Below are 57,671 nucleotides of genomic sequence, written 5' to 3'. Positions count from 1 at the left end.
CTTCTCGATGTCGGAAATCGCCGACAGGAAAAGTGTCCGCTGTTCGTCGGTATAACAATCGGCCGCATAGACGGCCATGAATGCACCCACTTCAGCATCCTTCGCCCCCGGCGTGGAGGTGCGGGGAATGATGGTTTCCGCCACCTCGTCCAGAAAGCGGATTTCCTCCGGGGTGAAGACGTGGGTAGCGCCGGCGGGCTTGGCGGCGTTTTCGGCAGCCGTGAGGACATCCGCGCCGATCAGCGGAAGGCCGGTGGCAATGGCTATCAGTTTCAGCAGTTCGCGTCTGTTCATCACAGGTTCCCCTTCTTGCGTTCGGAAACGGCAAAATCGGCGGCACGCGCCGTCAGCGCCATATAGGTCAGAGACGGGTTGACACAGGAGGCCGAAGTCATGCAGGCGCCGTCAGTTACGAAGACGTTCTGTGCATCCCAGACCTGGTTGTTGCCGTTGAGGACGGAGGTTTTCGGGTCGCGCCCCATGCGGGCGGTTCCCATTTCGTGGATGCCCATGCCGGGGGCGTAACTGCCCCGCGAGGGCTTGACGTTCTTGATACCGACCGCCTCGAACATTTCGACGGCGTCATTGACCATGTCTTCGCGCATGTCGAGTTCGTTCTGCTTCATCTCGACATTCATCGACAGGACCGGCAGGCCCCATTTGTCCTTCTTGTCATGATCGAGCTTCACGCGGTTGTCGTGATAGGGCAGCATTTCGCCGAAGGCGGTCATGCCGATGGTCCAGCCGCCCGGATCCGTCAGGGTCTCCTTGTAGTCGGCGCCGATATTGAGTTCAGCGATCTCCCGTTCCCAGCGCGAGCGGCTGGCGGAGCCCTGATAACCGAAACCGCGCAGATATTTGCGCTTGTCGTCACCGGTATTGCGGAAACGTGGAATGTAGAAGCCCGCCGGACGGCGGCCCTTGAAATAGAAGTTCTCGAAGCCTTCCACCTGGCCGGTCGCGCCCATGCGGAAATGGTGATCCATCACGTTGTGGCCGAGTTCGCCGGAGCTGCTGCCAAGGCCACCCTCCCAGACATCGGTGGCGGAGTTCATCAGCACCCATGTCGAGTTCAGCGTCGAGGCGTTCAGGAAGATGATGTCGGCGGTATATTCATAGGTCAGGTTGGTTTCTGCATCGATGATCTCGACGCCCCGCGCCTTCTTCTTGTCCTTGTCGTAGAGGATTTCCTTGACGATGGAGAAAGGCCGCAAAGTGAGATTGCCGGTGGCGACTGCCGCAGGCAGGGTGGATGCCTGCGTGCTGAAATAGCCGCCGAAGGGACAGCCCAACCGACACTTGTTGCGGAACTGACAGCGCGTGCGCTCCTGATCGGGAAGTTCCTGGGTGATGTTGGCGCAGCGCGAATTGATGAGGTGGCGCGTGCCCTTGAACGCCTTTTTCAGCCGGCTGGCCACATCCTGCTCCACGAAATTAAGCGGAATGGGCGGCAGGAACTCACCATCGGGGAGAATATCCAGCCCCTCGCGGCTGCCGGAAATGCCGGCAAAGCGTTCGACATAGTCATACCAGGGGGAGACGTCTTCATAGCGGATCGGCCAGTCGACCGCGATACCGTCTTTCGCATTGGCCTCGAAGTCGGTCTGCGACCAGCGATAGGTCTGGCGGCCCCAGAGCAGCGAGCGACCGCCGACATGGTAACCACGGAACCAGTCGAAACGTTTTTCCTCGACATAGGGCGTTTCCTGCTCATCGGCCCACATGCCGAGCGTCGCCTCTTCCAGCAGATAATCGCGGCTGAGAACGGGGTATTTCGCCTTCATCTCCTGCGTGGCACGGTTGCGATGGGGATAATCCCAGGCTTCCTTGTCGGCATTCTGATAGTCGGTGACGTGCTCGATGTTACGGCCACGCTCCAGCATCAGGACCTTCAGGCCCTTTTGCGTGAGTTCCTTTGCGGCCCAGCCTCCACTGATGCCCGAGCCGACAACAATCGCATCATAATGATTATTTGCCATGATAACTCCTCCGATGTGAGCTTGGAAAAAACGACAGGACAAAGCGCTTCCCGTCGCGGCGCGGCGGAAAATGGATATGCGTCTGTCGAACCTCATGCTCCCCGCCGAAACCGGCCGCCGGGGAGCGGTTCTGGTTTTACTGGCAGTGTTTACTGAATGGTCGGCAGGTGTTCGCTAAGGAACGCATTGCCCTTGGTCACGACGGCTTCGGCATCGAGCGGAAGGTCATGCTCAAGGATGAACCATTTTGCGCCGGCCTGTTTGGCTGCCGGCAGGATCGTTTTCCAGTCGAGAACACCGGTGCCGAGTGTGGCAAAACCGCGCTCATTTTCCGCCGTGCCTGCAGGCGCGTTGTCCTTGGCGTGGATGGCAAAAACCTTGCCCTTCAAGGTGCCGAGGAATTCGGCCGGATCATTGCCGCTGCGCGCCACCCAGGCGACATCGACTTCGGCCTGCAGTTTCGGGCCTGCCGCATCGAGCAGCAGCTCAAGCGCCGTCTTGCCGTCGAATTTGACCATCTCGAAGTCGTGGTTGTGATAGGCCATGGAGAGGCCTGCCGCGGAAAGCTTGTCCGCGTAACCGCCAAGCTCCTTGCCGAAGGCGGTCCAGCCGGCGGCGTCCTTCGGGCGGTCTTCCGGCTTCAGGAACGGCACGGTTACGACGGGGTTGCCGACGGCCTTTTGCTCGGTGATGACCGCATCGAGATTGCCGCGCAGCTTGTCGATCGGCACATGCGAGGAAATGACCTTGATCTTGTGCTTTTCCAGCAGCGTGTTCAGTTCGCCGGCGCTGACCTTCTGCATGTCCACCGTTTCCACGGCGGAGACGCCGGCGCGGTTAAGAATGGCAAGCTGCTCCTCCAGCGTTCCGGAATTGCGCAGCGTGTACATCTGCGCCGCAATCGGCAGCACCTTGCTGTCATCGGCGAAAACCGGATTTGCGAAACCGGCCGCAAGTCCGACGACGAATGCCATGCCAGCGAATTTTGACTTGAACGTTTTCAAACGCGTAACTCCCTTTCCGTTTGATCAATATGACGACACGCGTACCCTCGCCTTTCCCGGCCGTCTGGCCGGGTCATGCCGGGCACCGCCTCCTGTGCCCTGCGTCGTCCGTCCCCGATATTGGGTGAGCTAGATGTCGATCCCGACCCAGGACGAGGTCCGACTGGACCGGACGGCCGCATCGATGAATGCGAGACCCGCAAGGCCGTCCTCTATGCCGGGATAAATCACATCCCCGGCGGCTGTTTTTCCCTCCCTCTTTGCGATGATTGCATCTGCGGCTTCGCGGTAGATCGTCGCAAAACCCTCGAGATATCCTTCCGGGTGCCCTGATGGCACGCGGCTGACGCGGTTGGCGGCATCGCCTGCACCCGCACCATTGCGGGTGATAAGCCGCTTCGGCTCCCCGTAAGGCGTGAACCACAGCTCATCCGGCACGCGGTGGTGCCATTCCAGCCCACCCTTGTCGCCATAGACCCGGAGCGACAGGGCGTTTTCATTGCCAACGGCGATCTGGCTCGCCCAGAGCATGCCTTTCGCGCCGCTTGCATAACGCAGCAGAATATTGGCGCTGTCATCCAGCTGCCTGCCCGGAACGAACGACGTCAGATCGGCATAAAGGCTCGCGGGGATTTCGCCCGTCACAAAGGCGGCGGCGTTGAAAGCGTGCGTGCCGATATCGCCGATTGCCCCGCCTGCGCCGGAACGGCTGGGGTCGGTGCGCCATTCCGCACCTTTTGCGCCGGTCTTTTCAACGGCTTCGGTCAGCCAATCCTGCGCATATTCGGCCTGGACATGGCGCAACTTGCCGATGTCGCCACTCGCCACCATTTCCCGCATCTGTCGCAACATCGCGTAGCCGGTGTAATTATGCGTCAGGACGAACAGGCTGTCGGATGCCCTGACGATCTCGGCCAGCGCCTTTGCTTCCTCCAGCGTTGCGGTAACCGGCTTGTCGCAGATGACGTGAATGCCGGCTTCGAGAAAGGCCTTGGACGGGGCGAAATGCAGGTGGTTGGGGGTGACGATGGCGACTGCCTCGATACCGTCCTCGCGCCCAGCCTCGGCCGCCGCCATGTCCTCGAACGAGGCATAGGAACGCTCCGGTGCAATGCCGAGCAGGGTTGCCGAAGCGCTAGCGCGTGCGGGATCGGAGGAGAGCGCGCCGGCCACCAGCTCGTAACGGTCATCCAGCCGGGCCGCGATACGATGAACCGCACCGATAAAGGCGCCCTGACCGCCGCCGACCATGCCGAGACGAATACGGCGGCTATCGAATTTTGCTATCGTGGAGGACATGAAGTTTCCTTTCAGAGACCGAGAAGGCGACGATTGGCGGCATCATCGACACCGCTTTTGGCGAAATCGTCGAAAGCCCGTTCGGTCACACGGATGATATGGTTTTCAATGAAGCCGGCGCCTTCGCGCGCGCCATCTTCCGGATGTTTCAGCGCGCATTCCCACTCCAGCACCGCCCAGCCGTCGAAGTCATATTGGGTGAGCTTGGAAAAGACCGCGCCGAAATCGACATGCCCGTCGCCGAGCGAGCGGAAACGTCCCGGCCGGTCGACCCAGCCTTGATAACCGCCATAAACGCCGGAACGGCCGGTCGGATTGAATTCGGCATCCTTCACGTGAAAGGCGCGGATGCGCTCGTGGTAGATGTCGATGAAATCCAGATAATCCATCGCCTGAAGGACGAAGTGGGAGGGATCGTAGAGGATGTTGGCGCGCGGGTGATTGCCGGCAGCCTCAAGGAAGCGCTCGAAGGTGATGCCGTCATGCAGATCTTCGCCCGGATGCAGTTCGTAGCAGAGATCGACGCCATTCTCCTCGAATGTATCGAGAATGGGTGTCCAGCGCTTGCCCAGCTCCGCAAAGGCCATTTCGACAAGACCCGCCGGGCGCTGCGGCCAGGGGTAAACGAAGGGCCAGGCGAGTGCGCCGGAGAAACTGGCGTGGCTTTTGAGACCGAGATGCTGCGAGGCTTTCGCCGCATATTTCAGCTGGTTAACCGCCCATTCCTGCCGCGCTTGAGGTTTGCCGCGCAGTTCAGCGGGTGCAAAACCGTCGAACATTTCGTCATAGGCCGGGTGAACGGCGACGAGCTGGCCTTGAATATGGGTCGAAAGCTCGGTGATCTCGATACCCATTTCCGCCAGACGGCCCTTGATATCGTCGCAATAGGTCTTGGATGCAGCGGCTTTCTCAAGATCGAAGAGCCTGGGATCGGTTGGCACCTGAATGCCCTTGTAACCGAGGGAAGCCGCCCATTGGCCGAGATTGTCGAGCGTGTCGAAGGGGGCCTTGTCCCCGACAAATTGCGCGAGGAAAATCGCCGGGCCTTTGATCGTCTTCATGTCCTTACACTCCTTGCATTCACAGTCTGGCCGCTACCGATGCGGCGGGCGGCAGGGCGCGACCGAGCCGCGCACCACCAGTTCCGTATCCAGCACGATGGTTTCGGCCGTGCGTTTGCCGTTCAGCCGGTCCACCATCAGCGCCATGGCCCTGCGGCCCATTTCCTGCCGGGGCTGACGCACCGTGGTCAGCGGCGGTTCGAAGGCATTGGCGAAAATGATGTCGTCGAAGCCGATGACGGAGACATCGGCCGGAACCGAAACGCCGCGCGCCCGCAATTCGCTGATCGCACCAATCGCCATCTGGTCGCTCGAGGCGAAGATCGCGGTGAAGGCAATGCCGCCTTCAAGAAGGCTGCCAATTGCCTGACGGCCGGCCTCGATGCTGTAATCGCCCGTCACGACAAGTTCGTCGGCATAAGCGATGCCGGCTTCGGCAAGTGCCGCGCGATAACCATCGAAACGCTCCTGCGCCAGACTTTCCGGGACCGGACCGGCCAGATGCACGATCCTTTGATGTCCCGCCTCGATGAGGTGGCGCATGGCGTTTTTGGAGGCGGCGCGGTTGTCCACCTTGACGGTCGGCAGCGCGAGGCCGGGCACCGTTTCCGACGCGATCACAATCGGCGGCAGCGCATCGCCCTGTTCGAGAAGCTCGGCGGGAAACTGGCCGGTCATCAGGATCAAGCCGTCTGCATGTTTCTGGCGCACCATGTCAATATGGGTCGCCACGCGGTTCTCGTCGTTGCGGGCATCGCCCATCAGCACCTTGAAGCCCGCTTCGCCCGCCGCTTCCTCAACGCCCTTGTAGATTTCGAGATAAAACGGGTTGCCGATATCGCGAACGAGAAGGATGACGGTGTTGTTGGACTGACGCCGGAAGCTCGCGGCCTGCGCATTGGGAACGAAGTTCGCCTGCCGCACGGCGTCGAAAACCTTCTTCCGGGTTTCCGGGCGAACCTTGTCGGGTTGCTGCAGCGCCCGCGATACGGTCGCGATGGAAACGCCCGCGAGAGCTGCCACTTCCCTGATATTCGAACCTTGGTCTTTGCTCATCTGTCACACACGCAACTGCTTTTGGCGGCCATAAAGCAGCATCAGCGCTAGCAACGTGACACCGAATATGATCTGCCGTGCCCATACATCGAGGTTGAGCGTTATCAGTACGCTTTGCAGAATGGTGAGCGCAACTGCCCCGGCCATGGTTCCGACATATCCGCCCGCACCGCCAGCAAGTGAGGTGCCGCCGATGACAACCGCGATGATCGATGGAAGCACATATTGGTCGCCGACGGAGATGAAGGACGTGCCGGTGTAACCGATCACGCACACCCCGGTCAGCCCGGCAAACAGGCCGGAAAGCCCGTAAAGCAGCGTGCGGATCAAAGAGACGGGCAATCCGGTGAGCGTCGCCGCCCGCTCGTTGGAACCGATAGCATAGATGGCGAAACCAAAGGCGGTGCGGCGCAGGACGAACAGCATGATCGCGGCGATGCCCAGCCAGACGAAGAGCACGCCGGGAATGCCGAAGATGAGCGGCCGGTTGATGAAACCTGCCAGCAATGGGGCCGCGGCACCTGATGGAACGCCCTGCGAATAGACGACCAGCCCACCCTGAATAACCGCCGTCATGCCGAGCGTCATGACCAGCGGCGGAATGCGCACGAAGGTAATGCCGAGGCCGTTGATGAGGCCGATCAGGAAGGGGATGCCGCCCGCAACGAGAATGGCAAGCGGAATGCCGGCATTCTGGCCGTTCATCATATTGCCGGCAAGGACGGCGCCGAGTGAGATCATCGCACCGACGGAAAGGTCGATGCCTTCGCGTCCGCCGAGGATGACGAGGTTCTGACCCGCCGCGACGATGCCGAGAATGGCGGCAATCGTCAGCAGCCGCACGATCTGGGACCCTTGCGCGAAGCCGGGCGACAACAATTCGCCGACCAGCAGCAGGAAGACCGATGCGCCAATGGCGATGGTCAGGGGATCGGTTAGGAGGGTTTTGATTTGCAAGCCGGGATTGGTCATATCAACGCCTCGTCACCAGAACGCCGCCGGCCAGCGCCGTCAGCACGATCAAACCCTGCACCAGTGTCTGGTACTCGAATGGCAAGCCCGCAAAGAAAATCACATTACCGATCATGCCGAGCACCAGCGCGCCGGCAATCGACCCTGTCGAGCTGCCGAAACCGCCGGAAAGTGCGGTTCCGCCCAGAACCACGGCCGAGATGGAAGACAGCGCCAGACTTGCACCGAGCAGCGGATCGCCCGAGGCCGTCTCACCCGTGAGGCACAGCGCCGCCAGCGCCGAGAACAGACCGGAGATCATATATGCGCCGATGCGGATGCCCGAGAGGCGCAGACCCGTCTGGAAGGCCCCGGTGCGATTGCCGCCTACGGCCAACAGGTGCGTATGAAACGGAATACGCGACACGATGAGGGTGAAGGCAATGCCCCCGATCAGCACCCACAGCACGAAGGGCAGGCCGATAAAGCTGCCGGAATAGGTCTGCCAATAGGCTTCCGGCACCGGAAGACCCGCCTGCGGCAGCACCCAGATCGCCAGCCCGGCGAAGATGATGCCGGTTGCGAAAGTGGTGACGATCGGCTGGAAGCGCAGGCCGGAGATGAAGAGGCCATTGACCAGTCCGCAGAGCAGCCCGACAGCCACACCCGCCGCCATGCCAGCGAAGACGGCACCCGTCGTGCCGCCAAGTGCTGCGATGACGCTGACGGTGACGACATTGGCAAGCGCCACGATGCTGCCGACCGACAGATCGATATCGCCCGCCAGAATGACATAGGTCTGGCCGATGGCGACCAGGATCAGGGGCAGAAACGTCGTCAGGTTCGATTGCAGCACGGAGGGCTGAACGAAGGAAGGCTGCAGAAACGTGTTCACGGCGATGAGAAGCGCCAGTACGACGAGGGTGATGACCCATGGCTGCCTGCGCAGAAAACCGGAGGCGCTCATGCGGCATCTCCATAGGCGGCGCGGGTCATGTTTACGGATGTCATGTCGGCTCCGGTCAGTTCCGCAGAAATGCGTCCACCGTTGAACACAAGAATGCGGTCGGCATATTCGAGGATTTCCGCATCCTCCGAGGAATAAAGAAGGATGGTCGCGCCGGCATCGGCCTGTTGCCGCATCAGGGCGAAGAGATCGGCCTTCGCGCCGAGATCGATGCCCTTGGTCGGATCGTCGAGCAGCAGCAGTTTCGGCGCGGTGGCGAGCCAGCGGGAGATGAAGATTTTCTGCTGGTTGCCGCCCGAAAGCGTGCCTATCGGCATATCCAGGCCGGCGAACTTCGTCTTCATATCGTCCGCGACCTTCTGCACGCGCGGCTTCAGCGTCGCGGGACGGACCAGCCGCATCTTCTCGCGCACCATCAGCGCCGCGACGAGATTTTCGAAGATCGACCGACCCTGAAGGGAAGCGTCACGGCCACGGTCGCCAGAGACATAGGCAAAACCACTGTGAACCGCCTGCGAAGGCTTGCCGATGGTGATTTCACGACCCTCAAACCGGATTTGGCCGGCAGCAAATGGGTTCGCGCCGAAGAGGCCTTTCAGCAGGGCCGATTGGCCCTGCCCCTGCAAACCAGCCAGACCGACGATTTCGCCCGAATAGGCTTCCAGAGAGACACCGCGAACGCCCTCACCCGCAACATCCGTAAGCTTCAGGCTCGGCGCAGCAGCCGAACACCCGTTCTGACGGGCAGGAGCGGCCCGAACATCGCCGACCATGTCGTGCACGACGGCTTCGCGGGTGGTCGCTGCAGTATCGAGTTCGGAAATCGTCGCGCCGTTCCGCATGACCGTGATGCGGTCGCAGACGGCAAAAACCTCATCGAGACGATGGGAAATCATGATGGTGGAGACACCTTCGGCTTTCTTGGCCCGGAGTATCTCGAAAAAGCGCTGGGACTGGCGACCATCGAGCGCCGCCGTCGCCTCGTCCATGATCATCAGGCTGGCATTCTGGGCGAAGACCTTGAGGATTTCGACGAGCTGGCGCTGATCGGGCGGCAGATTGCCGACGATTGCGTCCGGCTCCAGCCCTTCGCCAGCCACGCCGTCAAACAGCGCGATCAGTCTCGCCGCTTCGGCCTTCAGCGCCTTGCCGTCGACAAAGATGCCACGTTTCGGCTCGCGGCCGAGAAAGATATTATCGGCGACCGAAAGCTGCGGAACGAGGCTGAGTTCCTGATAAAACAGCGCAATACCGGCATTTTCGGCGTCCCGCGGGCTTTTGAAGCGCACGTCTTCGCCATTGAACCTGATCGCGCCGCTGGTCGGCGCAACAGCACCCGCAACGATCTTGCAGAGCGTGCTCTTGCCGCAGCCATTGGCGCCCAGAAGCGCGTGAATTTCACCGCGACCAACCGTCAGCCTGCCGTCGGAAAGCGCGCGCACCGCGCCAAAATTCTTCGTTATGCCGGCCGCTTCCAAAGCGTTCGCCATCGCATGTCCCCGAATGATGCTTGTCACAGGCGGCCGGCCAACGCCCGGTCCGCACTCGAAATTCTGGTTCGGGCCGGCGCTTGTCGCCGACCCGAAACGGCTCTTACTTGAAGAACTCGCCAGCCTGCTCCGGCGTCACGGTTGCCGTGACGGACCAGTAGCCAGGCTTGCCATCGGCAGCCTTGATATTGTCGGCAAGGTTGTCATTGCTGACGAAGGGGATCGGAATATAGATGGCGTTGCCATAGGTGCCACCGAAAATGCCGTCCTTGAATTCCTTGCCCTGCAGCTTCAGGACAGCGACGTTGAGCGCACTGGCCATGACGCCCGGAGGATTGACCGAAGCGCCGGAATTGAACTTTTCCTTTTCCCAGCGGGTCATGAAGTCCTTGCGGATTTCACCGGTCGCGGCAATGTCCTTGGTCTTGCCGGCGGCTTCGATGGCGCGCCATGCGCCGTCCGCCATGCCGTCCTGCACCCAGACACCGCTGATATCGGGATAGGTCGCGAGCAGGTTCTGCATGGCCTGCTGGCCCTGCGCCTGATCCCAGCTCGCATTGGCTTCGTTCAGCACCTTGATATCAGGGTATTTCTTGAACACTTCGCGATAACCGGCGACGCGAGCTTCGTTGGCCGGGTTGCCGGCAATGCCGTTGATGGCGACGACGCTTCCCTTACCCTTCAGCGCATCCGCAAGCCATTGCGCGGATTGCGCCGCCCATGCCTTCTGGTCGATGCCGACATAAAGCGCATCCTTCGAGGACACTTCGGCGTCGGTTGCGATGACGAGAATGTTGCGCGCCTTGGCCTGCGCGAAGATCGGATCAAAGGCCGTCGGGCTGCCGGGGTTGATGAGGATCGCATCGACGCCCTGGTTCATGAAATTGCGGATATGGCCGATCTGCCCCTGCACATCGACATTGCCGCTCTGAACGACAACCTCAACCTTGACGCCCTTTTCGCCCCACGCTTTGGCGGCAGCCTGAGCCTCTTCGATCATCTGCGTGCGCCATTCGCTGCCGACGAAAGAATTGGAAAGACCGATCTTGAAGCTCTGCTCCTGGGCATGCGCCGACGTGCCCGCCGCCAGCACCATCGCGGCAGCAGCCATCAAATGTCTAAACATGAAATTTGCTCCTCCAAGCACGGTTTTTAACTAATGAAACCGTTTACATCGGCGAATGTAACCGTTTTCATAAATGAGTCAATCCTGAGAATGATTTTTATCGAAGGGCGTGAAAAGCGGCGGGATAAGCAATTCCGACCTGCGGAAAAGGCTTAAAAATCCGGAAATGCGCCGGGACAAGCGCAGCACGGAGCTTCGGAAAATGTCCTTGGCCGGCAGATCATGCCGGTTTTCATTTCACTGTGGACAATGGGAGGATTCCCGCTTCAAATCGCCTCGAGTCAGCCATCAGGAGAACGACCAATGGAAATATTGCGCGCAGGAACACGGGCATCGGCGAAAGGCCCCGAGGCATGGTTCACGGGGCAGGTCCGCATCGATCCCCTCTTCAACCCCTTTGATGCCGAACGGGTTCAGGGCGCTCAGGTTACCTTCGAACCCGGCGCCCGCACCGCCTGGCACACGCATCCCCTCGGCCAGACCCTTATTGTGGTTTCCGGCTTTGGCCGGGCGCAGCGCGAAGGCGGCCCGGTGGAGGAAATCCGCCCCGGCGATACAGTCTGGTTCGCACCGGGAGAAAGGCACTGGCACGGGGCAGCACCGAATGTCGCCATGACCCATATTGCACTTCAGGAGGTCAAGGATGGCAAGGTGGTAGACTGGATGGAACAGGTGACGGATGACCAATATCGCGGCTGACGCGGCCGCGCCGACGTGGCGGGCCGCTTTCCGCAGGCCCGCCGGAGAATAAAATCGCGTCCCCGGTCAAAAGCGCCACTCTTTGCAGTCGGTGGACGTTTTTCGCCGGCAAAAATAGCTATAAGATGCAACCGCAATTCATTCGAGGAACGCATCGTTGTCACGTTATGCCCCCCGCATCCAGCATCTGAACTGGAACCTGCTGCGGACCTTTCTGGTCATCGTCGAGGAAGGCAGCATCACGCGGGCGGCCAACCGGCTTTTCGTGCGCCAGCCCTCGGTAACCGCCGCGCTGCAAAAGCTGGAGGAAACGCTGGGGTGCCAGTTGATCCAGCGCGACAGCCGCCGTTTCGTGCTGACGGTTCAAGGCGAAATGCTTCGTCAGGAATGTGCCGAAATTTTCCTGCGGGTCGAGCGTATCGGCGAAAAACTCTCGACCGAGGCGGATGACCTCACGGGTCAGGTGCGTGTCCTCATCGTCACCAATCTCGTGCTCCCACAGCTCGATCAGGCGCTGCGCCAGTTGCGGCGGCGTCATCCATCCGTGACCATCCGCATCGATGTCGCCAATACGCAGGATATCGTTCGCGCCATCGGCCAGAAACAGGCCCCATTCGGCATTTGCCTGCTGCCGAAACCGCTTGCCGGAATGGACTGCAAATTCCTGCTCAGGGAAACATTCGGGATTTATTGCGGTGCTTCCCATCCCTTTTACGGTCGTGGCGACATCACCATGGAGGAATTGCGGCAGGAAGCCTTCGTAGCCTTCACCTGCAGCCAGGAAGGCGGCGCGCTTGAACCGATGATCGCCCTTCGCGACGGTGTGGGGCTCGGCAAATGGACCGTCGGCTCCAGCCCGCATATGGAAGAAGTCCGGCGAATGATCATTGCCGGCATCGGCGTGGGCATTCTGCCGCTGGATGCGGCGCGCGGCTTTGAGGAAGACGAGCTTTGGCAGATCCCGCTGCTTCAGGATTCGCTCGGGGCCGACGCCTATTTTCTCCGCAACCCCGATATGGACCTCGGCGGCGCCGAGCGGGCATTCCTGACTATTTTCGAAAACGAGCTTTTCGATGCGCAGGCGGCGGCAGCCCTTGTGGAAACGGGGAGCGAATAGGAAAACGGCGAAAAGCGGTCGCACTTTTCGCCGTTCCCTCTAAATCCAGCAAAAGCGGACCCCGGCGCTACCGGCCGGGAATACGCTAAAACAGAGTGTTGAGCCTTTTCGAGCTTCGCAAAAAAGCGAAAGCGCTCGAGCATCAGTCCGCGCGGTTCGCGCGCTCCAGAACGGCCTGAACCAGCACGTTAACACCGGGTTCGATGTCGGCAATCGTGACGTTTTCCGCCTCGTTATGGGAAAGACCGCCCTCGCACGGCGTGAAGATCATCGCCGTTGGCAGATATTCGGCGACATGCATGGCGTCATGCCCGGCCTCGGTAAGGAGGTCCATCGAGGAATAACCGAAAGCATCGGTGGCATTGCGGATGAGTTCGATGCAGCCAGCGTCGAAATGCATGCCGCCATAAGCCCAGCCTTCCTTGACGACGATTCTGCAGCGTGACCGCTCTTCCAGCTCGGGAAGTCTCGCCTTGAAGGCTTCGAACATGGTGCTGACAACGGCATCGTCGGGGTGGCGCATGTCGCAGGTCATTTCCACGAAATTCGGCAGCGCACCGAGGAGATTGGGTTCGGCCCTGATGCGCATCGTCGTGGACTTGCCGCCGGTCTCGTGATTGGCCCAGCCGATCTCATTGATCGCCAGCGTCACCTCAGCGGCACCCACCAGCGCATTCTTGCGCGCCGGCATCGGCGTCGGGCCGACATGGCCGGTCTCGCCGTGCACTTCCACCACGAAACCACGCACGCCGAAAGCGCCGGTAACGATGCCGAGTTGCTTGGCCGCTGCCTCCAATCGCGGCCCCTGTTCGATATGCAGCTCGAACAGACTGTCGAAAGCCTCCGCCGAAATCGCGTCTTTACCCTTGAAGCCGATGCGCTCCAACTCGCCGCCAAGCGTAAAGCCATCGCGATCCCCGCGGGAATAGGCGAATTCCGCCGCCCTGGCGCCGGTGAAAACCGCCGAGCCGATCATCGGCGGCTCGAAACGCGCGCCCTCCTCATTGGTCCAGTTCACAAGGGTGATCGGCCGGCGTGTGGCAATCGAATGATCATTCAGCGTGCGCACGAGTTCCAGCCCGGCCAGCACTCCAAGAATACCGTCGAAGCGGCCGCCATGAACCTGCGTGTCGAGGTGGCTGCCAACCAGCACGGGCTTGGCATCCGCATCGGTTCCTGCCCGTTCGGCGAAGATATTGCCCACCGCGTCGATCCTGACCGTCAGGCCCGCCTCCTCGCACCAGTGAATGAACTGGTGCCGCATCGCCGCATCCTCGTCGGAAAGCGCCAGCCGCTTCAGGCCGCCCTTTTCGGTCGCGCCGATTTCGGCGGAACGCATCAGCGTCGCCCACAGGCGTGACATGTCCGGCCGGATATTGCTCAATCTCTTCATTTCGGTCCCCTGTTATGGTCGCGCGGCAGCAATGCCCCGGCGTAGCCGGCAGCCCGCAGACGACCTCTTTTCACTCCGTGGAATGACAAAGGGGATAAGACCAAACCGGAAAATTCAAAAATAGATAGATTCGATACTTAGAATAAGAGCGGCGGTCTTTGCGGCCGAAAAAGAAATTTCAGCCGGTCAAAAGACAGGCAGGGACTGCGCAGCCGAGCGGCAAAGAAAAACAGCGCCTGCGATATTTCCCTGATTTTATTATCTATTTCAAAATTCATAGACGGCGCCGAGATGCCCGAAAATGCCCAGGATTTGGTCTATAGCGCGGCCCTATGGAAGAAATCTGCATTATCTATTTGTCGGGAGCCTCCCGCTTTCCCATCATTGCGCAAAACAGGGGAACATCGCAGCATGTCGGACTGACGGAGAGAACCGAAAACGGTTGCTCCGCTGGAAATGGCTATCGTCATCTCATGCCTTCGGCGTGGGGCCGCTCCGCTTCGTCGTTTCCCCGTTTTCCTTCACAGCAACATAAAGGGGAATGTTCATGCAAGGGGAAACCGCACTCGTGGGCTCCGTCGAGAAACAGCCGGTTGGCGTTCGGCGGATCGCCGTCGCAAGCGTCATCGGCACCACTGTCGAATGGTACGATCTTTTCGTCTTCGCCACCGCTTCGGCGCTGGTCTTCAACAAGGTCTTCTTTCCGAGTTTCGATGCGCTCGTCGGCACGCTTCTGGCCTTCGGCACCTTCGCCTCGGCCTATCTCGCCCGCATCGTCGGGGCAGCGCTTTTCGGCCATTTCGGCGACAGGATCGGCCGCAAGTCGATGCTGCTCGTCTCGCTGGTCATGATGGGTGTGGCAACCTTCGCCATCGGCCTTCTGCCGAATTACGAACAGATCGGCGTCTGGGCGCCCATCCTGCTTCTGGCGCTGCGCGTCGTGCAGGGTCTCGCGCTCGGCGGCGAATGGGGCGGCGCGGTGCTGATGGCGGTGGAACATGCGCCGCAGAACCGGCGCGGCCTTTATGGCTCCTGGGTGCAGATCGGCGTTCCGGCCGGCACATTGATCGCCAACCTCGCTTTCCTTGCCATCGGTTTCACCATGGCGCCCGAGGACCTGATTTCCTGGGGCTGGCGCATTCCGTTCCTCGTCAGCATTCTTCTGGTCGCCGTCGGCGCCTATGTTCGGCTCAACACCGCCGAAACGCCGTCCTTCGCCAAGGTGAAGACGGAAGAGGCGACCGTGCGCGTGCCCTTCTTCGAGCTGCTTTCCAAATCCTGGAAAACGGTTCTTCTCGGCGGCATCGCCACCATGTCCACCGGATCGTCCTTCAACCTCATCGTCGCCTTCGGCCTGAGCTATGGCACGCAGGCGCTCAACATCTCCCGCAACGAGATGCTGGTGATCGTATTGATTTCCTGCATGGCGTGTATTTTCCTTTTGCCGCTCTTCGGCCTGCTTTCCGACAAGGTCGGCCGCCGGCCCGTCATTCTCGGCGGCATTCTGGCCGAAGCGCTCGTCGCTTTCCCGATGTTCTGGCTGATGGATACCGCCACCTTTGCCGGCGCACTTGCGGGCTACCTGCTGATGATGACGGCCTTTGCCGCCAATTACGGCCCGATCGCCACCTTCCTCGCCGAACTTTTCGGCACCAAGGTCCGCTATTCCGGCCTGTCCATCGCCTATATGCTCTCGGGGGTTCTGGGCAGCGCGCTTACTCCCGTCATCACCACATGGCTGCTTTCCGCCACCGGCAGCGGCGCATCCGTCGCCTGGTACATGATCGGCTCCGCCCTGCTCTCGGCCGTCGCCCTGCTGGCGCTGACCGAGACCGTGAAACGCGATCTGGCCAAGACCAACTGATCCATATTGCCATATCACAGACGCCGGCCCCCGCGCCGGCGTCTTTCTTTTGGAGACACCCATGGAAAGTCCCGACACAATCAACGAGGCGCTCGAACTGCTCCGGAGCGTCGAGACAGCGACAATCGGCCATTTCAGATCTGATGGATTCATGGATCCGGCGATGCAATGCGTGATCGACGGCGTTCGCATCGCCGGTCGCGCGCTGACCGTCAGCCTGCCGGGAGACGACGGGACGGCGCTTCCGCATGCCATTTCCCGCGCCATGCCCGGCGATATCCTCGTCATCGAGCGACTGAGCGACGACCGGCATGCCTGCTGGGGTGCGGTCATGACCGCCGCAGCGCTCGCGCGCGGTGTTACCGCCATCATTCTCGATGGTTATGTCACCGATATCGGCTCGATCCGCAGCGCCGGCCTGCCTGTCTGGTGCCGGGGACGCTCGCCCATCACCACCAAGCTCGGAGGCCGGGGAAATGTCGCAGGGCCAGTGGTCTGCGGCGGGGTCAAGGTTCAGAGCGGCGATATCGTGCTGGCCGACGAAAACGGCGTCTGCATCCTGCCACCCGAGGAAGCATTGGCAACGGCACGGCAGGCTCTCGCCATTCAGGAAAAGGAGCCCGGCATCGTCGCAAGGCTCGAAAAGGGGGAAGATATCGTGGCGGTTTATGGACTTTCACCGCTGGAGCAGTCCACGTAAAACCGGCCCGCAATCTTGCGCCCCAAGAAATGCGTGTGGGCGCGTCAGCCGATCCGGCCGACCCGCCCTTTTTCATGCCCGCCTGCCCTCAAAGGACAGCAAGGCACTCGATTTCGATATCGAAGGGCAAGGACCAGGGTTTGATGGTTGCCGAGGTGCGCGCCGGAAAACCGGCGGTGAAATATTCGCGGTATATGTCGTTCACTGTTCCCATCAATGCTGCATCGGTGACATAGATGGTGGTCTTGATCACATCTTCGAAGGTGGCGCCCGCTGCGGCCAGTGTCACCCGCAGGGCTTCCAGCGAGGCCCGTGTCTGGGCGGCGATATCGCCCCTGACGATGTCGCCCTTCTCAAGATCGACGGGCGGCATGCCGCAGGTGGCGACGATGTTGCCGGAGCGGACAAGCGCCGAGGTCGGCGCTCCCAGCCGGCGGATCGCCTCTGAAACCACCGGCACTTCAAGGATTTCGCGTTTGGCCATGTCTGTCATCCTTTTCCGTTCAGCGTTGCGGCCTCATAAACCATGGTGGCCGCCGCAAGATCGGCTAGCGCGGTCCCGACAGCCTTATAGAACGTGATCTCATCATTGCTACTGCGCGCAAACCGGTTTGCCCTGCAAAGTCCGGCAAGCGTCGACCTGACGTTTTCCTCCGAAAACAGGCCCGCTTCGATCGGCTGAACGAGATCGCCCGCTTCGTGCAGTGCTTCCTCCGTATCGATAAAGACCGAGGCGCGGCCTATGGCTTCGTCATCCGCCTCACGCATGCCGGGCGTGAAGCCGCCGATGAGATCGACATGCGTGCCGGGGCGCAGCCACACGCCCCGGATGAGCGGGGTGGTGGCGAGCGTCGCGGCGCTGACGATATCGGCCTCGGCAACCGCCCCTTCCAGATCATCGACCACCGTGGCCGCAAGCCCCGACGCCTCGATGCTTTGCGCCAGCCGCTCGGCATTGCCACGATCGATATCCCAGACGGCCACCTGCTCGAGCGGTCTGATGGCCCGATAGGCGTCGGGAATGAGGCTCGCGACGCGGCCGGCGCCCAGCACCAAAAGCCGGCTGGCATCCTTGCGCGCAAGATAATCCGCCGCAAGCGCCGACGCCGCAACAGTCCGGCGGCCGGTGATGACATTACCGTCCAGCGTGGCCAGCTGAATGCCTGTGCGGGCGTCGTAAAGCATATAGGTCGAGGTCAATCCCGGCAGGTTTCTGCCGGCGTTTCCAGGAAAGACGGTGACGATCTTGATCCCCAGATAACGTGTGGACTGCCGTGCGCCGTGCCAGGCCGGCATCAATAGCAGTGTCGCGGCGGCTTCATTTGGCACATCGATCGTGTGGTGGTGCCGCACAGGCATCTCACAGCCTTCCGCAAAGGCGGCGGCAAGAGCCTTGATAAGCCCGTCAAACGGTAAAAGCCCGGCTGTTTCCTGTGAATTGATCGTGAGCATATGCGCCTCCCTTCAGATTTCTGGCGGAGGTCAAAATGGCGCAAGCGGCTGCACTTTATAACGCCGAATCTCGCTATGATAAAAATAGGCTGGAGCATCGCCACAGCAGGCATGCTGGGCTACAGAAGCCGTCGCCGCAGCAGCGCCTCCAGCCACTCCGCAAAGACCTGCAGCCGCCGCGACAGATGCTGTCGATGGGGATAAAGCAACGTCATCGGCATTGGCTCGGCCCGATGGGCCGGCATGACCTCGATGAGTTCGCCGCTCTCCAGATGCGGACTGACGTCGTAAGCCGGTATCTGGATCAAGCCGAGACCAGCAAGACAGCAGGCGATATAGGCCTCGGCATTGTTGACGGTGACGCGGCCGCGCATGGAAAGCGAATGCAGCGTCTCACCTTCGATCCATTCCCAGTTTTCCACCCGCCCGCTGGAGGGCGACGCGTAATTGACCGCCCAATGGCGGGAAAGATCGTGGGGCGTTTTCGGCGTTCCGTAGCGCGCCAGATAGGAGGGGCTTGCGACATTGATCAGCGGCAGCTTGCCGATCGGCCGCGCGATCAGGCCGGAATCGCTGAGCGGTCCGACGCGCAGCACGCAATCGATATTGTCTTCCACTAGATCGACGGCGCGGTCGGTAACGCCGAGGCCTATGTCGATCTGCGGATAAAGATCGAGAAATTCCGGGAGTGCCGGTGCGATGATCAGCCGCCCGATCCGGCCCGGCACGTCGATCCGCAACCGGCCCGAAGGCTGCGCCGCCGTCTGCCGGAAGAGATTTTCCGCATCTTCGACATCGGCGATCAGCCGCTGGCAGCGCTCGTAAAAGGCCGAACCATCCTCGGTTGGCGAGACCTTGCGCGTCGTGCGGTTCAGCAGCCGCGCACCGACACGCCCTTCCAGTTCCTGCACCGCCGCCGAAACCGAAGAGCGCGGTATGCCGAGCGTATCGGCGGCCCGCGTGAAACTCGCGCAGTCAACGACGCGTGTGAAGATGCGGAACAGGTCGATACGGTCCAACCGGAAACACCCTATTGTGCGGCTTTTCTGACAAGTTATGTCAGAGTAAGCGCCTTTATCACGCAAAGCTAGACGATATCCTGCTGCAACGAAAGCGGCCGCCAGTTGGCCGAGCACGGCAAAAGGAGGCCGACCCATGACAGACCATTCCCTCAAGGGCAAAACCGTCATCATCGCCGGCGGCGCGAAAAATCTCGGTGGATTGATTGCACGCGATTTTGCCGGCCAGGGCGCCCGCGCCATCGCCATCCATTATAACAGCGCCGCAACCAGGGCCGACGCCGAGGCAACAGTGGCCGCCGTGAAGGCGGCCGGCGCTGAGGCCGTCGCCCTTCAGGCCGATCTCACCACGGCAGGCGCGGTCGAAAAGCTGTTTGCCGATACCGTCGCCGCCATCGGCCGCCCGGATATCGCCATCAACACCGTCGGCAAGGTGCTGAAAAAGCCGATCCTCGACACGTCGGAAGCCGAATATGACGAGATGACTGCCGTTAACGCCAAGTCGGCCTTCTTTTTCCTCCAGCAGGCCGGACGCCACGTCAGCGATAACGGCAAAATCTGCACCCTCGTGACATCGCTCCTGGGCGCCTTCACCCCGTTTTACGCCAGCTATGCCGGCACCAAGGCCCCGGTGGAACACTTCACCCGTGCGGCTGCCAAGGAATTCGGCGAACGCGGCATATCCGTGACGGCAATCGGTCCCGGACCGATGGACACGCCATTCTTCTACGGTCAGGAAACGCCGGAGGCGCAGGCCTATCACAAGAGCGCCGCCGCTCTTTCCGGCTTCTCGAAAACCGGTCTAACCGATATCGAGGACATCGTTCCCTATATCCGCTTCCTTGTCACCGACGGCTGGTGGATGACGGGCCAGACCATTCTGGTCAATGGCGGTTACACCACGAAATAGTCGCTGCCGGATGACACAGCGGCTCAGGCCGGCGGCTGGATGCCGCCCGGCATGAGACGGGTCCCGGAACCGCAGTACCAAAAAATATCGAACATCATCTGGCCTGAATTACACGCACCGGTGTAAAACCCTGTCATCCTGTTGATGGAAGCCGGGGGTGTCGGATGAATTCAGAGCGTCGTGGAGTACTCGCATTTCTCGGCGGCCTCGTGCTGGCAAGGCCGTCTCTCAGCGCGGCATCGAGCCAGCCCCCAGCCTTTGCCGCATCCCGCTCCAGTTACAAGCCACGACATGTCCTTTGTTTTCTCGGCGCGGAAAATGGCCTGGCGGCGCTCCAGAAGAGCGCAAGCGCCGCAGTCGATGATTTTGCGCCGGATTTCAGCCTGGATGAAGACTATTCACAGGATGAGCCGGACGACCGGATGGAACGCTCGTTCAATGTCTGTTGGGATCGCGTCGACCCCGATACATACGAGCCAGAGGATGAGGCAGCCGTCGCTGCGCACGGCTCGGTTCTTTATGTGCTCGGCCCGTCCATGGATGCCGAAACGGCCGTGAAGACATCCGCAAAGGCCCTCAGATTCGTACAGCACATGCTCGATCACGGCGCTGTCGCCGTGAAGGGTGAAAGTGCGGGCGTCGCCCATGGCGCAAGGCGCTGGAAGCAGCTTTACGAGCAGTCGCGTGGCGAAGCGGCCGCCGATGACGGGATGGCGCTTGCCAGAACCTGCCGTCTGGCTTTCTCACGCCGCCCCATAGGAGACGATGCCGAAGGCATGACGAGCGTTGGGTTTCACCTGATCGGCTTGCCCGATGTGCAGGTGCGCTTCACCAAAAAAGACGGGGATCAACCGTCTACCAACGCCGAACAGCTGAAGATAGCCGCGTTGATAGACGATATCGCCGAGCAAATGGCGCGTGAAGGCGTTGAAGCCACCCTGAAGGGCCGTGGCGCCTCCCTCTCAGACGACAAACGCTATGAGGAAGACGAATATAAATTCAATCCTTTCGGCGTCGTGAGCATTGATGGCCTCAAGCTTTAACGCCCGCCTGCGGCCTTATGGGGCGGGATCGCTCTCGCCGGCCACCAGAAGCATCGGCCACACGCAATGGCGGGCCTGATCGGGGTAAAAGGGCGCGTAGGCCGGCATGGTCGATAGCAGCGTCTGGGCCACCGTCACGCCGAGATCATGCAGGGACATGCGGAAACTGGTCAGCCGCGGTTCCAGAAACTGGCCGCGCGGGCCATCGCGGAAGCCGATGACGGCGAGATCGCGCCCCGGTTTCAGCCCCACTTCCGCAAGCCGGCGATAAAGACCGACCGCCATCAATTCGTAGATCAGCACGATCGCCGTTGGCCGGGGCCGCATCTGCAGCCACTCGCTGGCGGCATGATAACCGCCCTGCTCGCTCGATTTCGCACGGATGACCAGCGAGGAATCGTAGGCGATGCCATTGTCTTCCAGCGCGCGCCTGTATCCTTCGAGAAAAACGTAACCGAGATTGATATCGCTGTCGGGCACCGCCACCGCAATCGAACGATGACCGGCAGCGGCAAGGCGGTCGACCGCATTTTTCGCGACGCCCTCGAAATCGAGGTCGATCCAGGCGTGAGTGTCGCTGGAAGCGGTGCGTCCGAGCGCTACGAAAGGCAGCCTGGTCTGCTTCAGGAAATCCACACGTTTGTCGATCCGTCGCGTCGCGGAAATGATCATCGCATCCACCATGCGGCGCGCCACCATGCGCTTCAGATATTCATCCGGATCCTCTTCCCCCGGACAGGGCAGAACGATGAGATCGAGATTATGTCCGGAAAACACGCTTTGCAGACCGTCCGTCACACCGAGGAAGAAGTTGTCGGAGTTCTCCACGGTCTGCGCGTCGCTGCCGGTCATCAGGCCGATGACATTGGTGGTTCCCTGCCTGAGGCTACGACCGGACTGGTTGGCGACATAACCCAGCTTTTCCGCCGCTTCGAGAACACGCCGCCGCGTCTCTTCGTTCACATCCGGCTTGCCGTTCAGGGCACGGGAAACAGTGCCTATCGATATCTCGAGATAATCGGCAAGCTGACGAATTCCTTTCATGCACTCCCCTCCCAGGCCCGGCGCGCAATCGACGCGCCCCTTAACGGTCTTGACATATCTAACATCATCGGCATAGTCTCGTAAACGTTTACGACGCTCTGCGCAAAGAGGAGTTTGCGAAAGAGTCCGGGGAGATGAGATGACATTCAATGCCGTTTTATGCGGGTGCGGAGCCATGGCCAAAGGCTGGTTGCGTGCCATTCAATCCACGCCGGAAATCGCCGGCGCGATCAGGATCGCCGGGCTGGTCGACCTGAACGAGAACACGGCCCGCGCGCTTGCCGAAGAATTCGCCCTCACCGACGCGGTCATCGGCATGGATCTGCGCGAGGTTCTCGCTAAAACGAAAGCCGACATCCTTTTTGATATCGTCATCCCGCAGGCGCGCTTCGCCGTGGTTGAGGCCGGTCTCGAGGCCGGGTGCCATGTGCTCAGCGAAAAGCCGCTTGCTGCCTCGATGGAAGAAGCCGGCACGCTGGTTGAACTGGCGAAAAAAGCCGGAAAAATTCATGCCGTGGTGCAAAACCGACGATTTGTGGCGGGTATCCGGCGGCTGCGCCGCGCACTGGAAGACGGCGTCATCGGCGATTTGACGGCCATCCATTGCGATTTCTTCCTTGGGCCGCATTTCGGCGGCTTCCGCGAGGAGATGAAGAACGTCCTGCTTCTCGACATGGCGATCCATACCTTCGATGCGGCCCGTTTCGTCGCCAATGAAAAACCCCTCTCCGTCTTCTGCGTGGAAAAGAACCCGGCCGGCTCATGGTATGCCCATGGCGCAAGCGCCAACGCCATTTTCGAATTCTCGAATGATGTCGTCTTTACCTATCGCGGCTCCTGGTGCGCCGAAGGCGAGCGGACCAGCTGGGAAGCACGCTGGCGGCTTATCGGCTCCAAGGGCATGATCCTCTGGGACGGGGAAGACAATTTCTCCGCCTCGGTGGCCGGCGACGAACAGGGGCTTCTGCGTGGCTTTAGGACCGTAAACGTTTCCGAAGCCATTTCCGAGAAGGACACGCGCGGCCATGCCAGCGTCATTCTCTCGTTCCTTCAATCCATCCGCACGGGTGAGATGCCGGAAACAGCCTCCTTCGACAACATCAACAGCCTTGCCATGGTGATCGGCGCGATTGAAAGCGCCCGCCTCGGCCAGCGTGTTTCCATTGCAGCATAAGGACTGAAAGACGTGAGCAATCCGGCAACATCCATCCGCATCGGCACCATGGTCAGCGCCACCAAGGGACAGGCGGCCGAACGCATCGGCCAGATCGCCGATCTCGGCTTTGAAAGCTTCGAGCCGTTCTTCTGGCAGACGACCAACGGTCAGGACCTTGCCGAACTCGGCAAGCGCTGCCGCGAGGCGATCGGTGAGCGCGACATCACCATCAGCACGCTCGGCATGTTCGGCAATCCGCTGGAGGAAACCGACATCGACCTTGAGACATTGCAGGGCTGGAAAGACTGCATCGACAATGCCCACCATTTCGGCGCGACCTGCGTTGCGGGGTTTACCGGCCGGTTGCGCGGCAGGCCGCTGCCGGAAAGCCTTCCCCGATACAGGCAAATCTGGAGCGAGCTTGCAAAACGCGCCGCCGACAAGGGCATGAAGATCGCCTTTGAAAACTGCGCCATGGATGGCAACTGGCAGACCGGCGACTGGAACATCGCGCACAATCCCGACGCATGGGAACTGATCTTCAACGAAACGCCGGACGAGCATATCGGCATCGAATGGGAACCCTGCCATCAGATGGTCTATCTGATCGACCCGCTGCCGCAGATCCGCAAATGGGCGGACAAGATTTTTCATGTGCACGGCAAGGACGCGACCATCCGCTGGGATGTCATTCGCGAGCACGGCATTTTCGGCAAGGAAAAATTTGTCTTCATGCGCACGCCGGGCTTCGGCGACAGCAACTGGACGGACATTATTTCCGAACTGCGCCTCGCCGGCTGGTCCGGCTCCATCGACATCGAAGGCTGGCATGACCCCGTCTATCGCGACGCGCTGGAAATGACGGGCCAGGTGCATGGTCTCAACTATCTGAAGAAATGCCGCGGCGGCGATTTCGTCGTCGATCCGACATAACGGAAACCTTTTGGGAGAAGGTTTTCGAAAATTGCAGAGACGATAACCAAGAGGAGGAGATTATGGGTATCGCGAAATGCATGATGGCCGGCGCATTTTTGCTGGCGGGCGTGTCCGCCGGCGCTATTGCGGCGCAGGCAGAAGATGTGACGTTGACCCTCTGGTCGCTGGATCGAGATATCCAGCCCGCGCCGAACCTCATCAAGGAGTTCAACGCGCTCAATAACGGCATCAAGATCGAATACCGGCAATTGCAGTTCGATGATGTGGTGAGCGAATCCATGCGCGCCTATTCCACCGGCAATGCGCCCGACATCATCGCCATCGACAACCCCAACCACGCCATGTTCGCCGCACGCGGGGCGTTTCTTGATGTGACCGACATGATCGCCAAGTCGGATGTCATCAAAACGGAGAATTATTTTCCGGGACCGCTGAAATCAGTAATGTGGGACGGCAAATATTTCGGCGTGCCGAAGGCCACGAACACGATTGCGCTTTATTACAACAAGGACCTGTTCAAGGCCGCAGGGCTCGATGCGGCAAAACCGCCGCAGACCTGGGACCAGCTGGTGGAAGCGGCCCGCAAGCTGACCAATCCCTCGAAAAACATCTATGGCATCAGCTTCAGCGCCAAGGCGAATGAAGAAGGCACCTTCCAGTTCCTGCCCTGGGCGCAGATGGCGGGCGCGACCTACAAGAACATCAATACCGAGGGTGCGGTAAAGGCGCTCGAAACGTGGAAGCTGATGCTGGATGAAAAGCTGGCATCGCCGGATACGCTGACGCGCAGCCAGTGGGACTCCACCGCCACCTTCAACGCCGGCAACGCCGCCATGGTCATTTCCGGTCCATGGGAAATCGACCGCATGCTGAAGGACGCCAAGTTCGACTGGGGTGTCGCTTTGCTGCCGGTGCCCACGCCCGACGCCCCGCGGTCTTCGGCCATGGGCGACTATAACTGGGCGATCTTCTCCAAGACGAAACATCCGGAAGAGGCCTTCAAGGCAATCGAGTTCTTCGCCTCGAAGGACAAGGATATGTTCAAGAACTTCGGCCAGTTGCCGGCGCGCTCGGATATTCCGGTTCCGCCCACCGGCAATGCGCTGAAGGATGAGGCGCTGAAGACCTTCGTGGAACAGCTGAAATATGCGCAGCCGCGTGGCCCCTCGCCCGAATGGCCTAAGATTTCCAAGGCGATTCAGGATGCCATTCAGGGTGCGCTTTCGGGGCAGATGACGCCGAAAGCCGCGCTCGACCAGGCTGCTGAAAAGATAAAGCTGGTCGAAGGCTGATCCGGGCGAACGGCCGGGTTTCTCCGGCCTCCACCCAAGGGGTTCCTCCCGGTGGGGCTGCCTGTCGCGACAAGCGGCGGCGGCCCCGACTGGAGCTTGCGAGGATGTTTCATGAAAAAATTGTTTTCCAGCCTCAGTGACGGTCGCGGTTTCGATATCGTCCTTGTCGCCTTTCCTTTGGGCTTCCTGTTCGTCATGGCGGGGCTGCCGCTCATCTACAACATCGTCATGAGCTTTCAGGAAGTCGACATGTTCAGCCTGGGCACCTTCGTGCGCCCCTTCGTCGGCTTCAAGAATTATATCGACCTGTTCCGGCAGCCGGAAACATTGCCGATCCTTTTCAACACCGTCACCTTTGTCGTAGCCTCGATTGCCGGGCAATTCGCCATCGGCTTCGGTCTGGCGCTGTTCTTCTGGGTCAATTTTCCCGGCGCCACCTGGCTGCGCGGCCTTTTCCTCGTGTCCTGGGTCATGCCCGGCCTCGTCGTGGGCGCAATCTGGAACTGGATCCTCTCGGGCGATTTCGGCGTGTTGAATTTCTTCCTGCGGGAAAGCGGCCTGATATCGGGCAATATCTTCTGGCGTTCGGATGCGAATTTTTCGCTCTGGGCCGTCGTCATCGCCAATATCTGGCTCGGCACCTCCTTCAACATGATCCTGCTTTCCGTCGGTCTCGCCTCCATTCCCGGCGATCTCTATGAGGCCGCGGAGCTGGACGGCGCCAACGCCTGGCAGCGCTTCTACACCATCACCCTGCCGATGATGCGCTCCACCATTGGTGCAATCGTTTCGCTCGGGCTGATCTTCACGCTGCAGCAGTTCGATCTTTTCGCCGCCATCACCGATGGCGGACCGAACAACAGCTCCAACGTGGCGCAATATTGGGCCTGGGACCTGTCGTTCCGGCAATATGATTTCGGCAAGGGCGCTACGATCTCCGTCATCATGATCGTTTTCGTCATGCTGGCCTCCATCGTTTATGTGCGCTCCACACGGCATGAGGTGCGCGGATGAGCATCACGACCCGCAACCGCCTGATGCTGGCCATCGCCATCGTGCTCGCCATCATCTACCTTTTCCCGCTTTACTGGATGTATCTGACCTCACTCAAAAGCGGCTCGGAAATGTTCGCCAATCCGCCCGCCTTCTGGCCCACGGACCCGCAATGGCAGACCTATGCCTATGTCTGGAACAGCCGCAACATGGGCAGATACCTGTGGAATTCAGTGCTGATCGCTTCGAGCGCAGTGCTGCTGATCACCATTCTCGGCGTCGGCTGCGCCTATGTGCTGGCGCGCTATCGCAATGTCTGGGTGGATATCGGCCTGTTCCTCATCCTCATGCTGCAGGTTCTGCCGGCATCGCTGATGATCACGCCGATCTTCGTCGGTTTCTCGCAATTCGGGCTTCTCGATTATCCGCGCCTGTCGGTCATCCTCGCCATTGCGGCGAAAAGCATGCCCTTCTTCGTGGTGCTTGTGCGCGCCACCTTCATGGCCGTGCCGCAGGAGCTGGAAGAGGCGGCGCTGGTGGACGGTAATTCCCGGGTCGGCGCCTTCTTCAACATCGTGTTGCCGCTTGCCAGAAACGGCATTCTCGTCAGCGCCATCCTCATCTTCATGCAGGCCTTCGGCGAATTCGTCTATTCGAAATCGGTGATCCAGGCGGCCGAACTACAGCCGGCGAGCGTCGGCCTCAATTCCTTCATGGGCCCCAATACCAGCGAATGGAACAACATCATGGCCTATGCGACCATGTATGTGACGCCTATTCTCGCCCTCTTCATTCTCTTGCAGCGCCGCATCGTTTCCGGCCTGACCTCAGGAGCGCTCAAATGACCCTTCAGATCGAACTTTCCGGCGTCAACAAATATTACGGCGCCTTTCATGCGCTGAAGAACATCAACCTTTCCATCGAGAAGGGCACTTTCGTCGCACTTGTCGGCCCGTCGGGCTGCGGCAAGTCCACGCTTCTGCGCTCGCTGGCCGGGCTGGAAACCATATCGGCCGGCGACATGCGCATTGCCGGCACGCTCATGAACGGCGTGCCGCCGCGCAAGCGCGATGTGGCCATGGTGTTCCAGTCCTATGCGCTCTACCCGCATATGACCGTGGAGGAAAATCTCACCTATTCGCTGCGTATGCGCGGCGTGGCGAAGGCCGAGGCCCGCAAGGCGGCGGAAGAAGTCGCCGCCACAACAGGTCTTTCAAAGCTGATGAAGCGTTATCCCCGCGAACTTTCCGGCGGCCAGCGCCAGCGCGTGGCCATGAGCCGGGCGATTATCCGCAATCCGCAGGCCTTCCTGTTCGATGAGCCGCTTTCCAATCTCGATGCGGCGCTACGCGTCCACATGCGCAAAGAAATCCGCGCGCTGCACGATCGCCTGCATGCCACTTCGGTCTATGTCACGCATGACCAGATCGAAGCGATGACCATGGCCGATCACGTCGTCGTCATGCGCGATGGCGTGATCGAGCAGCAGGGCACGCCACTGGAACTATACGACCGCCCGGTCAATCGTTTCGTTGCAGGCTTCATCGGCTCGCCGGCCATGAATTTCATTCCGGCGACCGTCAGCCCGGATGGCGCGTCCCTTCAGCTCATGTTCGGCGAAGGCGAGCCGCAGCAATCGATCGGGAATCCGGCCTCTCTGCCGCCTGGCAAAGATGTGATCGTCGGCATCAGGCCGGAACATATCCGCCCGGCCGCAGCAGCCGGAGCGGCATTGGTGCTGCCGGTTTCCGCGGTGGAGACGACCGGCTCGGCCACTTTCCTCACCACGGGAACCTCCACCGAACTGGTCATCGCGGTGCAGGGACGCAGCGCAGTCAAAGCCAGTGAAACGATCGGCCTCGACATCGACCCGTCCGATATGCATTTGTTCGATGCGGAAACAGGCATCGGCCTCCTGACCCGCTGAGCGGGGGTTTTGCCGGCTGTTTCCTCCGCCGGCAAACACGAAGCGTGGAGTCGAATGACCATAAACGGGAAAACAGCGTTCCTTATCGGCGCGGCCATCCTCATCGGTCTTGTCGTCATCCAGTTCAAGGATGTCCACATCGCCATCGGGGAACGCGCCATGGGAGGCTATGACGGTTCGAGCAACCCGGAAGCGGCCTCCCGCGCCGAGCGGGAGGCAAAAGAGGCCGCCGCGCGTGCCGAGGCCGCGGCAAGCGCGCTGGAACCGCAAAACTGATCAGACAGTCTTCCGCCTTTCAATGCGCGGCGTCGATCATGGCAATCCAGCCGGCGGCCCGGCGGGCAGCATCCGCAAGCACGGGTTTCGGCGCCTTGTACCATTCGTTCTCCGGCAATTCGCGTTTCAGGCGAACGAAGCCGATTGCGTCATCCAGCGTCGGAAACTCCGTTGGCAGCGTGAGATGCAGGAAAAGCGCAACGACGGCGACGGAACGCGAACGTCCGCCCCGGCAATTGATGAGCACGTTGCCACGCTCCCGCCGGGGATAGGAGGGCTTGTCGGGCAATATCTGCTCCAGCGCCGCTCGCAGGATATAATGGGCCGCAACCATCTGGGTATCGGGATTTCCGCTCCCGTCGATCAGGCCGATCTTGTAGTAGCGGATTTCGCCCGGCCCATAGACGCTGCCTTCGTGGTCGGAAACGACCTGTGACTGCTCCACGAAATTGAAATCCAGATTGACGGCGCAATTGACGACGGTGGTAATGCCGTTCTGGCGTAGAAGATTGAGGTCGCTCGCCCCCTCCTTGCCGGAAATGAAGAGATCGACGCCGTAAAGCGGATGCTGCTCATAGATGCGGCTGAGCTTCGGCAGCTCGCCTGTTTCCTGCTCTCGGAATGGGGTCGGTTGCGATTGCGGCATGTCATGTCTCCATCGGCGTTATACGGCCGCCGTCATCTATTGCGTCTTCAGGCCTTCGCGGCCGACTGGTTCAGTCGGATCGCCGCATTGGCGATGCGGCTTTCGGATATGGATCGCGCCACCCGCTGCAATGTCGGATAGCTGGCCCCCTCACCCGTGGCGATATAGCCCGGGCAAAGGAAATCGACGGAACCTTCCGCCACCTTTCCGAGGGTCAGCGGCTCATAGGTTCCGCCGGCGTTTTTGAGAATGAGAATGGCGGCTGCCACATCCCAGGCATTGACGCCGAAACCGGCGGCCGCATCCGTCCAGCCGGCCGCGACATGGGCAATGCTGAGCGCAGCGCTGCCGGGCCGGCGCAATGTCGAAAAGGTCTCGGCAAGAGTGCCGAAATTGGCGAGCGCCGCTTCCCGCCCATCCAGCCGGAAATCGCGCGAGACGGGATAGCCTGTGATGAGCGTCGCCCGCGTCTCATCTGCAACGCTGCGGGAGTGCAGCCTTTCGCCATCAAGATAGGAGGTTTTGAGATCAGCGGAAAACATCTGGTCCGCCACGGGATCGTAAACCACGCCGGCGACGGCTTCTCCATCGATGACGGCAGCGATGGACACGCACCAGAAAGCAAGGCCGCGGGCGAAATTTGCCGTGCCGTCGATGGGGTCGACATACCATTGCACCTCACCGCTACCGATCTGGCCGCCCTCCTCGCCCATGATCGCCGAATTGGGCTCCCGTTCGAGAATGACGGCGCGGATGGCAGCCTCGGCGCGCTTGTCATGGATGGTCACGATATCGTGGAGATCGACCTTGTAATCCACCGCCATATCCGACCGAAACGCCGCCAGCAACGGATCGCGCACGGCACGCGCCGCCGTTTCCGCGATCTTCATCAACCGCACAGAGCGGGAAAACGCATCCTCGTCTCCAGGTTTCCGTTCGCTCAATGAAGTCTGCATCGGCATGTCCAGTCCGTTCGTTCGCAAAAAGGAGGAGGCGGCGCGGCAAGGACCGCGCCAGCCGGGGTTATTTCGTATAGTTGACGCGCCAGAAATCCTGCCATTCCTCGCGGCGGTCGAAATCATCGAGACCGGTGGCGGAATCGTAGCCCATCAGCCGGTCGGCGACCTTCATCAGCCCCGAAGGCTCGTCATCCGGCATCTTGATGTCGGTATTGGTCGGCAGCTTGCCGTCCTTCATCTGCGGGGCGATGCCCTCTTCCGTCAGGACGTAATGGATAAAGAGCTTGGCCGTGTTCGGGCTTCTGGTCTTGGAGGCCATCAGGCCGAGCTTGATATAGGTCCAGCCGACCCAGGGATCGAGATCGGTGCAGAGGCCGAGCTTGTAGCCCTTGTCGGCATTGTCGCGAAATTTGGCCGAACTCAGCAGGCCGAAGAAGGGTTGCTTCTGACCCGGCGCGCCCACCGCCTCCGCCACCGGGTCGTCGCCATCCGTGGCGAGCGGACCATTCGCGGCCAGCGCCTTGATCCAGGCGGCTGCCGCACCCTTTTCCTCCATCTCCTTGCCGGAATGGTCCTTGTAGGCTGCCGCCACCTTTTCATTGCCGTGGGCTTCAAGCTGGTTGAACCAGTCCGTATAGGTGCTCTTGCTGAGCGGATCGACCATGGCGACCCTGCCTTTCCATTTCGGCTCGGTCAGTTCCCAGATATTCGTCACCGGGCATTTGTCATAGGCTTCGGTATTATAGGCCCAGACATTGGCGTTGGTGGAAATGGCCAGCGGGTTTTGAAACTGCGCCGGGATTTTCGAGGCCATGTCGCCCGGCAGATAATTCTCGACGAAACCTGCCGGCAGAAGCTGGGCGAGCGCCGAAGGCGCATCGGTGATCAGCACCACATCGCCCTGCACATTGTTCGACTGGCTTTCGCGGATAATCATCTCCAGCTGGCTATTGGCGGAAACCTTCACTCCCGTCGCCTTCAGCCCGTATTTGGCGCTGAATTTGTCGGCCATCTCAACGATCTTGCCGGTACTGTCATAGATGTTGATCGGTTTCTCCTGCTTCGCAGCCGCAAGAACAGCATCGAGATCGAAAGTCTCTTCAGCCGTGGCGGTCAGTGCGGAAACACCCATAATCGCTGCAGCTGCGGCCATGGCCGAGGCGGTCCTCAAATTCGTTCTTCGCATCGTTTCCCCTCCCAAGGAAAAGACAGGCGGGCTCGCACCCGCCTTCCGTTTATTTTTTGTAGTTCACACGCCAGAAATCCTGCCAGCCTTCGCGCTTGTCGAGGTCGTCGGCCGCCGTTGCGGCGTCGAAAGCCATCAGCTCATCGAGATGATTGGCGACCTTCGAGGGCTCATCCGCCGGCAGGGCTATTTTCATATTGCCGGAGAGCTTGCCGTCAGCGGTCTGCGGCGCGATGCCTTCTTCCGTCATCAGGTAATGCAGGAAAAGCTTCGCCGCATTCGGGCTTTTCGTTTGCCCGGCAATCAGCCCGAAACCGGGATAGAGAAAACCGGAAAAGGGCTTTACGCCGCTGCAAAGACCGAGCTTCAGCCCCTTGGCCTCGTTGTCACGATACTTCGCCACCGAAGTGATGACGAAGAAAGGATCGGCCTGCCCCGGCGCACCCGCCGCATCCGCCACCGAACTCGAATCCGTCAGCAGCGGCGCATTTTCGGCAAAGGCTTTCACCCAGGCCGCCGTTGCGCTTTTTTCGCCCGTCTCCAGCTTCTTGCCGTAAAGGTCCTCATAGGCCCTGGCGACATCGGCATCGTGATGGGTTTCGATCTGGTTGAACCAGTCGGCATAAAGCGGCTTGTCGAATAGATCGAGCATGGCGAGCTTGCCCTTCCACTTCGGCTCCGTCAGCTGCCAGATGTTGGTGACCGGGCATGTGTCGTATTTCTCGGTATTGTAGGTCCAGACATGCGGATCCGAGACGACCACGAGCGGATCGCGCAGCTTTTGCGGAATATCGCCTTCGAGATCCGGCGGCGTCCAGCTGGTGGCGATGCCTTCCGGCAGAAGCTCGCCCATGGCGGAGGCGACATCGGTTGCCACACTGACATCGCCGACGACATTGCCCGCCCGATGTTCGCGGATCATCAACTCGACCTGCGTTGCCTCGTTCACCTTCTTGCCGCTCGCCTGCACGCCGTATTTGGCGGTGAAGGCCTGTGCCGTATCGACGATCTTGCCGGTCACCGCATAAACCGTGATCGGCTTTTCCTTCTTCGCGGCGTCGATGAGCGCATCGAGATTGAAGGCATCCTGCGCATGGGCGGCCCCGCTGAGTGCTAGCGAAAAGCCGAGGCAAAGTGCGGAGGCGGTCCTGCGCCGCCTGCGCTCATTGCCATTCTTGTTCTGAGTAGTGATCGTCACCAGATGGTCCCCCCGTTATTTTTTGTAGTTCACACGCCAGAAGTCCTGCCAGGTTTCACGCGCATCCCAGTCTTCAAGGCTGGTCGCCATGCTGTAGGGCAGAATGTCATCGAGAACGGCGCCGATACCCGACGGCTCATCCGCAGGCAGGCTCACCTCTTTGTTGGTCGACATCTTGCCGTCGATCGCCTGCGGCGCGATGCCTTCGGCGGTCATGATGTAGTGAATGAAGAGCTTCGCCGCATTCGGGCTGTTCGTGCCCTTGGTGATCAGCCCGACACCCGGATAGAGCCAGCCGACCCAGGGTTTCAGCTCCTTGCAGAGGCCGAGTTTCATGCCCTTCTCGGCATTGTCGCGGAACTTCGCCGAGCTGATGAGACCCATGAAGGGCTCCTTCTGGCCGGGAGCGCCAACTGCTTCGGCAGCGGCCGCATCGGCGTCGGTCAGCAGCGGAGCGTTGGCGGCAAGCGCCTTCACCCAAGCCGCAGTCGCGCTCTTTTCCCCGGTTTCGAGGTCCTTGCCGTAAAGCGCCTTATAGGCCGCCTTCACCTCGCCGTCGCCGTGGCTGGCCATCTGGTTGAACCAGTCGACATAGGAGGCCTTGCCGAGCGGATCCTGCATCGCCACCTTGCCCTTCCACTTCGGGTCGGTCAGTTCCCAGATATTGGAAACGGGGCATTTGTTGAAAAGCTCGCTGTTATAGGCCCAGACATTGGCGCTGGTGACGACGGTAAGCGGGTCCTGATATTCGGGGGGAATATTGCCGGCCATATCCGGCGGCAACCAGCTTTCGACGAAACCGAGCGGAATAAGCTGCGCCATCGCCGCAGGCGCATCGCTGATGATCGAGACATCGCCCTGAATATTGTTGGCGCGCGCCTCGCGGATGATCATTTCCAGCTGGGCCGAAGCCTTCACCTTCGCGCCCTCTGCGCCGACACCATATTTTGCCGCGAAGTTCTTCGCCATTTCGACGATCTTGCCCGTGCTGTCATAGACGGTGATCGGCTTTTCCTTTTTCGCCGCCTCGATCAGGGCATTGAGGTCGAAAGGCTCTCCCGCCTTCGCCGCGCCGCCAAGCGTTGCGGCGATCGCCGTTGCGCATAACAGCCGGCTCAGGCCCGTCATTGTCCGCTTCATACTGCTTCTCCTTCAGCCGTCTCGGCGGCGTTTTCAGTTGTAGGTGCTGTTGCGCAGAACGGCGTCCGCCTCGGTGATGCGCTGCCCCCTCACGTCAAAGGCGTGCAGGGCCTCGGGCGGCACGTGGAAAAACACGCGGTCGCCACTGTCGATACGCGGCAGGGAATGGGTGGTCAGGAACAACGTATGGTTCTCGCTTCTGAGTTCGAGAATCCAGCTACCGCCGGTCGGTAGTACGCCGGTCACCGTCATTTCGCCGGAGAAGCTGCCCTGCGGTACATCCTCGAACTTCATCGCATAACCCATCGCCTCTGGCCTCATGCCGATCGAGGCGATGCCGCGCAGTTGCGGATAACGCGTTGCGAAATAGGCTTCCGCCCTGTCGGCTATATCCGACACGCCGGGCTGGCCGAAGGTCAGGATGTTGATCGGCGGGCTTCCCACGAATTCGGCGACGAAACGATTGGCCGGACGGTCATAGATATCGTTCGGCGTGCCCATCTGCTGCAGTGTGCCCTCGTTCATGACGGCGATGGTGGTGGCAAGCGTCATGGCTTCCCACTGGTCATGCGTCACGAAGACGATGGTGGTCTTGAACTCCTTGTGCAGCCGCTTCAGCTCGGCGCGCATTTCCAGCCGCAGCCGGGCATCCAGATTGGAGAGCGGCTCATCGAGAAGCAGAACGCCCGGATTGACCGCAAGCATGCGGGCGAGCGCCACGCGCTGCTGCTGTCCGCCGGAAAGCTGCGACGGATAGCGGTCGCGATATTTGGCGATATCGAGCGCCTGCATGACGCGCTCCACCCGCGCTTCCCTCTCCGCTTTCGGCAGCTTGCGCAGGCGCAGACCGAAATCCGTGTTGCGCTCAATGGTCAGATGCGGCCACAAAGCATAGCTCTGGAAGACCAGACCCATTTCACGTTTTTCCGGCGGCACGAAGATGCCTTCGGTAACGGAATCGATCACCCGGTCGCCGACGCGGATTTCCCCGCCGGAGAGGTTTTCAAGGCCGGCGATCATGCGCAGCGTCGTGGTCTTGCCGCAGCCGGAAGGGCCGAGCAGACACATGAACTCGCCGTCGCGAATTTCGAGATCGAGATCGGAAACCGCATTTGCGGAATTCACACCGTAGTTTTTCTGCGCACCGCGCAGGTTGATGGTAGGCATCAGCTTCCAAGTCCTTCTGCAAGATTTGTGCGGGTCAGCTTCTGGGCCAACAGCGTGCCGAAATAGGCGATGGCGGCGATGATCAGCACCACGGCGTTGGCGGCCTGCGTGTAGTGATAGTCGACCAGCCGCAGCGAATAGGTGGTCAGAACATCCGTGCTCGGCACGGCGAGGATCACGAAGAGGCTCAAGCCCTTGATGCCCGAAATGAAGGGCAGGAGAACCCCGGTCACCAGCGATCCCTTCTGGATCGGAATGACGATGGAGATCATGCGGCGGAACCAGCCCGCGCCGGCGATCTGCGCCGCCTCTTCCGGATCCTTTCCAAGCTGCGTCATTGCTGAAATGCCGGCGCGCGAGGCATAGGGCATCTGGTCGGCAATCAGCGCCAGGATGAGGATCGTCACCGTGCCATAAAGCGCCGGCATCGGCCCGCGCGGAACGGCAAAGAGCGACAGATAGGCGGCGGCAAAAGCGATGCCGGGCACGAGATAAGGCAGGAACGTCACCTGTCGCAGATAGACCGACAGGGCCCGCACCGGTGTGCGGATGACGACATAACCGACAAGCAGGCCGAGAATACCGGATGTGAGCGAGGCAAGACCGACGATCATCATCGTGTTTTTCGCGGCTGCCCACAGATCGGGGCTCAGGAGCACGCCGGTCTGCAAAGCCACCGTGTTGAGATTGCTGCCGATCCAGTAATCGAGCGTGAAGTTGTCGAACGTGAAGCGGGCTGGCATTTTCATGACGGTCGAGAGCGCCAGCGTCAGAAGCGGCAGACCGACGCTGAGGATGAAGATGGCAGCCGCAAAGCCGGTTGCCGGAAGCCGCATCTTTCCGAGACGGCTCTGCCGGTTCATCGAACCCTTCGAACCGATGGTCACGAAACGGCGGGCTTCGCGAACGAGCCGGGCGTCGATCATGAGCGTGATGATGCCGATGAGCATGATCGAGGCCGCAACGACGCCGGCAACGCCGGTCTGGCGCGAAGCGATGCTGCGGAACAGCGAGGTGGACAGGACCTCGAATTTCACGGGCAGCCCGAGAACATAGGGCACGCCGAATTCACCCAGGCACTTCGCGAAGATCAGCACCATGGAAGAAAGCAGCGCCGGGCGCATCAGCGGCAGGATGACCTGCAACGCCACCTGATAACGATGGGCGCCGAGAATGCGGGCGGAATCTTCAAGCTGCGAGTCGAAGCGGCGAAGCGCCGAGCCGAACAGCAGGATGACGAAAGGCGTGTAGTGCAAGGCAAGGATAATGGTGATCGGGAAACGCCCATAAGCCACCCAATCCGGCGGAGTGAGCCCTATCGCCTCGAACCAGCCGGGCTGACCGCCAACGGTGCGATTTTTAAACAGCGTCGTCCAGGCAAGCGCAAAGGTCCAGGCCGGCAGCATATAAGGCACGATCAAGGCGGTGGCGAACCAGCGACGGCCGAACATGTCCGTCCGGCTGATAAGCCAGGCAAGCACGGTGCCGATGACGAGCGAAAGCGCAATCGCCCCGAATGCCACGGTCAGCGTATTGAAGAGCGGACGCCAGAAAAGATCCGATGCGACAGGCGAAAAAAACGCCCTGTCGAGATAATAAAGCGTGAGATCGCCGACATCCTTGCCGAGACGCCGTTCGTGGCCGAACTGGACGCGGACGGCGTCGAGAATGATCGAAATGATCGGAACGACGATCAAATAGGTGAAAAGCAGCGCCGTCAGGACGCCGATCAGCGTCGTCGGTTCCCTGAGCGCGACCTTGAGACGATACCGCCAGGCCTGCCATGCCGAAGGCGCGGTCGCCGGGGGACTTCCCAGCGCCTCCGCCTTCGTCGATTCGCTTAAAAGAGCCATTATCTCTCCCCATATGGCCACGCAATTGCCGCCACACGCCGGCAAGCACCCGCCTTCGCGCGACCCGCAGAACAGGCGGCGCGTGCGTTGACCTTCAGCAATGCGTCAATGCTTCACAAGCGGGCGTCCAGCCCACAAATAACGATGATCCAGCTCCTCCCGAAAACATCGCCGGCAAGGCCGATGTAGAATAAAAATTCCATATCTTCCTTGACCTTGGAATGCATGATCCGTCTTAAAAGACATTTTGTCAATGAAAAAATGCACACGTGATCACTAACTTATTTATTTGTTTTAAAATGGTTTTTTGTCACAAAACTGTAATTTTTGAACGAGCTTGCGTGGGAAATGTTTTTTCCCTGCATGGCGACAATGGAACGGATGAGACATTTTCCTGGAATGCGGGCGGCCTTTTCTCAGCGTGGCCGAGCGCGGGTGAAAAATTTCAATTGGAATAGCCGACATCATATGGCCTGTGATATCAGGCATAGGATTTCGCAACGGGGGAGTTGAATGGCGAGAGGGTTCGTGACGGCCGAAGAAGTGGCGAAAAAGGCCGGGGTTTCGCGCTCCGCCGTCTCGCGTACCTTCACACCCGGCGGCAGCGTATCGAAGGCCGTCCGGCGCAAGGTACTGAAAGCCGCGCAGGAACTCGGCTACCGCGTCAACCGGCTGGCGCAGGGCCTCAACAATGACCGCTCCAATCTCATCGGGGTCGTCGGCGCCAACCTCAGCTCCCCCTTCATTTCAAAGCAGCTCGATCTCCTCAGCATCGGCCTTCTGCGTCGTGGCCTGCAATGCCTGCTGCTAAATGCGGCGGATGCCCGCAAGGACATTGCGCCGCTGATCGAGCTTCTCTTCGAATTCCGTGCGCAGGCAATCGTCGTTCTCTCCGGCGAACCGCCGGCCTCGATCGTCGATGAATGCATCGCCAATGGCGTGCGGCTCATTCTCATCAATCAGCGTCTTGATCGCACCGATACGAACATGGTGCTGAGCGACGATTCGCGCGGCGCCGATCTTGCCGCCATGCGGCTTGTGGAAGCGAAATGCAAAAAGGTCGCGGTCATTTCCAGCGGCAGCCAGACGCCGGCACAGTTGCGCCGCGCCGCCGCCTTTACCCAGCGCATGACCATCGAAGGCATCGAGGTCGTTCCATGGTCCGGCGGGCCGACGAGCTATGACAGCGGTTATCAGGCCGGCTGCGAGTTGCTATCCGACAAGACGATAGACGGCGCTTTCTGCGTGACCGATCTGCTGGCGCTCGGTTTCATGGACGCCGCGCGGCTGGAAATGGGCCGCCGGGTGCCGGAAGACATCTCGATTGTCGGCTTCGACGATATTCCGCAGGCGGGCTGGAAAAGCTACCAGCTGACCACCGTTGCCCAATCCTTCGACGCATTGACCGAGAAGGTTTTAACCGCGCTCGATAGCGATGAGCCGGAAACCCGGCTTCAGGTCGTACCCGTTTCCATGGTCGAGCGTATCACCGCGCGCTAGAGCAAATGCATTCCGGGCATAAGCCGTCATGCGGCTTTACCATATCCCCTAACCGACCTGCTTGATGCGGCTTTCGATAAGAAGGCCGCTTTCATCGAGGATCGGATGGGCGACGGCGGCAATATGGGCGTTGATGCGTTTCAGATCGCGCAACATGTCGAGATGCACCGAGCTGGTCTGAATGCTGTCAGTCCGCCCGTCGCGCAGGCGCTGGAGATGGCGCTCCGACGACTGCTTTTCGAGGCGCCGCACATCTTCCTTCACCTCCACCAGCCGGCGTGCAAGCGCGGCATTGCGGGTTGCGAAGACGGATTGCGCCATGCGGATATTGTCGAGAGTGACGGTAAAAAGACGCTCAAGCTCGCTCTTGCCATCATCGGAAAACCGCAGTCCGAGATCGATCTTCTTGGCGATTTCCGGGCGGATGCCTTTCTCGATGATATCGCCGATATGTTCGAGATTGATGGCATATTCGACGATATCCATCGCACGCCTCTGGTCTTTCCCGCTCAAGCCGTCCTGCCCCACCTTCGAGACATAGACCTTAATGTCGTGCTGTATCCGGTCGACCCGGCCTTCCAGCGCGCTGATATCATTGAGTTTCGCAACGTCGCTGTCACGCATGGCTTCGCCCGCCTGCCGCAGCATGCGCTCGATCAGATCGCCGACGAGAAGGACCTCGCGGCTCGCGCCAGCAAGGGCGGCAACCGGCTGATCGAGATCGTGGTTGTCGAGATAGCTGCGATGGCTTTCGCTTTTCTCTTTTTCCGGAAACAGCGCCGTCGTTACCCGCAGCAACAGCGGCGAGAGCGGCCAGGCGATGGCGGCGACGGCCAGGTTGAAGAAAAGATGCGCATCGACCGCGAGATTGGCGTGAAAAAAAGGCGACATCTCCAGCAGCGCAGCGCCATATCCGGCAAGAGGCAGCGCCGCGAGACAGCCGATTGCCCTGACGATGAGGTTGCCGACGGCCACCCGGCGCGCTGCAACCGGTGCTCTCAGCGTCGCCAGCACCGGCGGCACCGCGCCGCCGAGATTGGCGCCGAGCACCAGAACGATCACGAGGCTCGTTTCAACCCCGCCGCTTGCGGCAAGCGACAGGATAAGAACGACAATCGCCAGACTGGAGGAGGCGAGCGCGGCCAATACGGCGGAGAAGATCAGCGCCACCGGCCAGGCATTGCCGAGCATGCCGATGAAGAGACCGAGCGCCGGCGATTGCCTGATGGGATCCGTTGCAGCCGAAAGAAGATGCAGCGAAAGCAGCATCAGGCCGACACCGGCGAGCGCCGCACCGGCCCCCTGCCGTTGCACCGATTTTCCGCGTGACAGGACAACACCGGCAAGGATGAGCATCGGCGACAGCCAGCCAAGCCCAAGCGCCACAATCCAGGCGGTCATCGCCGTGCCGACATTGGCCCCGAGCAACACGATCTGCGCCATGGCCGGCGCGATGAGGTCCTTTTCGACGAAGGAGGCGACCATCAACGCCGTGGCGGTCGAACTCTGCAGGGCGATTGTCGCCACGAGACCGGCGATGAAAGAACGAAACCCGCCCCGCGTGCCGGCCGCAAGGCCGATGCGGAGCCGGGCGCCGAAGGCGCGCGACATTCCGTCCTTGATTTGCCCAAGGCCGAAAAGCAGCAGCGCCACTGCGCCGAACAGATTGATGCTGACCACGACAGATTCCATCGGATCACCCCGCTTGTCATCCTCGCCGCCGGTCTGGGTTCAACCCCAGCATGGCGGCCGCGCTTGTTGCAAACACCTCAGATCAAACCGCAACCCGTTCATGTTGCGGTACAAGCCCAAGCTCCAGATCGCGCGGGCTGCCTTCGGCACGCTCGAGAAACAGGCCGAGGGCTCCGAAGAAGATTTCGAGAAAGCTTTCGACCGAACCGTCGTGATGATCCGGCTCCCGGCCGAAGCGCTCCGCCAGCGTTCGGTAAAGGGAAAGCCGTTGCGGCGCGATGTGCGGCAGTGCCAGGCCTGCGCCCTGGCGCAGGCAATACCAGTCGGCAATCAGCTCGAACATCGGCAGGTCCAAGGACAGGACGGCTGCATCAGACGAAGATCGGCCTTCCCCTCCAAGCAGGTTGAGAACCTCCCGAACGCTTTTATCGGCGATTGCCGTGACGACCTCGGCCGGCCATTCCTTGGGGAAATAACGGTGCCTGATCAGCGCCCGCTTGTGGCCCAGCAGAAATTCACCGTAATTGCCAGCGGTAAAAGCCCGGTCGGTCGCCTCGCCCGTCAGTGCGGTTTCCTGTGCATAACCATCGCAAATGCGGCCATTGACCGGCAGCGCGGCCATCTCCACCGTCTCGACAAGGATTGCCTGCCGCGACGGGTGGACGACCTTGAAGGCGGGCGGAAAGGCGACGAGCGACGGCACGGCGATATTGGTGAGCGAGTTTTCACCTTCCCCGCGCCGGGTCACGCCTTCCACGTGCAGGTGCCCGCTGAAATGGACGGCAAGCCCGGCCTGTAACAGCGCATCCTCCACCGCCTTGCGCGGCGTGCGGCGCACGACATTGGTTTCACCGAACAGGGCACCTTCCGCACCGCTTGCGCCATCGAAAGGATCAAGCGCCGGATAGTGGGAAAAGCCGAGCAATGTCTTGCCGTGCAGCTCCGCCCTGCGGCGCACATCAGCGATCCAGTCGATGAGGAAGGGCTTGCAGCGCAAAAGCGCATTCCAGCCACCGGAGGTGCTGTCGATAAAAGCCGCCTCCTCGCCCGCTTCGAACTCACCATCGAGCGGCTCGAAAATATTGGCGTCGATCATCAGCAGCCACAGGCCCGGCTCCGGCTCGACCAGATAGGAGGCATCCATCAGGCGGTAGACATTGCGCCCATCGGGTGAGCGCACCGCGTACAGCCGATCCTCAGGCGCATCGGAAACACCGAAGGGTGTTTCCCAATGCAGATAATCCGGCTGGCGGAAATAACCGAAAGCCGCCATCGGGCCAAGACCTGCAGGATAACCTTCGCAATACATCCCGTCGCTCACGACAACGCGCTCACCGGCCCGCCGGGCATCGCTTGAAACGGAAAGGCATTTGCCGTTTTCCGTCAGAAACTCCTTGGTATGGTGCCGGCCGCACGGGCCGAAAATATCGTGGTTTCCGGGCAATGCGTAGAAGGCCGTGCCGTGGGCGTCGCTGTGGCGTTGCAGGATGCCCTTCAGCATTTCGGTCGTCACCCGTTGGCCATCATCGGTATAGTCGCCAAGCAGCACCACATGGCGAATGCCGCGCTGCCGCACCTCCTCCAGCGCCGCATGCAATGCATCGGCGCTTTCGTTGAAAACCCGGGTGGATTCACGCGTATCCGACCAGCTGCGCATGGTGATGCGCTGACCGTCGATTTCGATGCCGGGAAATCCGAAATCGGCTGCCGTGTCATGGAAATGCGCGTCGGCGATGACGGCAACGGAGGGAAGCGTGCGTGTCAGCATGATTGAGCGGTCTTTCTGCCCTCGACCATGTCGATCCAGTCGGAAGCACGGCGGGCGGCGGCGTAAAGCATCGGTTTCGGCGTCTCGAACCATTCGTCAGGCCGTAATTCCCGTTTCGTGCGGATCACGGCCAGCGCATCGTCGATGGTCGGATAGAGATCCGGCTGCTGCTTGTGCAGGAAAAGCGCCACCAGTGAGACGGAACGGCTGCGGCCGCTGCGGCAATTGACGAGCACATTGCCGCCATCTGCAAAGGGATAGGTTTCCCGCTTCGGCATGGTCTGGCGAAGCGCGCCGTCGAGAATGTAATAGGCGCCCAGCATCATGGTGTCGGGGCTGCCCTCGCCATCGATAAGGCCCAGCTTGTAATAACGGATATCGCCATAACCCACGGCGCGCCTGTCGCCCTCTTCCGCCACCGCCTGCACGAGATTGATATCCAGATTGACGGCGCAATTGACGACAGTGGTGATGCCATGCCGGCGCAGGAGCCCGAGATCGCTCGCACCATCGCTGCCGCCAATGTAAAGCGCGGCATTGTGCGGGCCGAGCCCTTCCGCAATCAGGCTGATTGCGGGCCGGGCATAAACGGGTCCATCCATTTCATTCCTCCACATGCATGAAGCACGAGGCCCCCTCAGCGAAAGGGCCTCCGCCATAAATCACGCCGATACCGCCCGCGGACGATCCGACAGCTGCCGCGCGGCGAGCGCTATATTCGATGCCTGGCTGACGCCTTTGGAAACACCGGCGGCTGCGGCCAGCACCGGCCCGCCCTCCCGGAGACTGCCGATCTCCAGAAAAGGGCACACATCGCCGCCAGCTTCGCTGACGAGTAGCAGCCCCGCAAGACAATCCCATGAATTCATGTGCAATTCGAGATAGCCATCGGAACGGCCATCAGCCACATAGGCAAGCGCCAGCGCGCCGGAGCCGGCCCGGCGGACATTGGCGCCCATATCGAGCAGGTTCCTGACGACATCGAGATAGGTCGCATTCGCGATGCGGGTGGACCACCCCATCTCGATCGAAGCGGCATCGAAGCGCTCCGTTTCCGCAGTCCTGATCGGTTGCCCGTTGCGCGTCGCTCCCTCGCCGCGGCGGGCGAAATAAAGCTCGCCTAGGGCGGGACTATAGATCGCCCCGATTTCGGTCTGGCCGTTTTCGACATAGGCGATGGAGATGCAGAAATGCGGAATGCCACGGGCAAAATTGGCGGTGCCGTCGATGGGATCCACGACCCAGACGCGCTCACCGATCTCGCCGCCGCCCTCTTCTCCGAAAAAACTGTCTTCCGGGAAAGCGGCCATGATCGCGCCGCGAATATGCGCTTCGGAGGCAGCATCCGTCACCGTCAGAAAATCCTGCGGCCCCTTCATCGAAAAGCTGCGCGTCGCCTCGCCCTGAAAACCTTTCAGCACCAGCTCCCCGGCGGAAAGAATAACGCTGCGGCACAATTCGGCACGCGCCGCCAATGTATCGGGATAGTGGATCGAATCCATGCGCAAGAACCATTTCTCAAAGTTTGAACACGCGTTCATATTGCACGCGCGTTCAAACTTTTCAAGGGGCGTTGAAACGGAGCTGATGAACATTGGAAGCGGGCGAGCCGATCATGCCAATTCGATGGATTCGCCGCAACACGTAGCATGAAGCAAAGGGCTTCCTCCCTGATCAGGAATATCCCCGCTGGAAACATTTAATACTGAAAACATTGGAATGTTGCGAAACGCAGCGCCTGCATCTTGCGGTTGATGTAGTTGTCTGTCGGTTAACCCTGTGTATTTCCAATGATGTAACGGGAATTATGTTACGAATGCCGCTCTGTACTTGAAGAGCCATGAATGAAAATACTGACCGCCACACAAAAACTGCAGGACTTCATGTCCGTCCGGTCCGACAATCCTGATCTGCTGAAAGCACAGTACCGCGCTTTCACCCGACAGATGCCGATGATGTATTTCATCCTGCTTTCAAGCACATGGGCGCTTGCCGTGACGCATATGCGATTGGCGCCGCCTTGGCTCACCGTTGGAGTTCCCGCCCTCTTCACACTCGGCTGCACGCTCAGGGTCGCCTTCTGGTGGAGGACGCGCGGCATGGATCCCGAACCGCGGGTGGCGCATGCAGCCCTTCGGCGCACGAATCGCCTCGCTGCCGGCATCGCCATGGCATTCACGCTCTGGTCTTTCCTGCTGGTGCCCTATGGGGATGCCTATACGCAATCCCACGTCGCCTTCTATATGGCGATCACCGTCATTTCCTGCATTTTCTGTCTGATGTATGTGCGTTCGGCCGCCTTCATGGTGACGCTCATCGTCAATGGCGCCTTCATCGCCTTCTTTCTGGCGTCGCAGCAACCGACATTTGTTGCCATCGCCATCAACGTTTTGCTGGTCTGCACCGGCATGATGTCCATTCTGCTGACCAACTACCGCAATTTCGAGCGCATGGTCATTTCACAACAGCGCACGGAAGCGCTCAGCAACGAAAACCTGCTGCTTGCCAATATCGACAGCCTGACGGAACTGCCCAACCGCCGCGCCTTTTTCGCCCATCTTGAGGCCGAGCTCGAAAAGGCCAGGGCAAACGGAACCCGGCTGGCGCTGGGTGTCATCGATCTGGACGGGTTCAAGCCCGTCAACGATCTTTACGGACACTCCGTGGGAGACAGGCTGCTTGTCAATGTCAGCAAACGCCTCACCGCCAATCTGAAAGCCAGCAGGGCCTTTCGGCTGGGCGGTGACGAATTCGCCATCGTCGCCCCGATCATACCGGATGACGCGCAACTCGTCGCAAATGCCAATGCGATCTCCGAGCAGTTGAGGGCGCCTTACCATATGCCGGAGGGCACCGTGCATGTTTCCGCTTCCATGGGAATTGCCGTGTTTCCGAACCTCGCCTCAACGCTTGAACAGCTTTTCGACAGGGCGGATTATGCCCTTTACCACGCCAAGAAAACCCGGCGTGGCGATGCCGTTCTGTTCGATGCGGAGCACGAAAAGCAGATCAATATCGAAGCCCGCGTCGAGCACCTGCTCAAACAGCGGGATATGGAAAACGAGCTTTCGGTCGTATTCCAGCCGATCGTCGATATACGCGACGGAAGAACGGCAGGTTTTGAAGCGCTGGCGCGCTGGCACAGCCCGGTTCTCGGACATGTGCCGCCTTGCCAGTTCTTCCCCATCGCCGAGCGAGCCGGCATCGTCGGTTCGCTAACGCGGCCGCTTCTCAAGATGGCGCTCGCCTCCGCAGCCAAGTGGGGACCCTCCCTGCGCCTGTCGTTCAATCTTTCGGCCCAGGACCTCAATTCCCATGAGGGCGTGCTTTCCCTGCTCGGCATCATCGAGAACAGCAGCTTCGATGCACGACGGCTGGACCTTGAAATTACCGAGACGGCTTTTGCCCATGATTTCGAACAGGTCAGGCAATCGGTCGAAATGCTGCGCCGTCTCGGCTGCGGCATATCGCTGGACGATTTCGGCACCGGCTATTCCAGCCTGACACGACTGCATGCATTGCCGCTGACCAAGATCAAGATCGACCGCAGCTTCGTCACGGACCTGCACGAAAAACCGGCCAGCTACAAAATCGTGAAATCCCTTCTCACCCTCAGCCGCGACATGGGACTGGAATGCGTGGTGGAAGGGGTGGAAACACCAGCCGAGCTTACCGCACTCCAAGGCCTCGGCGCCACGCTGGTGCAGGGCTATATCTATGCGCCGCCGCTTCGGGAAGAGGATGTCGGTGCGTTTCTTTCGGGCCAGGCGAGTCCCAAACATCGCACCAAATCCACAGCTCTCAAAAATCCAAACAAGGCCTGGTGGTAAGCTCCGATGCCCTCTCCAAGTAAAACTTCCCCAGCGTCGGAATAGACATCACCGATGAGCCAACCTGAGTCAGGGATACATCAAGCGCCAAAGAGATGATACGTGCCTCATCAAGGACATGCAGCCCTATTGCAGCGTCCCGGTAGCCCATGTGTCTCGGCATTGTGGTTCGCCGCTGTAGTTTGTCGGGGGGAGGCTCATGCTATTTCCCTCCCGGTCCACGTTGCTGCGATTTTAGAAGGCCTCAGGCAGACCCCGACGCATCAATAACATTCGAAGCCTTCGAAAGCTCGCAACTCAGAGATCTGGGTGCTCTATCCGCTCCCAAGCCGCACCATCGAAGCGGAAAACATCTTTCGATGCGACGACCCAAAGCACGTTTTCGATCACCTGCGCAAAAAACGGACCATTGTCGATAGATTCGTTATCATCACGATTGCTCAAGCGCGGAAGAGGAGGATCAAATCTGCCAAAACCTCCTGTCTTGGGATCATACTCATAAAGACCGCCGGGACGAACGCTCGCCGCCATGACGAGTTTTTCCCGATACGGAGTGATCATGTGAAAGAGATTATGCTGCTGCCGTAATGCGACAGGCGAAAATCCCCGTGTGTGACTTCCGTGTATGAGAACACCTTCTCTCCCACATATCCAGACACTGTCAGGATTCTCGATGTAAATTCCGGTCAAAGCGGCTACCGGAATTGGAATTTTCAGTTCGTGCAACTCATGACCATCCCAGAAACAAAGGACCGGTTTGGTACCGGGCCCCTCCTCCCCGCAAAGATAGATGGCTTCTTCCGACAACCCGTTTATGTCAAAGAACAGTATATCGCGGGAGGCTGGATTGAGGGCCGACCGAGTGACCCATTCCTGCCATTCCGGAGAAAGAAATTCCGGCTCTTTTTCAGGCTTTGCTTCCTCCTGCGCATTTGGGTTCAGCAACAATTTATCGGTCAGGAGACGCCAATCATTGTTCCCCTTGCGAACATAGATTTGCCCCCCCTCTCCGCAGGCATATAGGTGTTGCCCGATCTCGCGGATGCGAGTGAGACGCCCATAGCCTTTCGAATCGTCACTCCAACTACCGGCTCCCTGAATTTTCTCTTGAAAATTCTCCTTCCAGTAGGTGTGATAAACGTCACCCTCCGACGACAGCAAAACGAAATAACCATCTGGCGTAGCGTGCTCAGCGCTATGATACACAGTCATGCTTTGAATATGGAAACCGAAGTCGGAATACGTCCAGTCCTGCGGCGGCACGTCGTCACGATCATACCGGTAAAATCGGCCATCAGGATCGAAAGGTTCAGCATTGTCTCTCGTTGCGACAACGGCGAGCGTTTTGCCCGACCTCGCATATGCTCTCGTAAAATCGATAGGCAGCTTGGTTTTCATGGTTTTCTGGTCGCTCCTTCAACAGCTCCAGACTTCAAAGCCGATATGGTTTCTTCAGGAAGGGGAGGATATTGTTTAGCTCGTAAAAGCTGGAACGGATTTTTTCCAGCATATTGGGTCGTCAGGGCCGCCATAATCTCTTTTGCACAATCGGGCCTCACGCTTATCATAGCCTGGGCCGACGCCTGAACTACTTTATGTAAGGGTGCAGTGAAAGGTGGCGTTGAATTTCTACCGGCATTTTCGATCGCCTTGTCCGCCAGATGACCACCCCAGTGCTCGGTTTGCTCTACCCGGGCATTGCCAATAACACATATAGCCATACCATCATTAAGGCTGGGCATATTCGGAATGCGCTTATCGGCCTCCTCTCTCGCGCCATAACGAAGCGTCCAGTCCGGAACTATATGGTGAGCCTGCATGCCGTACTGACCGCAGACGCTCTTCATCTTGCCGTAACGGTCGACCTGACACTTCTTGCGGTATTCGTCCCGATCGGAGACACGTACGGTTTCGCTCTGGGGTAATGCCTGCGGCCGACTTTCTGGTTCCTCACGCACTCGCTGCCGATGTCGACGGAGCTCCTCCATCGCCCAATCCCGCATCTCCCAGCTGTCATGTCCGGCGTCGATACCCTCGTCGAACATTTCTTTGATCCGCCGCTCCTGATCGTCCCGTGGGACGACGTCAGACAGATTTGCACCATTATCGGGGATAAGGACGCTTGATAATATCCCGATGACATTTAGGCGGCGGGCCCAAATGCCCACCCTCGCGAGACGGCCAACTTTTGCAAGATCGCTCACAACCCTGTGAGGCGGGGTACGATACCACTGAGGCGCTCGGGCGGGTCCCGGGGTTATCACCCTTCCCGGACCACGAGGAACAGTCTGGGGGACAGTCGGCCTTGTCGCCGGCATTCCTCCGCGAAGTGCTTGCGCAGAGTTTTGAGCTGCCCCAGTCGTCGCTGCGGCAGCCGATCCCGCATAAGCGTATTTCTCGCCCTCTTTAAACGGCTCGGGCGACGCATCGCTCATAACCCGGCCTTCGTCCGACCCGTCCTGCCATCGGAGCGATCCCCGCACCGGATCATCGTCCTTGGGAGGATCATAGGTCTGCGTGCTGCGGACGAAGATCGCCTCACCCTGGGTATTCCTGCTGTTCATATAAAAACGATCGAGGTGGCGAATGACATGCGAGCCTTCGGCACGCACCTGATCAGCATGCCCGATGGGTTCGCAGATGCTTTCCACCGTGCCGGATTTTACCCCCTTGCGGCTACCGGGCGCGTCGCCGTGCACATGTGTCGTACACGAACGCATCACCATCGCCTTTTTGCCGGTGAACCGAACAGACGGCGTATAGTTTTTATCATGGCCGCAAAAATCCACGACCGGATAGGGAATAGGCACCACCGACGAGCCAACCGGTGTCAGGCATACATCAGGTGCCAAAGAGACGATACGCGCCTCATCGATGTCACGCAGTCCCTCACGCGGTGTCCCCGTGGTCCATGTGCCGGGATATTGGGGCTCTCCGATATAATTGTCGCGGGGGATGCTCATGCTGTCTCCCTCTCGGTCAGAGCCGCTTCGGTTTCGGGCGACTTCAGACGAACGCGCGTCAGGGTAAGTTTTGTTTCACCGGCATCGGGAAGAGGAAACCTGATGCGCCAGGTCAGAAGCACCCGTCCATCATTGCGCCAGTCGAATTGCACGCCATCGAGCTTCAGCACATGCCATTCATCCCGATCTTCGCGAGAGCAATGGACACCGAGGGTAAGGCCAGGCAACGAGCCTTTCGTGATCGGATGCTCAGAACTCAGGTTAACGAGCTCGTAGTTCTCGTCACCCTTGAGGTGAGGCGTCGCGATGAGATCAGGATGGGCCGCCTGCCAGAAGCGTGGATCAAAATCACGCGGCAAGAGGGGGTGCCTCTCCTCCCGCCAACCGTCGTCATAAGTTCCGGAATACTGCTGACGGAACTGCCACCAAGGCGAAACGAGCCCAAATCCCTGCGGTTCCGGCGTGCTCCGCCAATCGGAATGCTCACCAACGGCAGCGATCTGCGGAGCTGGAACAGGCCCGGCGTCGGCAGGCATCTCAAGATTGACGATGCCGCACCCAAGCGGGTTTCGGCGCTCCACGTCAATCGGTGTTTCCGTCCCCGCGTCACCTGTGCCGGGGATCGCGCCGCCATAAGCGTTGCGCCAGCATATGGCCACGTTTCTAGTCGGTTCAGGATCGCTCAGTTTCCAATCCGCTATGACACGTTTGGCTTCCCTGGCGGAAAAACCTGCCCATTTCTCCTTAACGACAGGTTGCCAGAAGCGTCTGCCGAAAACCTCAATTTCCTTGAAAATTCCGCCAACGCGGATGGAGGCACGCCAGGATTTCTCCGGCTCGCCACTCGCAGACCACGCATTCCCGAGAAAGGTTATATCCGTGCCGGGCTTGTCCGGGGTAAGATCGCTTTGGCGCAGGAGGACGGTCTGGTGCGGATCGCCCTCATAGGCATCCTCCCACTGGAAACTTTCCTGCTCGGCTGCGACATCCAGCGAACCGCCCTGAGCATGCATGAATGTTGCACGCACGGAGACGATACAATCGAGCTCTCCTTCGGCATCGAACTGACGGAAAGCCATGGCGGGAAACGGCAGGCGGTTCTGAAGTTCCAAGACCCGGCCTCCCTCAGTTCAGATCGATCGGCTTGCCGCGAAGCTGAAAATGATCCGTCGCCACGAAGTTGAAGGTCTTGCCAAGAATGATGACCTCGCCATTCGCCTTCATGATGAACTTGGAATCACCGCATTCGATGACGAACTCTTCACCGACTGCAATCTTCTTGAACTTTCCGACGCTCTCCAGCGACGTCTGGCCTACATTCGTAACCTTGCTGACCCCGATCTGTTCAGCCCGCGCCACACCGACGCTGTCGGATTTGAACGTGCTGACGATCGTGTTCATGATGCCCGGCAGCGGAAACAATCCCGAAGCATCGGAACCGACCCCCGAGCCGGAGCCGGCAAGCGCCGTACCCGCATCCGCACGCGGGCTTGAGCCGGAAACGACACCCTCACGCGAGGAAAGACCGCCGGCGCCAAGGAAGCCGAGTGCGGATGAGGCGAGCGTGGTGGCGAAGGCCGCGACACCCGGGCCACCGCCGCCGGCGATCTGGGCGGCCTGCGAAAGAAGGCCGGCCGTTTGTCCGGAGAGCGCCTGCACGCCCGCCATCGCCATCATCGCCATCGGCCCCGTGCCGCCGACGACGGTGTTCACCGAGCCGCCGATCTCGTGTTTCTGGTTGCCGGAAACTTCCACCGCGCGGTTGCCGCCGACCGAGGCGACCTCATGCCGGTCGATGCGCTTGGTTCGGTCATTCAATACCCGCGTCGTCTGGTCCTTCTGGGCGTGGAAGAACTGGTTTTCCTTGCCGGCCTCATCCTCGAAGGTGATTTCGTTGAAACCGTCGCCCTTGTGGCTGTTGGAACGCAGCACCATGCGTGTCTTGTTGGCCGGCAGGTCGTAAGGCACGGAATTGGCCGGATTGTTGACCACGCCGATGACCAGCGGCTTATCCGGGTCGCCATCGACAAAGGCGACCATCACCTCCATGCCGATGCGCGGAATGACCTGCGCACCCCATGTGCCGCCGCCCCATGCCTGGCTGACCCGCACCCAGCAGGTATCCGTGCCATCCTTCTTCGCCTTGCGGTCCCACGGGAACCACAGCTTGATGCGGCCATATTGGTCAGGATGGATTTCTTCGCCTTCAGGGCCGGCGACGATCGCCACCTGCGTGCCTTCGATACGCGGGCGTTTTGTTGACCGGTGCGGCGTCAGCGGCACACGGGCGGGAATTGCCTCGAAGTGATTGCGGTATTCCGGCTCGTTGCCATTGGTCTCATAGGAAAGGTCGACGATATTGTGGCTTGCCCTGATGATCACATGCTCTTCATAGGCGTGTTCGGGATGGGCGACCTCGTAAGGCGTGAAACGGCGGCCTGCCTCCAGAATGCGCGAAGTCGACGAACCGAAAACCCGGTCATGATCGGCTTCGATGGACTGGGTGCGCAGTTTTTGCGCCCGCTCGGCCTCTTCCACCGTCTTGATGCGGGCCGGATATTCGTAAAGCTCGCGTTTCGTCGCATCCGGCATCTGCACCAGCGACGGCGTCATCGTGCCCGGCACCATGCCCGGTGTCTCGAAATTCCAGTCGGCACCCGCACGCTGGCCCGAGACATAGGAAAAACGCCGCGCCCAGTCGTTGATGTGGTTGCGATCCGACGACCCCTGCGCCAGGCGCACCGTCCCCTCCCCCTGGGCAGCCGGTGACGGCCCAAGCCAGCCGCTGGCGCTATCGGCCACATGCAGCTTGTGGGAACCATCCTCGTGGCTGAACCAGTAGAACAGGCCGTCCTCTTCGAAACGGCGGGTGAGATAATCGAGATCGGTCTCGTTCCATTGTACGCTGTAATGCTGTGCAGGCGGCGGAGAAATGATGCCCGATGTATCGGGAGCGGGAATGCCGTGTTCGGAAAACAGCGTCTCGACGACCTCCACCGCCGTCTTGTCCATCCAGATACGGCAATCCGACCGGCGCGACAGCAGCCACATTTGCGGGCGGATGGTCAGTGCATAGGAGCGCATCCCGCGTGTGATCGGCGGGCCCTCATGCAGTTCCGTCACCAGGCCGTTGAAGGGGCGGCGAACACCGCCGCCATCGCCGTCGCCCTGGCTTATTTCGATGGAGATATCGACCAGCCGTCCGATCAGTTCTTCGGGCTTGACCGCTTCCTTCTTCGCACGCACCGTCAGACGAATGTCGAAGAGCTGCGATACGCCCTCCTCGACGGACAGGCGCTCTGGCAGAAGCTGGTCTTCGCCAAGTGGCGAAGACACCTTCAAAACGCGGCTCGCCTGAACGAAATCGGAAAAAGACGGCTGGTCGTTCATGGGATACTCCTAATCAGGACCCGCGGCTGGACTGCAGGGGCCAGAACCAGATCGTTTCCGAATTGTAGTAGCAGGCCGATGCGCACTGGGTGGCTTCGGAGCCGCCGCGCACAAGATCGATATGACCGCCGCCGGTGTAACCGGGGATATTGTTGAACGCCACGACACCGTTGCGCGCACCGATGCCGTTGCGCGCCGTCGCGGGAGTGAAAGGCTCGGGTTCGCTAAGATAGCTCGTCCGCTTCATAAGGTTGGCAAGACGGCGCATGTTCACCTCTATGCCCTTACCGGCATGGGGGCCCTTCTGGATGCGGTGCGAGGCGGGCACGATGTTGATGCCCGACTTCACGAAAGCGATGCTGACGCGGATGGCGCAGGTATTGTGATAGTTCGGATTGCCGATGAAATCGTCCCAGCCGATTTCCGTGAACAGATCACGCTGGCTGAGATAGTTCGGATGCGACGGGTCGCTGCTCGGATAATTCTTATAGAGAGTGTCAAAGTTAACACGCATGGTTCGTCCCACTAGTTACTTTTCTGCTCACAGGGAAAGGAGACCTTGAGCGCCTCCCGCACGAGAGTGGCTGCCTGTTCATCCAGTTTTTCCGCAGGAAGATCGCCGAGATAGGTGTAGATCCGGTCGGTGAGTTCATGGGGCGCCACGGCACCCGCACCGCACCAGTCCGATACGCTTGTCAGATCGGCCACACCGGCGATATAGGCGCTCGATTTTGCGACGGAAACCAGCCGCCGCATTTCCGGATCAGACACTTCCGGGGCAAGTTTGCCCTCGATGGCCTGCTTGAGTTCAGCACCGGAGAATATCCATGTCCGTTCCTCGGCACCCGCCGGCGAAAGACCGGACAGAGCCAGAACAACCGGCACGGAAACAAAAAACGCATATAGGGAGCGCATGAAAAACCCGCCTCGTCCAACGTGGATGAGAAACATCACGACGTGAGCTGCAAAACTGCAATGAAAACGTTCCGGTGCCGGCAAATACCGGCACCGGGTCGCGTCGCTATCAAGCGGCCTTCGTCGTCGCCAGATCGTAAGAGGCGATCATCGGAGACTGCGGCGAGTTGTTGTCGTCGAACGGCGTGTACTTCACTTCCATCTTGGTGAAGTTGAGCTTGATGGTTTCCACCGGACGGTCACCGCTGGAATCCACCGAGTAGCTGGCGATGAGTGTGTTCGTCAGCAGATACTCGATATAGGTGTTACCCGGATTGCCCGTGGTCACCAGATGGATGGTTGCCAGCTTGCCAGTGCGGCCAGCGCAGGCTTCCTGGAAAAGCTTGGTGGAAGAAGAATCGCTAACCTTGGTCAGAATGACTTCCGAAATGGTCGGTTCGGATGCTTCGCGGTTTGCAGCAGAACCGGCAGACGTGTTCATGTTGCGCGCTACGTTCCAGTGAATGGCTTCGATGTCCATCCACTTGCGGTGTTCCTCATGCGTGGCGTCGCCCTGGATACCGTCAATCTGCAGATAAATTGGCATGCTGTAAGCTCCTGTAGCTGAAATGACCTCTTGCTTCGAGGCCGCGTTACCCTTCGTTTAATGCCGCATGCGTCGGGTAGCCCCATCCGACGCGGCAACTTTATCCACCCCACCCTCTTCGGACGCGGCGAATTCATCTGTTTCCCCAGCCGCTTCGGCACGAATGCCGAACCTGTTTTCACCAAAATCGACAACGATCTTGCCCACGCGTTCTCCCGCGATGACTTTTTCGAGGAAAAAGCTGGAAAGAGGCGGCAGGAGATCCTTGCCGATCATGATTTCGATGGCGCGTGCGCCAATTTCACTTGCACCAGCGCGCGCCACCAACGCGTCGCGCGCGGCATCGGAAAGCGTCAGGTCGGCGCCGTATGTTGCGAGAACACGCTCCCTGATCTTGCCGATCTGCATATCCACGATCCTTGCGAGCTCTTCCGCACCGAGCGGCATGAAAGGCAGGATGATCGTGCGCCCGAGGAATGCCGGCTTGAACTGTCTGGTCAGCTCCGGCATCAGCAGCGCTTCCAGCGCCTCGCCTTCCGGCATCGTATCCGGATCGGCGGAGAGCGCGGCCAGCAGTTCCGAACCGGTATTGGCCGTCATGAAGATCGTGGTGTTCTTGAAATCGACATCGCGGCCTTCGCCATCGCGCAGCACGCCCTTGTCGAACACCTGATAGAAAATATCCTGGACGCCGGGATGGGCCTTATCGATCTCGTCGAGAAGGAGAACGCCGAACGGCCGGCGGCGCACCGCTTCCGTCAACACGCCGCCTTCGCCGAAACCGACATAACCGGGCGGCGAACCGAGAAGCAGCGAAACCTTGTGCTCCTCCTTGAACTCCGACATGTTGATCGTCGTCAGATGGCTGTTGCCGCCATAGAGCAGATCGGCGAGCGACAGCGCCGTCTCGGTCTTTCCCGTTCCGGACATGCCGACGAGGAAGAACACGGCGGGCGGGCGACGCGGATCGGACAATCCGGCACGGGCAGTGCGCATGGCATCGGCGATGCGGCCGATTGCAGCATCCTGCCCCACGACCCGCTGGCGCATCCGCGCATCCAATGTGCGCGCGCTTTCGATCTGGTCGGCCAGAAGCTTACCGAGCGGAATTCCGGTCCAGCGCGATACGACGGAGGCAATCACTTCACGATCAACCACCGTCGGCACAAGTCTTTCGGCATTTGCCGGTTTGGTCTCAGCCGCAGGCCGCAGGCGCGACACATTCGACGCGCCGGTTTCAACGGGCTGCTCTTCGCTGAGTTCAGCCATTTCCGCATCGTAACGGCCGCGCAGATCGTCGATCCCGCTCTCAAGCTTCTCGACTTCGTCGCGTATCGACTGGATACGGCTCTGCATCTCGTCATCCTGCGGTTCACGCAGAAGCCAGTTCAACTCATCGGTCAGAAGACGCCGCTCGCTTTCCATGGCACGCAGCCGTTCCGGCAGGGTCTGCCGCGCCAGCGAAACGGCAGCCGCGGCCGTATCGAGAAGGCTGACCGCCTTGTCCGGCAATTGCCGCGCCGGCATGTAACGCGCCGATAATTGCACCGCCGCCACAATCGCCTCGTCACGAACCACAACGTTATGATGGCTGACGAAGCTATTGGCGACACCGCGCAACATACGGATCGCAGTCGTCTCATCCGGCTCGCGCACATGCACGGGCTGGAAACGACGCGTCAGCGCCGCATCCTTCTCGAAATATTTCTTGTATTCGCTCCAGGTCGTGGCCGCGACGGTGCGCACTTCGCCGCGCGCGAGAGCGGGCTTGAGAATATTGGCCGCGTCGCCCTGTCCGGCCGCACCGCCTGCGCCGACAAGCCCATGCGCCTCGTCGATGAACAGGATGACCGGCTCGGCCGAGCGTTTTACGGCATCGATCACGCCATGAAGACGGCGCTCGAACTCACCCTTCACGCCGGCGCCGGCCTGCAGCAGCGAAATATCGAGGTTCAGCAGGCGGACGTTGCGCAATTTTTCCGGCACATTTCCGGAAGCGATTTCCAGCGCCAGCGCTTCCGCCACCGCCGTTTTGCCGACACCGGCCTCGCCCACCAGAATGGGATTGTTCTGACGACGGCGCGTAAGAATATCAACGAGTTGGCGCAATTCATCATCGCGCCCGATCACCGGATCGACCTTGCCGTTCCGGGCGTCGGCGGTCATGTCCTGGGTGTAAAGGCGCAGAAAATCGTTCTGGCCGGCGGCCGGCGCGGCACCCGCCGTCGCGGAAGGAACCTCTCTTCCGCTGCTGTCTTCAACCGAACTGCGAAGGCGTTCGAGAGCCGCGCGATCCATCGCCTTCAGCGACGGAAATGCCGAGCGGACGAAAGAGCGGAGCGAGGTTTCCTCGTCCATCGCCAGAAGCAGGTCGCAAAGCGTCACGCGGTCGCGCCCGGCCTCCAGCGACGCGAGAACCCATGCCTCGCGGCCCGCCGTCAGGACGTTCTGGGAGAGCGACAAAGCCTCGCCATCGCCGATAACGGCCTCTTCCAGGCTGCGGCCGATTTCCGCCTGCAATACCGGAAGTGGAATTTTTAATTCCTCGAATGTTTTCGCATAGATGCCGGCATCTACAACCGCCAGCAGCCAATGCGGGATATCCACGTACCTGTGCCCCATACGCACCGCAACGGAAGCCGCAGCTTCAAGGGTGACGCGCAGGTCAGGCTCAAGCGCTTCAACGAGGCGATTGAGATCGATATGCGACATGCAATGAGCCTCCTGCCCGGGTTCATTCCACAACGTGACGTGGAATAACTATGATGATGAAACCGGGTTGTCCACCCCGAAGTTTATTTTTTATCGGGTTAGATTAGGCAGTAGACGCCACAATTTAGACACATTTTGAATAAGTCTGTCTGAGGAATAGCCTTACGTAAGGGAAGTAACTACAAAAAATCCATTACTATTTTCTGGGGATAGACTGCTCTTGAACGCGCCGCATGTTAAAAGAGATATAGAATTTTTTGGAGATTGCGGAGAAAACATCCGCATCGATTCAAGAACGCGTGAAATATACTACAGAATTAAGGATGAAAGAAACCAGGCACGCACAGAAGAGCGCGCCGCGTCCCCACAGGATAACTTAAAGATCTCCAGTAGCTGGGACAGTGTCAGCAATCTTGGATTGCAGATTATATATTCCGAAAGCAAGGACATAGAAATATTGGCGTGGCTTGCCGAAGCAAGCCTGCGGCTGCGCGGCTTTCCTGGACTGCGCGAAATCTATGAGCTTTGTGGCGATCTTTTTTACAACCACTGGGACTCATTACGCTCCATCAGCGATGATAATGGTGAGGAAAAATTTGCACCTTTTGCGGGATTGAACGGCATCGGCACCGAGGGAACGCTTGTGCAGCCGCTCCGGCTTGCGCCGCTGATCCCCGGGGGGAAATTTGGAGAGCACAGCCTCTGGGATTTCCAGCTGGCGCAGCGACCGAACGAGAGCAAAAGGCGCGAGGAACTGTATCGGCTGGCATCCGAAGCAGGCGTTGCCGCCATGTCTTCCCATCTGGCCGAGGTGAACGCCTGTCTCTCCAGCTTCGACGCCATCATGGCGGTTCTTTCCGAACGCTGCGGCCAGTCCGCGCCACCCAGTTCCAACATCCGCAACACGCTCATCGAAGCTGCTGCGGCCATCCGCATGCTGGGCGGGCGCGAGCAGGAACCGGCACCGGTCGAGCAGGCGGCAGCCGCGGTTCCTGGAACCAACGACAACGGGCAACCGGCGGTACGACCACCCGCGACGTCACCGGAAGGCATATCTTCACGCGACGAAGCGTTTGAAACTCTTCTTTCGGTTGCGCGTTACTTTCGCCGAACCGAACCGCATTCGCCGATCTCTCTTTCCATCGAAACGCTGGTTCGCAGGGGACGCATGGATTTTTCCGAACTGCTGGCGGAGCTTCTGCCCGAGGCACAGGCCCGCAATGCAGTTCTGACGGCCGCCGGGATTAAGCCCGGCGGAGACAACAACGGAAAATAACGAGGCAAGGGACGGAGACGCCGTCCCGTAACAGTCAGCCATGCCAAGGGGCATCAAGGAGGTTGAAATGGCAAGTGTACACGAAAAGCTGGAACGGGTTCGCAAGCCCCGCGTCCACATCAAATACGAAGTCGAA

Annotated in this window: 51 protein-coding genes (2 of these 51 only partly in view); 17 read left to right on the top strand and 34 right to left on the bottom strand. The window is 60.0% G+C overall.

Annotated elements, in window-relative coordinates:
* The 10 genes from ACQZ60_RS20555 to ACQZ60_RS20510 form a co-directional block, all read right to left on the bottom strand.
* Positions 1-294, bottom strand: the 5' portion of a protein-coding gene (locus ACQZ60_RS20555; RefSeq protein ID WP_448736015.1) for a gluconate 2-dehydrogenase subunit 3 family protein. Its footprint begins 267 nt before the window's first position; 294 of the gene's 561 nt are visible here — the first part of the coding sequence; its start codon is at positions 292-294; its stop codon lies off the left edge, out of view.
* The gene (locus ACQZ60_RS20550) at positions 294-1,979 is read right to left on the bottom strand and encodes a GMC oxidoreductase (protein ID WP_448736014.1); all 1,686 of its coding nucleotides are present in this window, start codon (positions 1,977-1,979) and stop codon (positions 294-296) included. Before ACQZ60_RS20550 ends, ACQZ60_RS20555 begins: the two co-directional genes overlap by 1 nt.
* A gap of 149 nt (positions 1,980-2,128) precedes the next feature.
* On the bottom strand, positions 2,129-2,983 hold the full coding sequence (locus tag ACQZ60_RS20545) for a sugar phosphate isomerase/epimerase family protein (protein ID WP_448736013.1): 855 nt from the start codon (positions 2,981-2,983) through the stop codon (positions 2,129-2,131).
* Between the two features lie 129 nt (positions 2,984-3,112).
* On the bottom strand, positions 3,113-4,282 hold the full coding sequence (locus tag ACQZ60_RS20540) for a Gfo/Idh/MocA family protein (RefSeq protein WP_304983122.1): 1,170 nt from the start codon (positions 4,280-4,282) through the stop codon (positions 3,113-3,115).
* An 11-nt stretch (positions 4,283-4,293) separates the two neighbouring features.
* Positions 4,294-5,343 (bottom strand): sugar phosphate isomerase/epimerase family protein, encoded by a 1,050-nt coding sequence (locus tag ACQZ60_RS20535; RefSeq protein WP_448736012.1) that lies wholly within the window; start codon positions 5,341-5,343, stop codon positions 4,294-4,296.
* Positions 5,344-5,376: 33 nt separating this feature from the next.
* Positions 5,377-6,399: a LacI family DNA-binding transcriptional regulator gene (locus ACQZ60_RS20530; RefSeq protein ID WP_035226958.1), complete on the bottom strand. Its 1,023-nt coding sequence runs from the start codon at positions 6,397-6,399 to the stop codon at positions 5,377-5,379.
* 3 nt (positions 6,400-6,402) lie between these two features.
* Positions 6,403-7,371 (bottom strand): ABC transporter permease, encoded by a 969-nt coding sequence (locus ACQZ60_RS20525; protein WP_065117786.1) that lies wholly within the window; start codon positions 7,369-7,371, stop codon positions 6,403-6,405.
* 1 nt (position 7,372) lies between these two features.
* A complete protein-coding gene (locus tag ACQZ60_RS20520; protein WP_035226953.1) occupies positions 7,373-8,317 on the bottom strand; it encodes an ABC transporter permease in 945 nt (314 codons plus the stop codon).
* The gene (locus ACQZ60_RS20515) at positions 8,314-9,807 is read right to left on the bottom strand and encodes a sugar ABC transporter ATP-binding protein (protein WP_448736011.1); all 1,494 of its coding nucleotides are present in this window, start codon (positions 9,805-9,807) and stop codon (positions 8,314-8,316) included. Before ACQZ60_RS20515 ends, ACQZ60_RS20520 begins: the two co-directional genes overlap by 4 nt.
* Positions 9,808-9,910: 103 nt before the next feature.
* Positions 9,911-10,933, bottom strand: coding sequence for a substrate-binding domain-containing protein (locus tag ACQZ60_RS20510; RefSeq protein ID WP_003522041.1), 1,023 nt, complete (start codon positions 10,931-10,933; stop codon positions 9,911-9,913).
* Positions 10,934-11,236: 303 nt separating this feature from the next.
* Between ACQZ60_RS20510 and ACQZ60_RS20505 the strand changes: the two genes are divergently transcribed.
* Positions 11,237-11,632, top strand: coding sequence for a (R)-mandelonitrile lyase (locus ACQZ60_RS20505; protein ID WP_020811088.1), 396 nt, complete (start codon positions 11,237-11,239; stop codon positions 11,630-11,632).
* 157 nt (positions 11,633-11,789) lie between these two features.
* Positions 11,790-12,749 (top strand): LysR family transcriptional regulator, encoded by a 960-nt coding sequence (locus tag ACQZ60_RS20500; protein WP_020811089.1) that lies wholly within the window; start codon positions 11,790-11,792, stop codon positions 12,747-12,749.
* A 142-nt stretch (positions 12,750-12,891) separates the two neighbouring features.
* On the opposite strand, the gene ACQZ60_RS20495 is transcribed toward ACQZ60_RS20500, so the two are convergent.
* Positions 12,892-14,142 (bottom strand): Zn-dependent hydrolase, encoded by a 1,251-nt coding sequence (locus tag ACQZ60_RS20495; protein WP_031234047.1) that lies wholly within the window; start codon positions 14,140-14,142, stop codon positions 12,892-12,894.
* 547 nt (positions 14,143-14,689) lie between these two features.
* Between ACQZ60_RS20495 and ACQZ60_RS20490 the strand changes: the two genes are divergently transcribed.
* Together ACQZ60_RS20490 and ACQZ60_RS20485 are read left to right on the top strand one after the other, a co-directional pair.
* On the top strand, positions 14,690-16,006 hold the full coding sequence (locus tag ACQZ60_RS20490; RefSeq protein WP_233283611.1) for an MFS transporter: 1,317 nt from the start codon (positions 14,690-14,692) through the stop codon (positions 16,004-16,006).
* A 61-nt stretch (positions 16,007-16,067) separates the two neighbouring features.
* Positions 16,068-16,706 (top strand): RraA family protein, encoded by a 639-nt coding sequence (locus tag ACQZ60_RS20485; RefSeq protein ID WP_020811092.1) that lies wholly within the window; start codon positions 16,068-16,070, stop codon positions 16,704-16,706.
* 88 nt (positions 16,707-16,794) lie between these two features.
* On the opposite strand, the gene ACQZ60_RS20480 is transcribed toward ACQZ60_RS20485, so the two are convergent.
* The 3 genes from ACQZ60_RS20480 to ACQZ60_RS20470 all read right to left on the bottom strand — a co-directional run bounded on the left by ACQZ60_RS20480 (position 16,795) and on the right by ACQZ60_RS20470 (position 19,177).
* The gene (locus ACQZ60_RS20480) at positions 16,795-17,199 is read right to left on the bottom strand and encodes a RidA family protein (RefSeq protein WP_020811093.1); all 405 of its coding nucleotides are present in this window, start codon (positions 17,197-17,199) and stop codon (positions 16,795-16,797) included.
* A complete protein-coding gene (lhpI, locus tag ACQZ60_RS20475) occupies positions 17,196-18,158 on the bottom strand; it encodes a bifunctional Delta(1)-pyrroline-2-carboxylate/Delta(1)-piperideine-2-carboxylate reductase (protein WP_448736010.1) in 963 nt (320 codons plus the stop codon). The genes ACQZ60_RS20480 and lhpI overlap by 4 nt, the downstream gene beginning before the upstream one ends.
* Positions 18,159-18,277: 119 nt before the next feature.
* The gene (locus ACQZ60_RS20470) at positions 18,278-19,177 is read right to left on the bottom strand and encodes a LysR family transcriptional regulator (RefSeq protein WP_448736009.1); all 900 of its coding nucleotides are present in this window, start codon (positions 19,175-19,177) and stop codon (positions 18,278-18,280) included.
* A 136-nt stretch (positions 19,178-19,313) separates the two neighbouring features.
* Here ACQZ60_RS20470 and ACQZ60_RS20465 point away from each other — a divergent pair, with 136 nt between their 5' ends.
* Complete coding sequence (locus ACQZ60_RS20465; RefSeq protein ID WP_020811096.1) at positions 19,314-20,087, top strand: SDR family oxidoreductase; 774 nt, start codon at positions 19,314-19,316, stop codon at positions 20,085-20,087.
* 164 nt (positions 20,088-20,251) lie between these two features.
* On the top strand, positions 20,252-21,130 hold the full coding sequence (locus tag ACQZ60_RS20460; RefSeq protein ID WP_020811097.1) for a hypothetical protein: 879 nt from the start codon (positions 20,252-20,254) through the stop codon (positions 21,128-21,130).
* A gap of 15 nt (positions 21,131-21,145) precedes the next feature.
* On the opposite strand, the gene ACQZ60_RS20455 is transcribed toward ACQZ60_RS20460, so the two are convergent.
* Positions 21,146-22,174, bottom strand: coding sequence for a LacI family DNA-binding transcriptional regulator (locus ACQZ60_RS20455; protein ID WP_031234048.1), 1,029 nt, complete (start codon positions 22,172-22,174; stop codon positions 21,146-21,148).
* Between the two features lie 139 nt (positions 22,175-22,313).
* On the opposite strand from ACQZ60_RS20455, the gene ACQZ60_RS20450 reads away from it, so the two are divergent.
* From ACQZ60_RS20450 to ACQZ60_RS20420, 7 genes are all read left to right on the top strand, one after another.
* Entirely contained in the window at positions 22,314-23,348 is a 1,035-nt protein-coding gene (locus ACQZ60_RS20450; RefSeq protein WP_020811098.1) for a Gfo/Idh/MocA family protein, read from the top strand.
* A 12-nt stretch (positions 23,349-23,360) separates the two neighbouring features.
* Positions 23,361-24,263: a sugar phosphate isomerase/epimerase family protein gene (locus ACQZ60_RS20445; protein ID WP_020811099.1), complete on the top strand. Its 903-nt coding sequence runs from the start codon at positions 23,361-23,363 to the stop codon at positions 24,261-24,263.
* 62 nt (positions 24,264-24,325) lie between these two features.
* Positions 24,326-25,558 carry an ABC transporter substrate-binding protein gene (locus ACQZ60_RS20440; RefSeq protein ID WP_020811100.1) on the top strand — a complete coding sequence of 411 codons (1,233 nt, stop codon included), beginning with the start codon at positions 24,326-24,328 and terminating at the stop codon, positions 25,556-25,558.
* Between the two features lie 111 nt (positions 25,559-25,669).
* Entirely contained in the window at positions 25,670-26,572 is a 903-nt protein-coding gene (locus ACQZ60_RS20435; protein ID WP_020811101.1) for a carbohydrate ABC transporter permease, read from the top strand.
* Entirely contained in the window at positions 26,569-27,396 is an 828-nt protein-coding gene (locus ACQZ60_RS20430; protein WP_020811102.1) for a carbohydrate ABC transporter permease, read from the top strand. Before ACQZ60_RS20435 ends, ACQZ60_RS20430 begins: the two co-directional genes overlap by 4 nt.
* Positions 27,393-28,478, top strand: a complete 1,086-nt coding sequence (locus tag ACQZ60_RS20425; protein ID WP_448736008.1) for an ABC transporter ATP-binding protein — start codon at positions 27,393-27,395, stop codon at positions 28,476-28,478. Before ACQZ60_RS20430 ends, ACQZ60_RS20425 begins: the two co-directional genes overlap by 4 nt.
* A 54-nt stretch (positions 28,479-28,532) precedes the next feature.
* Complete coding sequence (locus tag ACQZ60_RS20420; protein ID WP_448736007.1) at positions 28,533-28,754, top strand: hypothetical protein; 222 nt, start codon at positions 28,533-28,535, stop codon at positions 28,752-28,754.
* 19 nt (positions 28,755-28,773) lie between these two features.
* Here the strand turns inward: ACQZ60_RS20420 and ACQZ60_RS20415 are convergent, their stop codons facing one another.
* The 7 genes from ACQZ60_RS20415 to ACQZ60_RS20385 all read right to left on the bottom strand — a co-directional run bounded on the left by ACQZ60_RS20415 (position 28,774) and on the right by ACQZ60_RS20385 (position 36,903).
* Entirely contained in the window at positions 28,774-29,400 is a 627-nt protein-coding gene (locus ACQZ60_RS20415; RefSeq protein WP_020811105.1) for a dual specificity protein phosphatase family protein, read from the bottom strand.
* 47 nt (positions 29,401-29,447) lie between these two features.
* The gene (locus tag ACQZ60_RS20410) at positions 29,448-30,362 is read right to left on the bottom strand and encodes an inositol monophosphatase family protein (RefSeq protein WP_448736006.1); all 915 of its coding nucleotides are present in this window, start codon (positions 30,360-30,362) and stop codon (positions 29,448-29,450) included.
* A 61-nt stretch (positions 30,363-30,423) separates the two neighbouring features.
* Entirely contained in the window at positions 30,424-31,512 is a 1,089-nt protein-coding gene (locus ACQZ60_RS20405; protein ID WP_448736005.1) for an ABC transporter substrate-binding protein, read from the bottom strand.
* A gap of 82 nt (positions 31,513-31,594) precedes the next feature.
* Positions 31,595-32,743, bottom strand: coding sequence for an ABC transporter substrate-binding protein (locus ACQZ60_RS20400; protein ID WP_142781247.1), 1,149 nt, complete (start codon positions 32,741-32,743; stop codon positions 31,595-31,597).
* A 15-nt stretch (positions 32,744-32,758) separates the two neighbouring features.
* Entirely contained in the window at positions 32,759-33,883 is a 1,125-nt protein-coding gene (locus ACQZ60_RS20395; protein ID WP_448736004.1) for an ABC transporter substrate-binding protein, read from the bottom strand.
* 33 nt (positions 33,884-33,916) lie between these two features.
* Complete coding sequence (locus ACQZ60_RS20390) at positions 33,917-35,050, bottom strand: ABC transporter ATP-binding protein (protein ID WP_448736003.1); 1,134 nt, start codon at positions 35,048-35,050, stop codon at positions 33,917-33,919.
* Positions 35,050-36,903, bottom strand: a complete 1,854-nt coding sequence (locus tag ACQZ60_RS20385; protein ID WP_020811110.1) for an ABC transporter permease — start codon at positions 36,901-36,903, stop codon at positions 35,050-35,052. The genes ACQZ60_RS20390 and ACQZ60_RS20385 overlap by 1 nt, the downstream gene beginning before the upstream one ends.
* 513 nt (positions 36,904-37,416) lie before the next feature.
* Here ACQZ60_RS20385 and ACQZ60_RS20380 point away from each other — a divergent pair.
* On the top strand, positions 37,417-38,403 hold the full coding sequence (locus ACQZ60_RS20380; RefSeq protein WP_220318211.1) for a LacI family DNA-binding transcriptional regulator: 987 nt from the start codon (positions 37,417-37,419) through the stop codon (positions 38,401-38,403).
* A gap of 48 nt (positions 38,404-38,451) precedes the next feature.
* On the opposite strand, the gene ACQZ60_RS20375 is transcribed toward ACQZ60_RS20380, so the two are convergent.
* The 4 genes from ACQZ60_RS20375 to ACQZ60_RS20360 form a co-directional block, all read right to left on the bottom strand.
* A complete protein-coding gene (locus ACQZ60_RS20375) occupies positions 38,452-40,095 on the bottom strand; it encodes a Na/Pi cotransporter family protein (protein ID WP_448736002.1) in 1,644 nt (547 codons plus the stop codon).
* 82 nt (positions 40,096-40,177) lie between these two features.
* On the bottom strand, positions 40,178-41,863 hold the full coding sequence (locus ACQZ60_RS20370; protein ID WP_448736001.1) for a metallophosphoesterase family protein: 1,686 nt from the start codon (positions 41,861-41,863) through the stop codon (positions 40,178-40,180).
* The gene (locus tag ACQZ60_RS20365; protein ID WP_174058629.1) at positions 41,857-42,465 is read right to left on the bottom strand and encodes a dual specificity protein phosphatase family protein; all 609 of its coding nucleotides are present in this window, start codon (positions 42,463-42,465) and stop codon (positions 41,857-41,859) included. The genes ACQZ60_RS20370 and ACQZ60_RS20365 overlap by 7 nt, the downstream gene beginning before the upstream one ends.
* Before the next feature lie 60 nt (positions 42,466-42,525).
* Positions 42,526-43,365, bottom strand: a complete 840-nt coding sequence (locus tag ACQZ60_RS20360) for an inositol monophosphatase family protein (RefSeq protein ID WP_304983093.1) — start codon at positions 43,363-43,365, stop codon at positions 42,526-42,528.
* 342 nt (positions 43,366-43,707) lie between these two features.
* Between ACQZ60_RS20360 and ACQZ60_RS20355 the strand changes: the two genes are divergently transcribed.
* Entirely contained in the window at positions 43,708-45,693 is a 1,986-nt protein-coding gene (locus tag ACQZ60_RS20355) for a putative bifunctional diguanylate cyclase/phosphodiesterase (protein ID WP_448736000.1), read from the top strand.
* A 297-nt stretch (positions 45,694-45,990) separates the two neighbouring features.
* Here the strand turns inward: ACQZ60_RS20355 and ACQZ60_RS20350 are convergent, their stop codons facing one another.
* The 8 genes from ACQZ60_RS20350 to tssH form a co-directional block, all read right to left on the bottom strand.
* Complete coding sequence (locus tag ACQZ60_RS20350; protein WP_035260945.1) at positions 45,991-47,091, bottom strand: hypothetical protein; 1,101 nt, start codon at positions 47,089-47,091, stop codon at positions 45,991-45,993.
* The gene (locus ACQZ60_RS20345; protein WP_080707243.1) at positions 47,088-48,656 is read right to left on the bottom strand and encodes a DUF4150 domain-containing protein; all 1,569 of its coding nucleotides are present in this window, start codon (positions 48,654-48,656) and stop codon (positions 47,088-47,090) included. Before ACQZ60_RS20345 ends, ACQZ60_RS20350 begins: the two co-directional genes overlap by 4 nt.
* Complete coding sequence (locus ACQZ60_RS20340; protein WP_035260947.1) at positions 48,653-49,768, bottom strand: DUF2169 family type VI secretion system accessory protein; 1,116 nt, start codon at positions 49,766-49,768, stop codon at positions 48,653-48,655. The genes ACQZ60_RS20345 and ACQZ60_RS20340 overlap by 4 nt, the downstream gene beginning before the upstream one ends.
* A gap of 13 nt (positions 49,769-49,781) precedes the next feature.
* On the bottom strand, positions 49,782-52,046 hold the full coding sequence (gene tssI / locus ACQZ60_RS20335; RefSeq protein WP_035260949.1) for a type VI secretion system tip protein TssI/VgrG: 2,265 nt from the start codon (positions 52,044-52,046) through the stop codon (positions 49,782-49,784).
* Between the two features lie 13 nt (positions 52,047-52,059).
* Positions 52,060-52,560, bottom strand: a complete 501-nt coding sequence (locus tag ACQZ60_RS20330) for a type VI secretion system amidase effector protein Tae4 (protein WP_035260951.1) — start codon at positions 52,558-52,560, stop codon at positions 52,060-52,062.
* 11 nt (positions 52,561-52,571) lie between these two features.
* The gene (locus tag ACQZ60_RS20325; protein WP_035260955.1) at positions 52,572-52,961 is read right to left on the bottom strand and encodes a Rap1a/Tai family immunity protein; all 390 of its coding nucleotides are present in this window, start codon (positions 52,959-52,961) and stop codon (positions 52,572-52,574) included.
* 109 nt (positions 52,962-53,070) lie between these two features.
* A complete protein-coding gene (locus tag ACQZ60_RS20320) occupies positions 53,071-53,547 on the bottom strand; it encodes an Hcp family type VI secretion system effector (protein ID WP_003504561.1) in 477 nt (158 codons plus the stop codon).
* Positions 53,548-53,604: 57 nt separating this feature from the next.
* The gene (gene tssH / locus ACQZ60_RS20315; RefSeq protein ID WP_448735999.1) at positions 53,605-56,259 is read right to left on the bottom strand and encodes a type VI secretion system ATPase TssH; all 2,655 of its coding nucleotides are present in this window, start codon (positions 56,257-56,259) and stop codon (positions 53,605-53,607) included.
* A gap of 220 nt (positions 56,260-56,479) precedes the next feature.
* Here tssH and tssA point away from each other — a divergent pair, with 220 nt between their 5' ends.
* Together tssA and tssB are read left to right on the top strand one after the other, a co-directional pair.
* Complete coding sequence (gene tssA / locus ACQZ60_RS20310) at positions 56,480-57,535, top strand: type VI secretion system protein TssA (protein ID WP_448735998.1); 1,056 nt, start codon at positions 56,480-56,482, stop codon at positions 57,533-57,535.
* A 67-nt stretch (positions 57,536-57,602) separates the two neighbouring features.
* On the top strand, positions 57,603-57,671 hold the beginning of the coding sequence (tssB, locus tag ACQZ60_RS20305; RefSeq protein WP_035263819.1) for a type VI secretion system contractile sheath small subunit. Its footprint extends 441 nt past the window's final position; only the first 69 of its 510 coding nucleotides appear in the window; it begins with the start codon at positions 57,603-57,605; the stop codon falls past the right edge of the window.

It is taken from the genome of Agrobacterium sp. 22-223-1, from assembly GCF_053522385.1.
The sequence above is the reverse complement of the archived record's forward strand: the minus strand, read 5'-3'. Positions and strand labels throughout refer to the sequence as shown.

Excerpts from the sequence above, each read along its gene's own strand:
- ACQZ60_RS20550 (WP_448736014.1), bottom strand. The coding sequence starts at position 1,979 with ATGGCAAATAATCATTATGATGCGATTGTTGTCGGCTCGGGCATCAGT.
- ACQZ60_RS20540 (WP_304983122.1), bottom strand. The coding sequence starts at position 4,282 with ATGTCCTCCACGATAGCAAAATTCGATAGCCGCCGTATTCGTCTCGGC.
- ACQZ60_RS20535 (WP_448736012.1), bottom strand. The coding sequence starts at position 5,343 with ATGAAGACGATCAAAGGCCCGGCGATTTTCCTCGCGCAATTTGTCGGG.
- ACQZ60_RS20530 (WP_035226958.1), bottom strand. The coding sequence starts at position 6,399 with ATGAGCAAAGACCAAGGTTCGAATATCAGGGAAGTGGCAGCTCTCGCG.
- ACQZ60_RS20525 (WP_065117786.1), bottom strand. The coding sequence starts at position 7,371 with ATGACCAATCCCGGCTTGCAAATCAAAACCCTCCTAACCGATCCCCTG.
- ACQZ60_RS20520 (WP_035226953.1), bottom strand. The coding sequence starts at position 8,317 with ATGAGCGCCTCCGGTTTTCTGCGCAGGCAGCCATGGGTCATCACCCTC.
- ACQZ60_RS20515 (WP_448736011.1), bottom strand. The coding sequence starts at position 9,807 with ATGGCGAACGCTTTGGAAGCGGCCGGCATAACGAAGAATTTTGGCGCG.
- ACQZ60_RS20510 (WP_003522041.1), bottom strand. The coding sequence starts at position 10,933 with ATGTTTAGACATTTGATGGCTGCTGCCGCGATGGTGCTGGCGGCGGGC.
- ACQZ60_RS20505 (WP_020811088.1), top strand. The coding sequence starts at position 11,237 with ATGGAAATATTGCGCGCAGGAACACGGGCATCGGCGAAAGGCCCCGAG.
- ACQZ60_RS20495 (WP_031234047.1), bottom strand. The coding sequence starts at position 14,142 with ATGAAGAGATTGAGCAATATCCGGCCGGACATGTCACGCCTGTGGGCG.
- ACQZ60_RS20490 (WP_233283611.1), top strand. The coding sequence starts at position 14,690 with ATGCAAGGGGAAACCGCACTCGTGGGCTCCGTCGAGAAACAGCCGGTT.
- ACQZ60_RS20485 (WP_020811092.1), top strand. The coding sequence starts at position 16,068 with ATGGAAAGTCCCGACACAATCAACGAGGCGCTCGAACTGCTCCGGAGC.
- ACQZ60_RS20480 (WP_020811093.1), bottom strand. The coding sequence starts at position 17,199 with ATGACAGACATGGCCAAACGCGAAATCCTTGAAGTGCCGGTGGTTTCA.
- lhpI (WP_448736010.1), bottom strand. The coding sequence starts at position 18,158 with ATGCTCACGATCAATTCACAGGAAACAGCCGGGCTTTTACCGTTTGAC.
- ACQZ60_RS20465 (WP_020811096.1), top strand. The coding sequence starts at position 19,314 with ATGACAGACCATTCCCTCAAGGGCAAAACCGTCATCATCGCCGGCGGC.
- ACQZ60_RS20460 (WP_020811097.1), top strand. The coding sequence starts at position 20,252 with ATGAATTCAGAGCGTCGTGGAGTACTCGCATTTCTCGGCGGCCTCGTG.
- ACQZ60_RS20455 (WP_031234048.1), bottom strand. The coding sequence starts at position 22,174 with ATGAAAGGAATTCGTCAGCTTGCCGATTATCTCGAGATATCGATAGGC.
- ACQZ60_RS20450 (WP_020811098.1), top strand. The coding sequence starts at position 22,314 with ATGACATTCAATGCCGTTTTATGCGGGTGCGGAGCCATGGCCAAAGGC.
- ACQZ60_RS20440 (WP_020811100.1), top strand. The coding sequence starts at position 24,326 with ATGGGTATCGCGAAATGCATGATGGCCGGCGCATTTTTGCTGGCGGGC.
- ACQZ60_RS20435 (WP_020811101.1), top strand. The coding sequence starts at position 25,670 with ATGAAAAAATTGTTTTCCAGCCTCAGTGACGGTCGCGGTTTCGATATC.
- ACQZ60_RS20430 (WP_020811102.1), top strand. The coding sequence starts at position 26,569 with ATGAGCATCACGACCCGCAACCGCCTGATGCTGGCCATCGCCATCGTG.
- ACQZ60_RS20425 (WP_448736008.1), top strand. The coding sequence starts at position 27,393 with ATGACCCTTCAGATCGAACTTTCCGGCGTCAACAAATATTACGGCGCC.
- ACQZ60_RS20420 (WP_448736007.1), top strand. The coding sequence starts at position 28,533 with ATGACCATAAACGGGAAAACAGCGTTCCTTATCGGCGCGGCCATCCTC.
- ACQZ60_RS20415 (WP_020811105.1), bottom strand. The coding sequence starts at position 29,400 with ATGCCGCAATCGCAACCGACCCCATTCCGAGAGCAGGAAACAGGCGAG.
- ACQZ60_RS20410 (WP_448736006.1), bottom strand. The coding sequence starts at position 30,362 with ATGCCGATGCAGACTTCATTGAGCGAACGGAAACCTGGAGACGAGGAT.
- ACQZ60_RS20405 (WP_448736005.1), bottom strand. The coding sequence starts at position 31,512 with ATGGCCGCAGCTGCAGCGATTATGGGTGTTTCCGCACTGACCGCCACG.
- ACQZ60_RS20395 (WP_448736004.1), bottom strand. The coding sequence starts at position 33,883 with ATGAAGCGGACAATGACGGGCCTGAGCCGGCTGTTATGCGCAACGGCG.
- ACQZ60_RS20390 (WP_448736003.1), bottom strand. The coding sequence starts at position 35,050 with ATGCCTACCATCAACCTGCGCGGTGCGCAGAAAAACTACGGTGTGAAT.
- ACQZ60_RS20385 (WP_020811110.1), bottom strand. The coding sequence starts at position 36,903 with ATGGCTCTTTTAAGCGAATCGACGAAGGCGGAGGCGCTGGGAAGTCCC.
- ACQZ60_RS20380 (WP_220318211.1), top strand. The coding sequence starts at position 37,417 with ATGGCGAGAGGGTTCGTGACGGCCGAAGAAGTGGCGAAAAAGGCCGGG.
- ACQZ60_RS20375 (WP_448736002.1), bottom strand. The coding sequence starts at position 40,095 with ATGGAATCTGTCGTGGTCAGCATCAATCTGTTCGGCGCAGTGGCGCTG.
- ACQZ60_RS20370 (WP_448736001.1), bottom strand. The coding sequence starts at position 41,863 with ATGCTGACACGCACGCTTCCCTCCGTTGCCGTCATCGCCGACGCGCAT.
- ACQZ60_RS20365 (WP_174058629.1), bottom strand. The coding sequence starts at position 42,465 with ATGGATGGACCCGTTTATGCCCGGCCCGCAATCAGCCTGATTGCGGAA.
- ACQZ60_RS20360 (WP_304983093.1), bottom strand. The coding sequence starts at position 43,365 with ATGGATTCGATCCACTATCCCGATACATTGGCGGCGCGTGCCGAATTG.
- ACQZ60_RS20355 (WP_448736000.1), top strand. The coding sequence starts at position 43,708 with ATGAAAATACTGACCGCCACACAAAAACTGCAGGACTTCATGTCCGTC.
- ACQZ60_RS20350 (WP_035260945.1), bottom strand. The coding sequence starts at position 47,091 with ATGAAAACCAAGCTGCCTATCGATTTTACGAGAGCATATGCGAGGTCG.
- ACQZ60_RS20345 (WP_080707243.1), bottom strand. The coding sequence starts at position 48,656 with ATGAGCATCCCCCGCGACAATTATATCGGAGAGCCCCAATATCCCGGC.
- tssI (WP_035260949.1), bottom strand. The coding sequence starts at position 52,046 with ATGAACGACCAGCCGTCTTTTTCCGATTTCGTTCAGGCGAGCCGCGTT.
- ACQZ60_RS20330 (WP_035260951.1), bottom strand. The coding sequence starts at position 52,560 with ATGCGTGTTAACTTTGACACTCTCTATAAGAATTATCCGAGCAGCGAC.
- ACQZ60_RS20325 (WP_035260955.1), bottom strand. The coding sequence starts at position 52,961 with ATGCGCTCCCTATATGCGTTTTTTGTTTCCGTGCCGGTTGTTCTGGCT.
- ACQZ60_RS20320 (WP_003504561.1), bottom strand. The coding sequence starts at position 53,547 with ATGCCAATTTATCTGCAGATTGACGGTATCCAGGGCGACGCCACGCAT.
- tssH (WP_448735999.1), bottom strand. The coding sequence starts at position 56,259 with ATGTCGCATATCGATCTCAATCGCCTCGTTGAAGCGCTTGAGCCTGAC.